Here is a 42,249-nt window from a genome sequence, read left to right on the forward strand (position 1 = left end):
GTGCGCTCTCCCTCGCGCCCCCCCCCCCCCCCCCCCCGCCGCGCCGCGCGCGCCCCCCCCCCCCCCCTCGGAGGGGGTGGCTGTAGGGCCCCGCTACGACACGATGTCCTTGCGGGCGAAGCCGCGGAAGGCGAGCGCGAAGAGGACCAGGGCGTACGTCAGGGAGATCGCCGTCCCCTTGATCATGCCGCCCCATTCCAGCTGGGGCTGGAGCGCGTCGATCCAGGCGAACTGCCAGTGCGCGGGCAGGTAGTCGCGCCAGTCGCCGAGCGCCGTGACGGCGTCCAGGACGTTGCCGACGATCGTGAGGCCGACGGCTCCGCCCACCGCGCCGAGCGGGGCGTCGGTGCGGGTGGACAGCCAGAAGGCGAGTCCGGCGGTGACCAGTTGGGAGGCGAAGACGAAGGCGACGGCGATCCCGATCCTGAGCAGGGCGTCCCCGGCGGGCACCGAGCCGCCCGTCGGCAGCCGGAGCGGACCCCAGCCGTAGGCGACCGTGCCCGCCGCCAGCGCCACGAGCGGGAGGAGGACCATCGCGGCGGCGCTGTAGCCGAGGGCGACGGTCAGCTTGGACGCGAGGAGCCGGGAGCGCGGGACGGGCGCGGCGAGCAGGTACCGGAGGGAGGACCAGCTCGCCTCGGAGGCGACGGTGTCCCCGCAGAACAGCGCCACGGGGATGACGAGGAGGAACCCGGCCGAGACGAAGAGGCAGGTCGCCGCGAAGTTGGCGCCGGAGGCCGTCGCCGTGTCCATCAGGGTGATGCGGCCGTTGCGGTCGCCGTCCCCGGAGCCGCCGATCGCGAAGGCCGCGATCAGGACGAACGGCAGGGCGACGAGGATGCCGCCCATGACCAGGGTGCGCCGGCGCTTCCACTGGCGGAGGGCCTCGACGCGCAGGGGCAGGGTGCGTCCCGGCCGGTAGCCGGGGGCACGCGTCGGGGCGGTGGCCGGGGTGGTCGTGGTGGTCACGCGGCGCCTCCGATCAGGGTCAGGAACGCGTCTTCGAGGCGCCGGTGGGGACCGACGCCGGTCAGGGGCACGTCCAGGCGGACGAGTTCGCCGATGAGGGCGGTCGGGTCGATGCCGTCGAGGCGGACCAGGATCCCGCCCTCGGCACGGGTCGCCGCGCCGATGCCCGGCAGGGCGTCGATCTTCTCGACGAGGGCGTCGTCGATCTCCGCGCCCAGGCTCACCAGGAGGGTGGTGCCCGAGCCGGTGATCTCGGCGACCGGTCCGGCCTGCACGAGCCGGCCCCGGTCCATGACGACCAGGTGCGTGCAGGACTGCTCGACCTCGGCGAGGAGGTGGCTGGAGACGATGACGGTCCGGCCCCCGGCCGCGTACCGGATCATCACCTCGCGCATCTCGCGGATCTGCGGCGGGTCGAGCCCGTTGGTCGGCTCGTCGAGGATCAGCAGGTCGGGCAGGCCCAGCATGGCCTGGGCGAGGGCGAGGCGCTGCCGCATGCCCTGCGAGTAGGTGCGGACGGCGCGTTCGAGGGCGCCGCCCAGGTTCGCGATCCGCAGGGCCTCGTCGACGTGGGCGTCCTCGGCGGGGCGGCCGGTGGCCCTCCAGTACAGGTCCAGGTTCTCCCGGCCCGACAGGTGCGGCAGGAAGCCCGCGCCCTCGACGAAGGCGCCGACCCGGGAGAGGACCGGGGCGCCGGGCCTGATGGCCTGGCCGAAGACCCGGATCTCACCCTCGTCGGGGGTGATGAGGCCCATCAGCATGCGCAGGGTGGTGGTCTTGCCCGCGCCGTTCGGCCCGAGGAGGCCGAGGACCTGGCCCTGCTCGACGCGGAAGGACAGCTCGCGGACGCTGTACCGGTCGCCGCCCTTGTACTTCTTCGACAGGCCGGTGATCTGGAGGGGTACGGCGGCGAGTTCCGGGTCGGGGGCGTCGGCGGCCGTCCGGCGGCGGGCGGTGAGCAGCAGCGCCGCGGCCCCGGCGAGGCCGAGGAGCGGCAGGCCCCACACCCACCAGGGCAGGGCGGCGGCCTGGGTCGAGAGTCCGGGCGCGGTGGGGACGGTGAGCGGGCCCTCGACGGCGACGGTGTAGCGGGCAGGGACCACCGGGGAGGCGTAGCCGAGGTCGGTGGCGGCGACGACGAGACGCAGCCGGTGCCCGGCCTCCACCTCGTGGTCGATCGCGGGCAGGGTCAGCGTGACGCTCTTCCCGGCCTTGGCGCCCTCGACGCGGACGGGGGCGACGAGCTGGGCGGGCAGCACCTGCTGCCGTCCGTCCGGCCCGACGTCGTACACCTTGGCGAAGAGGACGGCGGAGCCGTCGGCGGCGGTGGAGGTGACCTTGACGCGGACGGTCGGCGTGCCGGTGACGCGCAGGGCCTCGGTCTGCGGCTTGGCGTCGAACCTGGCGTGCTGGCCGGGGAAGTCGAGGGAGAGCCCGACGCCGAGGGAGGAGAGGCCGGAGAGTCCGCCGCCGAGGCCGGGGACGGCCGAGACGGCCGGGGGTGCGGCGCCGGGCGGGTTGGTGAAGGTCTGCGGCGCCCCGCCGAGGGCGACGTCCGTGGTGCCGGAGGTGAGGCCCGGGTAGCGGCCGGCGGTCGCGGCGCGCAGGGTGGCCCGTCCGTCGGTGGAGTCGACGCCGCCGGTGCGGCTGACCCGGAAGGCGGGGCCGGTGTCGACGGAGGTGTCGCGCTTCAGCCACCGGTCGAACCAGGTGGTGACGCGCCGCTCGACGCGGTCGGTCTCGCGGTCGCCGCCGTCGTGGCCGCCGGAGATCCAGTCGACGGCGACGGGGGCGCCGTTGGCCGTGAGGGTGCGGGCCATGGCGTCGGACTGGGCGAGGGTGAAGAGCGAGTCGGACTGGCCCTGGACGAGGAGCGCGGGCACCTTGACGCGGGCGCCGACGGCGGACGGACTGCGGGCTTCGAGGAGGGCGCGGGCCTCGGCGTCGGGCTTCCCGGCGACGGCGACGCGCTGGTAGAGGGAGCAGAGCTCGGCGGTGAACCGTCCGCAGCCGTTCCCGGCGGCGACGGCGCCGGCCGGGCGGCCGCCCGCGGCGGAGGCGGCGGACGTGTCGCCCGTGGAGAAGAAGATCCCGGCCCAGAGCTTCTTGAAGACGCCCTGCGGGAAGAGGGCGTCGGCGAGGTTCCAGTAGGTGATCTGGGGGGCGATCGCGTCCACGCGCGGGTCGTGTCCCGCGGCGAGCAGGGAGATCGCGCCGCCGTAGGAGGCGCCGGTGACGCCGACGCGCGGGTCGCCGGCCTTGTCGAGGAGGACCTCGGGGCGGGCGGCGAGCCAGTCGATCAGCTTCGAGACGTCCCTGACCTCGTGGTCGGGGTCGTTGAGCCCGATCTCGCCGGTGGAGGCGCCGAAGCCGCGGGCGGACCAGGTGAGGACGGCGTAGCCGTCGCGGGCGAGGCCCTCGGCCTGGGCGCGGACGTCGTCCTTGGAGCCGCCGAAGCCGTGGCCGAGGAGGACGGCGGGGCGCCGTCCGTCGCCCGCGCCGGTGAAGTACGAGGTGTCGAGCCGTACCCCGTCGACGTCGAGCATCCGGTCCGCGCGGTGCACAGGCGGTGGATCGTCCTGGGCGACGGCGGTCCACGTGCCGGCACCCGCGAGGACGGCGAGCGCTGCGGTGACCGCGGCCCACCGGGGAAGTCGGAGTCGCATGCCGTCGAGCCTAAGCGGCGCCGCCGCGGGGCACGGCTGCCCACGGACGGAAATCGACGGCCTCCTCAGGTCGTACGCAGTACGGTCCGCGTACAGCGGACGCGGTACGCGGAGACAGGGAGACGGCGTGGAGATCCGGCGGGCGACGACGGTGGCGGAGCTGCTGGCGGCGGGGCACCTGTACGACGGGCCGCCCCGGGAGGCCTGGGCGGCCCGCTTCCTGGCGGCGCCGGGGCACCTGATGCTGATCGCGTACGCGGAGGACGGTTTCCCGGCCGGTTTCGTCTCCGGCGTCGAGATGCTGCATCCCGACAAGGGCACGGAGATGTGCCTGTACGAGCTGTCGGTGGACGCGTCGCACCGCCGGCGCGGGATCGGGCGGGCCCTGACGGAGGCGCTGCTGGCGCAGGCGCGGGAGCGCGGCTGCTACGGCGCCTGGGTCGGCGTCGACACGGACAACGGCCCCGCCCTGGCCACCTACCGCTCGGCGGGCGCGGTCGACGAGGGCGTCTTCGCGATGCGCGGCTGGCCGCTGGACGAGGAACCGGGCGCCTGAACGCCCGATGTCCCCGGGGAGCGCGCCCCGGGGACATCGGACGTGGATCGGGCGGATCAGTGGTTGCGCGGGAAGCCCAGGTCGACGCCCGTGGGGGCCTCGGACGGGTCCGGCCAGCGGGTGGTGACGACCTTGCCGCGCGTGTAGAAGTGCACGCCGTCGTTGCCGTAGATGTGGTGGTCGCCGAAGAGCGAGTCCTTCCAGCCACCGAAGGAGTGGTAGCCCACCGGCACCGGGATCGGCACGTTCACGCCGACCATGCCGGCCTCGACCTCCAGCTGGAAGCGGCGGGCGGCGCCGCCGTCGCGGGTGAAGATCGCGGTGCCGTTGCCGAACGGCGAGGCGTTGATGAGGGCGAGGCCCTCCTCGTACGTCTCGGCGCGGAGCACGCAGAGGACCGGGCCGAAGATCTCGTCCTGGTAGGCCTTGGCCGTGGTCGGCACGTGGTCCAGGAGGGACAGGCCGATCCAGTGGCCGTTCTCGTGGCCCTCCACCGTGTAGCCGGTGCCGTCGAGGACGACCTCGCAGCCCTCGGCGGCGGCGCCGTGGACGTAGGAGGCGACCTTGTCGCGGTGGACGGCCGTGATGAGCGGGCCCATCTCGGAGGTGGGGTCGTTGCCGGGGCCGATCTTGATCTTCTCGGCGCGCTCGCGGATCTTCTGGACGAGCTCGTCGCCGATGGAGCCGACGGCCACGACCGCGGAGATCGCCATGCAGCGCTCGCCGGCGGAGCCGTAGGCCGCGGAGACGGCCGCGTCGGCCGCCGCGTCGAGGTCGGCGTCCGGGAGGACCAGCATGTGGTTCTTCGCGCCGCCGAGCGCCTGGACGCGCTTGCCGTTGGCGGAGGCGGTGGTGTGGATGTGGCGGGCGATCGGGGTCGAGCCGACGAAGGAGATCGCGGAGACGTCCGGGTGCTCCAGGAGGCGGTCGACGGCCACCTTGTCGCCGTGCAGGACGTTGAAGACGCCGTCCGGGAGGCCCGCCTCGGCGAGCAGCTCGGCGATCTTCAGGGACGCCGACGGGTCCTTCTCGCTCGGCTTGAGGATGAAGGTGTTGCCGGTCGCGATGGCGATCGGGAACATCCACATCGGCACCATGGCCGGGAAGTTGAAGGGCGTGATGCCGGCGACGACACCGACGGGCTGGCGGATCGACGCCACGTCCACGCGGTTCGAGACCTGCGTGGAGAGCTCGCCCTTGAGCTGGGTGGTGATGCCGCAGGCCAGGTCGACGATCTCCAGGCCGCGGGCGACCTCGCCGAGGGCGTCCGAGTGGACCTTGCCGTGCTCGGCGACGATCCGCTCGGCGATCGCGTCGCGGTTGGCGTCGAGCAGCGCGCGGAACTTGAAGAGGATCGTGGTGCGCTGGGCCAGCGAGGAGGTGCCCCAGGTGGCGAAGGCGTCCTTCGCGGCGGCGACGGCCGCGTCGACCTCCTCCACCGAGGCGAGGGCGACCTGGGTGGTGACGGCGCCGGTGGCCGGGTCGGTGACCGGGCCCCAGTTGCCCGACGTGCCCTCGACGGTCTTGCCACCGATCCAGTGGTGGACGCTCTTCGTCATGACGAGTTACTCCTTCAGAGATGGCGGCGTCGGGCGGTGACGTGCCGGTCGTACTCCTCGCGGGCCTTCGCCGCCGACGGGCGGGTCGACGTCTCGGCCACGGGCACATCCCACCACGCCTGCGCCGGGGGCGGGCCCGACACACTGTCTGCCGTTTCGGTCTCGACGTAGACACATGTGGGATCCGTGGCCGCCCGGGCGTCCGCGAGGGCTTCTCGCAGGTCACGCACGGTGCGGGGGCGCAGTACGCGCATGCCGAGGGAGGCTGCGTTGGCGCCGAGGTCGACGGGGAGCGGCGGTCCGGTGAAGCTCCCGTCGGCCGCCCGGTGGCGGTAGTCGGTGCCGTACCGCTCGGCGCCGACGGCCTCGGAGAGGCCGCCGATGGAGGCGTACCCGTGGTTCTGCAGGATCACCAGCTTCAGGGGCAGTCGTTCCTGGACGGCCGTGACGATTTCGGTGGGATTCATCAAGTATGTACCGTCGCCGACGAGCGCCCAGACGGGTCTGCCGGGCGCGGCGAGGAGGACGCCGATCGCGGCGGGGATCTCGTAGCCCATGCAGGAGTAGCCGTACTCGACGTGGTACTGGTCCCGCGAGCGGGTCCGCCAGAGCTGGTGGAGGTCGCCGGGGAGCGACCCCGCGGCGTTGATCAGGATGTCGCTCCCGTCGACCAGAGTGTCGAGTGCGCCGAGGACCTGGGTCTGGGTGGGGCGGGCGTCCTCGTCCGGGACGGCGTAGGCCTCGTCGGTCCGCCGCTGCCACTCGGCCTTCGAGCGGGACCGGTCGGCCGTGGTCCACCGGCGGTCGCCGAGCGCCCCGGTGAGCGCGGTGAGGCCCTCGCGGGCGTCGGCGACGAGGGGCAGCGCGGCCTGCTTGTGGGCGTCGAAGCCGGTGATGTTGAGGTTGAGGACGGGCGTGTCGGGACGGAAGAGGCTGCCGGACGCGGTGGTGAAGTCGGTGTACCGGGTGCCGACGCCGATGATCAGGTCGCTGTCGCGCGCGAGGGCGTCGGCGGTGGCGGTGCCGGTGTGGCCGATGCCCCCGACGTCGCAGGGGTGGTCGTACGGGAGGACGCCCTTGCCGGCCTGGGTGGTGGCGACGGGCAGCCCGGTGCGCTCGGCCAGCTCGCGCAGCGCGTCCTCGGCGCGGCTGTGCCGCACGCCGCCGCCCGCGATGATCAGCGGCCGTTCGGCGGCCCGCACGGCGCGGACGGCGGCGTCGAGTTCGGCGGTGTCGGGGCGGGGGCGGCGGACCCGCCAGATCCGCTCGGCGAAGAACTCCTCGGGCCAGTCGTACGCCTCGGCCTGGACGTCCTGGGGCAGGGCGAGGGTCACGGCGCCGGTCTCGGCGGGGTCGGCGAGGACGCGGACGGCGGCGAGGGCGGCGGGGACGAGGGCCTCGGGCCGGGTGACCCGGTCGAAGTACCGGGACACCGGGCGGAGGCAGTCGTTGACGGACACGTCGCCCGCGGACGGGACCTGGAGCTGCTGCAGGACGGGGTCGGCGGGGCGGGTGGCGAAGGTGTCGCCGGGCAGGAGCAGCACCGGGAGGTGGTTGATCGTGGCGAGGGCGGCGCCGGTGACGAGGTTGGTGGCGCCGGGGCCGATGGAGGTGGTGACGGCGTGCGCGGAGAGCCGGTTGCTCTGGCGGGCGTAGCCGACGGCGGCGTGCACCATGGCCTGCTCGTTGCGGCCCTGGTGGAAGGGCATGCCCCGCTCCTCGACCAGCGCCTGCCCGATCCCGGCGACGTTCCCGTGCCCGAAGATGCCCCAGGTGGCGGCGATCAGCCGGTGCCGTTCGCCGTCGCGTTCGGTGTGCTGGGCGGCGAGGAAGCGCACGAGGGCCTGCGCGACGGTGAGCCTCATGCGTACCCCTCCGTGTGGTCCGGGTGGAAGCAGATCTTCCACTCCCGCCCGGGTCCGGGGCCCGCCATGACGTTGAGGTAGTAGAGGTCGTGGCCCGGCTGGGCGATCGAGGGCCCGTGCCAGCCGTCGGGGACGAGGACCGCGTCGCCGTCCCGGACCTCGGCGAGCAGCTCGGCGCCGCCGGACCGCGAGGGCGAGATCCGCTGGTAGCCGAGACCCCGCGGGCCGGCGATCTCGTAGTAGTAGATCTCCTCCAGGACGGACTCGGCGCCGGGGCGGTGCTCGTCGTGCTTGTGCGGCGGGTAGGAGGACCAGTTCCCGCCGGGCGTGACGACCTCGACGGCGATGAGCCGGTCGCACGCGAAGGCGTCCGCCGAGGCGAAGTTCCGTACCCGGCGGGCACGGTTGCCGCTGCCCCGGGTCTCGACGGGAACCTCCGGCGCGGGGCCGTAGCGGGCGGGGAGTCTTCGCTCGCACTTCGCTCCTGCCAAAGCGAAGCGGCCTCCCGCGCCGGAGGCGATCTGGGCGTGGGCGTCGCGCGGTACGTAGGCGAAGTCGGTCACTCCTTCGAACACGCTCGCGCGGCCCAGGAGTTCGAAGATCTCGCCGTCGACGCGCACGCTACAGGCACCGGAGAGGGGAAGCACGGCCCATTCGGAATCCCCGCTCTCGAAGGAGTGGTTCTCCCCCGGTCCGAGGGTGAGGACCCGGAGCGCGGAGTACGTCCATCCGGCCCGCCCGGGGTCGATGTCGACCGTGTACGGCCCGTGCGCGGCGGTGCCGGCGGGGAGGTGGAGGCTCGTGTGCATGACGGATCCCTACCCCTTCTCCGGGATCGTTCCCGTGCCGGCGGCCAGCGCTTCGGCGATCTCCGCGGCGTCCGGCATGGCGGAGGAGCAGGCGAGGCGGCCCGCGACGATCGCGCCGGCGGCGTTGGCGTGCCGCAGGACCGTGCCGAGGTCGTGTCCGGCGAGCAGGCCGTGGACGAGGGCCCCGCCGAACGCGTCTCCCGCGCCGAGCCCGTTGACGACCTCGACCGGCAGCGGCGGCACCTCGGCGCGGGTCCCGTCGGCGGCGAGCGCGAGGACGCCCGCGGGGCCCTGCTTCACGACGGCGAGCCGGACGGCGCCGGCCGCGAGGAGGGCGCGGGCGGCGGCCTCGGGCTCCCGTTCCCCGGTGGCGACCTGGCACTCGTCGAGGTTGCCGACGGCGACGGTCGCGTGCCGCAGGGCCTCGGTGTAGTACGGGCGGGCCGCCGCCGGGTCCGTCCAGAACATCGGCCGCCAGTCCAGGTCGAGGACCGTCGTCTCCCGGCCGGACCGGGCCCGCAGCGCGTCCAGGGTCGCGGTGCGGCTGGGTTCGGCGCACAGGCCGGTGCCGGTCGCCCAGAAGACCCGGGCGGCCCGGACGGCGTCGAGGTCCAGCTCCTCGGTCCTGATCTCCAGGTCGGGGGCCCGGGGGCGGCGGTAGAAGTAGAGCGGGAAGTCGTCGGGCGGGAAGAGCGCGCAGAAGGTGACGGGGGTGGGGTGCGCGTCGACCTCGGCCACCCAGCGGCCGTCCACGCCGAAGGCCTTGAGCTCGCGGCGCAGATAGGCGCCGAAGGGGTCGGCGCCGGTGCGGGAGAGGAGTGCGGTGCGGCGGCCGAGGCGGGCGGCGGCGACGGCCACGTTGGCCGCCGAGCCGCCGAGGAACTTGCGGAAGGTCTCGACCTGGTCGAGTCCGACACCGGCCTGGAGCGGGTACAGGTCCACGCCGAGGCGGCCCATGGCGATCAGGTCGTACGGCTCCGTCTCCACGTGCCACCTCTCGGCTCGGGCGCCCTCGGCTCCGCTCCCAGGTGTAGTCGTCCGCCCGGAGGCGTGTCAACGATATGTCCGGACATCCGGACGACGTGGGACGGCCCGACGGCTTGACGCTCCTCTCGGACCGCGGCCAAGGTGGCAGTCATGACGAAGCCGTCGCCGCAGCCGTCAGCAGCGCCCTCGCCCCGTCCGTCGCCGCAGCCGTCGCCACCGTCCCGGATCCGCGTCGGATCGGCCCCCGACTCGTGGGGGGTGTGGTTCGCCGACGACCCCCGGCAGGTGCCGTGGCAGCGCTTCCTCGACGAGGTGTCGGGCGCCGGCTACGGGTGGATCGAGCTGGGTCCGTACGGCTATCTGCCGACGGATCCGGCCGTCCTCGCGGAGGAGACCGCCCGGCGCGGGCTCCGGGTCTCGGCGGGCACCGTCTTCACCGGGCTGCACCACGGCCCGGACGTCTGGGACCGGACCTGGGCGCACGTCGCCGAGAACGCCGCCCTCGCCCAGGCCATGGGCGCGGAGCACCTGGTCGTGATCCCGTCGTTCTGGCGGGACGACCGGACGGGCCGGGTCCTGGAGGAGCCCGTGCTGACGGCCGGGCAGTGGCGGGACCTGACCCGGCTGACGGAGCGTCTGGGCCGCGAGGTCCGCGAGCGGTACGGGCTGCGGATCGTGGTCCATCCGCACGCCGACACCCACATCGACGGCGAGGAGAGCGTGTCGCGCCTCCTCGACGCCACCGACCCGGACGCGGTCGCCCTCTGCCTGGACACCGGGCACTACGCGTACGCCGGCGGGGACAGCGTCAAGCTGATCGAGACGTACGGGGAGCGGATCGGCTACCTCCACCTCAAGCAGGTCGACCCGGAGGTGCTCGCGGGGGTGGTGGCCGAGGGGGTGCCGTTCGGTCCGGCCGTGGCGCGGGGGGTGATGTGCGAGCCGCCGTCGGGCGTGCCCGCGCTCGAACCGGTGCTCGCCGCCGCGTCGGCCCTGGACGTGGACCTGTTCGCGATCGTCGAGCAGGACATGTACCCGTGCGAGCCGGACGTCCCGTACCCGATCGCCCTGCGGACCCGGCGCTTCCTCCGCTCCTGCGGCGTGTGACCGGCGCATACCGCCCTGACCAGGGGTGACGCACGCGGACACACCGGGGGAGGCATGTGCCGTTTCCGTCACCCGGATCCCGCTTCCGTCACTTTTGTCACCGTTACGCGGGCTGTGCGTCACAGGCGCTCGACAGCCGCTCCCCTCCTGTCGGAAGGGGCGTTGCACCGGGCAGAGGCTGATTGATCGCTTGATCACCGACGCCCGCCCGCAGCGCCCCCGAACGGCACCCCCTGCCGCCGCTGTGCGGCGCGCAGGGAGGTACCGGGCATGACGGACGCAAGGCTCTGGTCGTACAAGGACATCGCCGCACACATCAAGGTGCAGCCCGACACGGTCCGCTCCTACCGGAAGCACGGGCTTCTTCCGGCGCCCGACCACGTGGAGTCGGGCAAGCCCTACTGGTACGCCGACACGATCCGCGCCTGGGTCGCCGGCCGCCCCGGCAACCGGGCCCGCCGCGACTGACCCGGCCGGACGACGTGCGCCGGGCTCCGGTCCCCTCCGGAGCCCGGCGTTCCGCCGTGCGGGGCCAGGGGTCAGCGGACGGCGCTGTAGGCCCTCCCGTCGGCGTCGGCGTCGGACTCCGCGCCTGGCCCGTCCCCCCTGCCGGGGCCGGCCGGGGCGTCCGTCTCGCTGATGCCGAAGCGGTCGTGGAAGCGGCGCAGCGGGCCCGGTGCCCACCAGGTGAGGCGGCCGGTCAGCTTCATCACGGAGGGGACGAGGAGGCTGCGGACCACCATCGCGTCCATGAGGACGGCGAGCGCGACACCGAGTCCGAGCATCTTCGTGTTGGTGACGCGGGAGGTGCCGATGGCGACCATGACGACGGCGAGGATCACGGCGGCGGCGGTGATCAGGCCCCCGGTGTGGCGCAGTCCGAAGCGGACGGAGTGCTCGTGGTCGCCGGTGGCGTCGTACTCCTCCTTGATGCGGGACAGCAGGAACACCCCGTAGTCCATGGAGAGTCCGAAGGCCACGCAGAACATGAGCACGGGCAGGGTGGTCTCGATGTCGCCGGTGGAGGTGAAGCCGAGGAACCCGGCGAGGTGCCCCTCCTGGAAGACCCAGACGACGGCGCCGAACATCGCCGTGAGGCTCAGGGCGTTGAGGAGGACGGCCTGGACGGGGACGACGACGCTGCCGGTGAGCAGGAAGACCAGGAGCAGGGTGACGAGGACGATGATCCCGGCCGCCCAGGGCAGGCGGTCGGCGATGGCGTCCTTGGAGTCGACGAGGACGGCGGCCGGTCCGGTGACGGTGGTCGCGAACGGGGCCTCGGCCGCGCGCAGTTCCCCGACGACCCGCTGGGCGTCGGCGCCGACGGTCTCCCCTTCGGGCACCACGGTGAAGTAGGCGGATCCGGCGCCTGCGGTGACGGGGCCCTCGGCCCGGGCGACGCCGTCGAGGGCGGCGATGCGCTCGCGGTAGCCGGCGTACTGCGCGGGCGTGGCCGTCCCCTCGGCGAGGACGGTGAGGCCACCGCCCGGGTTGCCGGGGAAGCCGTCCCGCAGCTGGTCCTGGACGACCCGGGAGGAGGAGGTCTCGGGGAGCTGCCGGTCGTCGGCGGTGCCGAACCTCACGCCGAGGAAGGGCAGTCCGAGGAGGACGAGTCCGGCGGTGGTGACGACGGCGAAGACGGGTGCCCGGCGCATCACGAGGGCGGCGGCCCGCCCCCAGCCGGCTCCGGCGGCGCCCGGCGAGTCGCCCCGGCCCGCCCCGGCCGTACCGCTCCCCGCCCGGCCGCGGTGCAGGAGGCGTCGCAGGTCCAGGGCGTTGACCCGGTCCCCGAGCAGCACGAGGGCGGCCGGGAGCAGGGTGAGCGCGGCGGTGGCCGCGAGCAGGACGACGGCGATCCCGGCGTACGCGAAGGAGCGCAGGAAGTACTGCGGGAAGACCAGCATCGCGGCGAGCGAGACGGCGACGGTGAGCGCGGAGAAGAGCACGGTCCGGCCGGCGGTGCGCAGCGTCGTGCGGACGGCGGCGAACGTGTCGGCTCCGGCCGCGCGCTCCTCGCGGTAGCGGCGGACGACGAACAGGGCGTAGTCGATGGCGAGCCCGAGTCCGAGGGCGGTCGTCAGGTTCTGCGCGAAGACGGAGACGTCGGTGAACTCGGTGATGCCGCGCAGGACGGCGTTGGTGCCGAGGATGGCGACGATGCCGACGCCGAGCGGCAGCAGGGCGGCGACGGCGCTGCCGAAGACCATGACGAGCAGGACGAGCGTCAGGGGCAGGGCGATGAGCTCGGCCCGCAGCAGGTCCTCCTGGATGACCGTCTGCATCTCGTGCCGGACGGCGAGCCCGCCGCCGAGGGAGACCTCGACGGGGCCGTGGGCGCCCCGGTACGCGGGGGCGATCCGGTCGAGGACGGCGGCGGCGTCCTTCTCCTCGCCGGCGATCCGGGCGGCGATCACACCCTGCCGGCCGTCCTCGGAGCGGAGGGCGGGCGAGCCGGTGGACCAGTAGGAGCCGACGCCGTCGACGCCCGGTTCGGCGTCGAGGCGCTCGGCGAGCCGCCGGGCCTCGGCGGCGACGGCCGGGTCGTCGACCCCGGGGGCTCCGGCGTCGACGAGCAGCAGCACGTTCGGCTGGGAGCCGGGGAACCGGCGCTCCAGGGCCTTGGTGGCGTACGTGGACTCGGCGGCCGGGTCCTCCCAGCCGCCGCTGCCCATGCGGTCGGCGACGCCTCCGCCCGCGAGGACGGCGAGGGCCGTGAGCACGAGGGCCACCAGGAGGGTGAGGCGCGGTCTGGCGGTCACGAACCGCGTCCATCCCCCGCCGCCCCCGCCGCGGGAGGCCGTCTTCTTGACTTCGGACATGACGCGGTGTCCCCTTCACCGTGGCCCCTGCACGCGCTTCCCGGCAGGTCGCGGGGGCCGCCCATTGCCATAGACTGGCAAACACGAGTGATCGCTCGCGTTTCCTTAGAATGCGAGCGACCTCTCGTGTTTGTCAAACGTGTTGAGGAGAGCTGGGGACAGTCATGTCCGAAGAACCGAAGCCGCGCCGCCGCCAGGCGCGCGGCGAGCGCCGTATCGCGCAGCTGCTCCAGGCCGCCGCGAACGTCTTCTGCGCGTACGGGTACACGGCGACCAGCACCAACGCGATCGCCCGCGAGGCGAGCGTCTCGCCCGGCACGCTCTACCAGTACTTCCCGAACAAGGAGGCCATCGCGATAGAGCTCGGCGAGCGCCTCCTGAGCGAGATGCGGGAGGCCCACGGCCAGGCGTTCACCCCGGCGAACCTGGCCCTGCCGCTGCCCGAGATGCTGGACGTGGTGGTCGACCCGATGATCGCGTTCAACTGCGAGAACCCGGTCTTCCTCGCGCTCATGCACGGCTCCGAGGTGCCCGGCCGGATCGCCGAGGAGCACGACGCCCTGCACGCCGGCCTGCTGGACTCGGTGCGGGACGTGATCGCGCACTTCGCCCCCGGGCTGACCCCGCAGGAGCGCGCCAGGATCGCCGACATGACCTTCGCGATCTTCAAGGGCGGGCTGGGGCTCGTCCTGGCCGCCCCCGAGGGGGCGGAGCGGGACGCGACGATCGCCGAGCTGAAGACCGTCCTGCTGCGCTACCTCTCCCCGCTGGTCGGGTCCCCCGGCTGACCGGGGAGGGCGGTCACCAGGACTCCGAGCCGCCCACCGACTCCGCGGGCAGCGCCTTCTCGCCCGCCCGCGCCCGGAGCTTCAGGGCCAGCAGCGGGAAGATCAGCACGGAGAGCATGCCCGCCCCGACGAGCGCCGCCGCCTCGCCGGCCGTCATCTCCTTGTCGTCCACGCCGATGGTGGTGATCGCGACGACGAGCGGCAGCGCCGTGGAGCCGTAGAGGACGAGGCCGCCCCGGTCCCGGCGGCCGAGGTCGCGCGGCGCGAGGAACCAGACCGGCCCGCCGCGCACGACCAGGAAGAGCAGCAGGAAGACCGGCAGCAGGACCAGGGTCCTGCCCCCGTCGAGGAGCGAGTCCAGGTCGAACTCGATCCCGGTGACGACGAAGAACACCGGGACGAGGAAGCCGAAGCCGACGCCCTCCACCTTCTCCAGGATCTGGGGCCCCGCCTCGGGCGCGGCGCCGGTCAGCACCAGCCGGGTGATGAGTCCGGCCGCGAAGGCGCCGAGCAGCACGTCGAGCCCGAGCGCGGTCGAGGCCCCGAGCATGAGCGCGAGCAGCAGGAAGACGAAGCGGACCGCGAACTGGCCGCTGCTGTGCAGGGTCTTGGCGATGACGGTCGAGAACCACGGCGGGCGGGGCCGCAGCGCCCACAGGACGGCCCCGGCGGTGAGCGCGGCGAAGACCGCGAGGAGGGCGGTGGACTCGGCGGCGCCGCGCCCGCTGAGCAGCAGCGCCATCGCGATGATCGGGCCGAACTCGCCGACCGCGCCGAAGGCCATGACGACCGAGCCGAACCGCCCGTGGAGGTCGCCCGCGTCCCGCAGCACCGGCAGGACGGTGCCGAGCGCGGTGCTGGTCAGGGCGACGCCGATGAAGACGCCCTTGGTGTAGCCGCCGCCGAGCAGGACGCCGGTGGCGAGCCCGAGGCCGAGGGCGATCAGCCAGGCCCACACGGAGCGCCGGAGGGTGTCGCCCCGCACCTTGCCGAACTCGATCTCGTACCCGGCGAGGAAGATCAGCATGGCCAGGCCGAGCTGGGAGAGCCCGTCGATCAGCGCGTCGGGGCGGGCCCAGTCCAGGACGTCGGGGCCGATGAGGATGCCGAGCAGGATCTCGAAGATGACCAGGGGGACGGGGAGCCTGCGCCCCACCGCGTAGGCGAGCAGCGGCGCCAGGACGGCGATCGCCATGATCAGGATGAGCGTGCTCCCCGAATGCGACATATCGGGTGTTTACCATAGGCTCCGGCCCGACGCGCCCGTCGGACGGCCCCTCGGCGGGGGGACGTGGCGCTCGCGCCGCCCGGAGCCCGGCCCGAGTGGAATTTATACCCCCTAGGGGTATAGTCTCGATATCGTAAGACCCTGAATCCCCAGGAGGAGAGCGCCATGTCCGCAGAGACGAAGACCGAACTCACCACCGTCTACCAGGTCAAGGGCATGACCTGCGGCCACTGCGAGGGTGCCGTCTCCGGCGAGATCTCCGAGATCCCCGGCGTCTCCTCGGTCACGGCCGTCGCCAAGACCGGCGAGGTCACCGTCGTCTCCGACGCCCCCCTCGACCACGCGGCCGTCGCGGCCGCCGTGGACGAGGCCGGCTACGAGCTGGTCTGACCGCCTCCCGGACACGCTTCGCAGGGCCGTACCGTTGTCCGGTACGGCCCTGCTCCCGTTGGGAATCACGCATGCCAAGCACCACCGTCACCGAGCTGACCATCGGCGGGATGACCTGCGCCTCCTGCGCCGCCCGCATCGAGAAGAAGCTCAACCGGATGGACGGCGTCACCGCCACCGTCAACTACGCCACGGAGAAGGCGCACGTCGAGCACGCGCCGGACGTCGACGTCGACGCGCTGATCGCCACCGTCGTGAAGACCGGCTACACCGCCGACGTACCCCTTCCGCCGGCGGAGGAGCAGGAGGAGGAGACGGCGGCGGACCCCGAGCTCGCCTCCCTCCGGCAGCGGCTCACCGTCTCCGCGCTCCTCTCGGCGCCGGTGGTCCTGCTCGCCATGGTCCCGTCGCTCCAGTTCGACGACTGGCAGTGGCTCTCGCTCACCCTCGCCTCCCCCGTCGTCGTCTGGGGCGGGCTGCCCTTCCACCGGGCCGCCTGGACCAACCTCCGGCACGGCGCGGCCACCATGGACACCCTCGTCTCGGTCGGCACCCTCGCCGCCTACGGCTGGTCCCTCTGGGCGCTCTTCCTCGGTGACGCCGGCATGCCCGGCATGCGCCACGGCTTCGACCTCACCGCCGACCGCGCCCACGCCTCCTCCTCGATCTACCTGGAGGTCGCCGCCGGCGTCGTCACCTTCATCCTCCTCGGCCGCTACCTGGAGGCCCGCGCCAAGCGGAAGGCGGGCGCCGCGCTGAGGTCCCTGATGGAGCTCGGCGCCAAGGACGTCGCCGTCCTGCGCGAGGGCCGGGAGGTACGGATCCCGGTCACCGACCTGCGGACCGGCGACCTCTTCGTCGTCCGCCCCGGGGAGAAGATCGCCACCGACGGCACCGTCGCCGAGGGCTCCTCCGCCGTCGACGCCTCCCTGCTCACCGGCGAGTCGCTGCCCCTGGACGTCACCCCCGGCTCCGCCGTCACCGGCGGCTGCGTCAACGTCTCGGGCCGGCTCGTCGTCGAGGCCGGCCGCGTGGGCTCCGACACCCAGCTCGCCCGGATCGCGAAGCTCGTCGAGGACGCCCAGAACGGCAAGGCCGAGGCGCAGCGCCTCGCCGACCGGATCTCCGCCGTCTTCGTCCCCGCGGTGCTCCTCATCGCCCTCGGCACCCTCGTCACCTGGCTCCTGCTGACCGACGACGTCACCGCCTCCTTCACCGCCGCCGTCGCCGTCCTGATCATCGCCTGCCCCTGCGCCCTGGGCCTCGCCACCCCGACCGCCCTCATGGTCGGCACCGGCCGCGGCGCCCAGCTCGGCATCCTCATCAAGGGACCCGAGGTCCTGGAGTCCACCCGCCGCGTCGACACCGTCGTCCTCGACAAGACCGGGACGGTCACCACCGGCCGCATGAAGCTGACCGGCGTCCACGTGCACGGCGGCCGGTACGGCACGGACCCGGCCGACGAGACCGAACTGCTGCGGCTCGCGGGCGCCCTGGAGCACTCCTCCGAGCACCCGGTCGCCCGCGCGATCGCGGCCGGCGCCGCCGAGCGCTGCGGGGAGCTCCCCACCCCGAAGACCTTCGAGAACGTGCCCGGGCTCGGCGTGCGCGGCTCCGTCGACGGCCGGCTCGTCCTGGTCGGGCGCGCCGCCCTGCTGGAGGCCGAGGGCGTCGAGGCGCCCGCGACCACCGGGCCCGGTGCCGTCCACGTCGCCTGGGACGGGGTCGCCCGGGGCACCCTGACCGTCGCCGACACCGTCAAGGACACCAGCGCCGAGGCGGTCGCCCGGCTGCGCGCCCTGGGCCTGCGGCCGGTCCTGCTCACCGGGGACCACCGCGCGGTGGCCCGGGCCGTGGCGGGCGAGGTGGGCATCGACGAGGTGATCGCGGAGGTGCTGCCCGAGGAGAAGGCCGAGGTGGTCCGGCGGCTCCGCGCCGAGGGCCGCACGGTCGCGATGGTGGGCGACGGGGTCAACGACGCCGCCGCGCTCGCCGGCGCCGACCTCGGGATCGCGATGGGCACGGGAACCGACGCGGCCATCGAGGCGAGCGACCTGACCCTGGTCCGGGGCGATCTGCGGGTCGCCGCGGACGCCATCCGGCTGGCCCGGCGGACCCTGGCGACGATCCGGGGGAACCTCGGCTGGGCCTTCGGCTACAACGTCGCCGCGCTGCCCCTCGCGGCGGCCGGACTCCTCAACCCGATGATCGCCGGCCTGGCCATGGCCCTTTCGTCCGTCTTCGTCGTATCCAACAGCCTTCGGCTCCGGCGGTTCACGTGAATTCACTTACGTGTGACGCACAGGACCTTCACAAGGAGATCTAGATCACAGATATTGGGGGGTAACCATCTGGGCTGTTCGCGAGTCTAAGTGGGCGATGCCAAGAACGTCTTGGGGGACGTTCATGGGATGTCTTGGGGGACGTCCCTAGGCAAGCGCGGCCGGGGCACGTGCACCGGGGAGCTTTGAGCGGCCCTCCCGTACGTACCCCGGCAGACCGCGCACCGGACGCCCGGCCCGGATCCCGTGGGGGGAATCCGCACCGGGATATGGAAAGCGCCCCGCTCGCCGACCCGTGGGGGGATCGGTGGCGGGGCGCTTTTCGCTCGTGTGACCCGTGAGGCCGGTGGTGTCAGCGACCCTCGACCGGGACGAAGTCGCGGAGGACCTCACCCGTGTAGATCTGGCGCGGACGGCCGATGCGGGAACCCGGCTCCTTGATCATCTCGTGCCACTGGGCGATCCAGCCCGGGAGGCGGCCGAGGGCGAAGAGGACCGTGAACATCTCGGTCGGGAAGCCCATGGCGCGGTAGATCAGGCCCGTGTAGAAGTCCACGTTCGGGTAGAGGTTGCGCGAGACGAAGTACTCGTCGGAGAGCGCGTGCTCCTCCAGCTTGAGCGCGATGTCGAGCAGCTCGTCGGACTTGCCGAGGGCCGAGAGGACATCGTGCGCCGCCGCCTTGATGATCTTGGCGCGCGGGTCGAAGGACTTGTACACCCGGTGGCCGAAGCCCATCAGGCGGACGCCGTCCTCCTTGTTCTTCACCTTGCGGATGAAGGAGTCGACATCGCCGCCGTTGGCCTTGATGCCTTCCAGCATCTCCAGGACCGACTGGTTGGCGCCACCGTGCAGGGGGCCCCACAGGGCCGAGATGCCGGCGGAGATCGAGGCGAACATGTTCGCCTGCGAGGAGCCGACCAGGCGCACGGTGGAGGTCGAGCAGTTCTGCTCGTGGTCCGCGTGCAGGATCAGCAGCTTGTCGAGCGCCGAGACGACGACCGGGTCCAGGTCGTACTCCTGCGCCGGGACCGAGAAGGTCATGCGCAGGAAGTTCTCGACGTACCCGAGGTCGTTGCGCGGGTAGACGAACGGGTGGCCGATCGACTTCTTGTACGCGTACGCCGCGATCGTCGGCAGCTTGGCGAGCAGCCGGATCGTGGAGAGGTGGCGCTGCTCCTCGTCGAACGGGTTGTGGCTGTCCTGGTAGAAGGTGGACAGCGCGGAGACCACCGAGGACAGCATCGCCATCGGGTGGGCGTCCCGCGGGAAGCCGCGGAAGAAGTTCTTGACGTCCTCGTGGACCAGCGTGTGCTGCGTGATCTCGTTCTTGAAGGTCGACAGCTCGTCGACCTTGGGCAGCTCACCGTTGATCAGCAGGTACGCCACCTCAAGGAAGGTGGAGCGCTCGGCCAGCTGCTCGATGGGGTAGCCGCGGTACCGCAGAATTCCCTGCTCACCGTCGAGGTAGGTGATGGCGGATTTATAGGCGGCGGTGTTGCCGTATCCGCTGTCCAGGGTGACCAGACCGGTCTGGGCTCGGAGTTTGCCGATGTCGAAGCCCTGGTCGCCGACGGTGCTCTCGACCACCGGGTAGGTGTATTCACCGTCCGCGTACCGCAGTACTACAGAGTTGTCGCTCACGTCATCCCTCACCGACGTAGTGCCTCTTCTTCGAGGTGCCCTGACTGTCTCTACCATCCCCCATTTGGCTCAGGAGAGTGCACTCGGGGTCGCTCATTGGGCCATTCGGCGGCACTCAGTGCCGCCAACCTTCATATCCTGCCCCCTTCGCCCCGGTTCCGGTAGCCCCTCGTGATCTTTCACACGAGGGTCTCCCCTGTGAGCCGGTGGGCGAGTGCGGTAAAGCGCCTGCCCGCCGAGACCGTACGGACCGCCTGGGCGATCGCCCGCCGGGAACCGACGAGGACGACCAGCTTCCGGGCCCGGGTCACCGCCGTGTAGAGCAGGTTCCGCTGAAGCATCATCCAGGCGCTCATGGTGACCGGGATCACCACCGCCGGATACTCGCTGCCCTGCGAGCGGTGGATGGTGACCGCGTACGCGTGGGCGAGTTCGTCCAGCTCGTCGAAGTCGTAGGGCACCTCCTCGTCCTCGTCCGTCCGCACGGTCAGCCGCTGCTCGACGGTGTCCAGCGCCGTGACGACGCCGACCGTGCCGTTGAAGACCCCGTTGGCCCCCTTCTCGTAGTTGTTCCGGATCTGGGTCACCTTGTCGCCCACCCGGAAGACCCGGCCGCCGAACCGCTTCTCCGGGAGGTCCGGGCGGGCCGGGGTGATGGCCTGCTGGAGCAGGCCGTTGAGCGAGCCCGCGCCCGCCGGGCCCCGGTGCATCGGGGCGAGGACCTGGACGTCCCGGCGCGGGTCGAGACCGAACTTGGCCGGAATCCGCCGGGCCGCGACCTCCACGGCGACCCGGGCCGCGTCCTCCGTCTCCTCCTCGGCGAAGAGGAAGAAGTCCGGCAGGCCCTGTGTCTGCGGCGGGGTGCCGGCGTTGATCCGGTGCGCGTTGACGATCACCCCGGACTCCTTGGCCTGCCGGAAGATCCGGGTCAGCCGCACGGACGGTACGGGGCTGCCGGGGGCCAGCAGATCGCCGAGGACCTCACCGGCGCCGACCGACGGAAGCTGGTCGACGTCCCCCACGAGCAGCAGATGGGCGCCCGGTGCCACCGCCTTGACCAGCTTGTTCGCCAGGAGCAGGTCGAGCATGGAGGCCTCGTCGACGACGATCAGGTCGGCGTCGAGCGGCCGGTCCCGGTCGTAGGCCGCGTCCCCGCCCGGCTTCAGCTCCAGGAGCCGGTGCACCGTGGAGGCCTCGGCGCCGGTCAGCTCGGCGAGCCGCTTCGCGGCCCGCCCGGTGGGGGCGGCGAGCACGACCCTGGCCTTCCTGGCGCGGGCCAGCTCCACGATCGAGCGGACCGTGAAGGACTTGCCGCAGCCGGGGCCGCCGGTGAGCACGGCGACCTTGCGGGTCAGGGCGAGCCGTACGGCCTCCTCCTGCTCGGGCGCCAGCGAGGCCCCCGTACGGTCCGCGAGCCAGGCCAGCGCCCTGTCCCAGGCCACGTCCCGGAAGGCCGGCATCCGGTCCTCCTCGGTCCGCAGGAGCCGTCGCAGCTGCCCGGCGAGGGACAGCTCGGCCCGGTGGAAGGGGATCAGGTAGACGGCGGTGACGGGCGTCCCCCCGGGCCCGGGCACGACCTCCCGCACGACCCCCTCGGGATCGTCCGCGAGCTCGGCGAGGCACTCGATGACGAGCCCCGTGTCGACCTGGAGCAGCTTCACGCCGTCCGCGATCAGCCGCTCCTCCGGCAGGAAGCAGTGCCCCTGGTCGCCGGACTGCGACAGCGCGTACTGCAGGCCGGCCTTCACCCGGTCGGGACTGTCGTGCGGAATGCCGACGGCCTGGGCGATCCGGTCCGCGGTGAGGAAGCCGATGCCCCACACGTCGGTGGCGAGCCGGTAGGGCTGGTTGCGCACGACGGAGATCGACGCGTCCCCGTACTTCTTGTAGATCCGCACGGCGATCGAGGTCGACACCCCCACGCCCTGGAGGAAGACCATCACCTCCTTGATCGCCTTCTGCTCCTCCCAGGCCGCGGTGATGTTCTTCGTGCGCTTCGGCCCGAGTCCGGGGACCTCGATCAGGCGCGCGGGGGCCTCTTCGAGGATGTCGAGGGTGTCGAGCCCGAAGTGCCGGGTGATGCGGTCGGCGAAGACCGGCCCGATGCCCTTGACCAGGCCGGACCCGAGATAGCGCCGGATGCCCTGGATGGTGGCGGGGAGGATCGTCGTGTAGTTGTCCACGTGGAACTGCCTGCCGTACTGCGGGTGGGAGCCCCAGCGGCCCTCCATCCGCACCGACTCCCCCGGCTGCGCGCCGAGCAGCGCCCCGACCACGGTGAGGAGGTCCCCGGCGCCCCGCCCGGTGTCGACCCGGGCGACCGTGTACCCGCTCTCCTCGTTGGCATAGGTGATCCGCTCCAGAACCCCAGTCACTTCACAAACACCCTGGCGGCTACCTTGCTGCGACTCGGTTTCCCTACCGGGCATGCCCCACCTGGCTTCCTACGCCTCCGACACCTGGGAGGCTATCGCCCGCCACCGACAGAGCGGCCGTCTCGTCGTTTCTCGCAGCCACAGGTGTGATGGGATCCCCTGTATGACAGATTGGCCGCAACCCGGCCACGCCTACGGCTCCGCCGAAGACCCTCGGTGAACGCGGGTTCTTCTGCACCAGCGAGGACTACGCACGGTCGGACGACAGCATCGAGACCCGGCCGCTTCGACGCACGAGCCCCGCAGCCCTGGAAGGCCTCGGCCGACGTCTCCACGACATCGCGTTCGCCGATGGCCAACACGACGTCGCACACATGCTGACCTTCGCCTTCGGGAGCGCGACCTGCCCGGACTGCGGGACCGCGATCCTCGTTGGACATGCACCGACCTTGACTTCCGCTCCCCGGGCTAAAGCCCGGGGATTCCTACCACGGTCGGCTGACCGTCTCGGTGGGTTCCTGCTTCGCCGCGCTGTGCCGGGACGAGTCCCGGTCCTACCTGCGCTCCACAGGCTGACACCGCCAGTCCGGCGGCCTTGGCGATGTTGACCGCTGCGTTGATGTCCCGGTCGAGGACGGCCCCGCATGCCCCGCATTCCCACACGCGGATGTGCAGGGGCTTGGGGCCGTCCTTGACGCCGCACTGCGAGCAGACCTGGGAGGTCGGCTCGAAGCGTCCGATGCGGAGGAAGCCGCGGCCGAACTTCGCGGCCTTGTACTCCAGCATCGTCACGAACGCGGACCACCCCGCGTCGTGGACGGACTTGGCCAGGCGCGTACGGGCGAGCCCCTTCACCGCCAGGTCCTCAACGGCAATCGCTTGGTTGTCGCGAATGATCCTCGTCGAGAGCTGGTGGTGGAAGTCGCGCCGTGCGTCGGCCACCCGCGCATGAGCACGGGCGACCCTGGTGCGGGCCTTGTCCCTGTTCTTCGACCCCTTGGCCTTGCGGGACAGGCGGCGCTGTTCCCTCTTCAGTTTCTTCTCGGCCCGGCGCAAGAAGCGCGGGGCGTCGATCTTCGTGCCGTCGGAGAGGACCGCAAAGTGCCCGAGGCCAAGGTCGATGCCGACGGCGGATGCCACGTCGGGCAGCCGCTCGGGGGCGGTCTCCACGACGAAGGACGCGAAGTATCTCCCGGCAGCGTCTTTGATGACGGTTACCGTGGACGGCACGGAGGGGAGGTTACGGGACCACTTGACCCGCACGTCGCCGATCTTCGGCAGGGACAGGTCCCCACCGGTCGTGATCTTCCACCGGGCGTTCGCTGTGAACCGTAGGGCCTGCCGGTTGTCCTTGCGGGTTTTGAACCGGGGCGCGCCCATGCGCGGGCGCTTGCCCTTGAGGCCGTCGAAGAAGTTCCGGTATGCGGTGTCCAGGTCCCGGAGGGACTGCTGGAGGACGACTGCGGACACCTCTCCGAGCCATGTGCGCTCTTCGGTGAGCTTAGCCTCGGTGATCAGCAGCTTGGACAGGTCTCCGATCTTCGGGAACGCCTCGCCTGCGGCGCGGGCGGCCTCACGAGCGCGAAGCGCATCGTTGTAGACCACCCGCACACACCCGAACGCCCTGGCCAGTGCTGAGCGCTGAGGACCGTTCGGGTACACGCGGAAGCTGTACCTCAACTGCACACCGATCACCCTACTGACGCCGGATTGTGACTGACCATCAGAACATCCGTGCTGGTCGGCACTGTGCCTTCTTCACGCGCACTTTGCCGAAGACGAGGGCGAGGACGATCCCGAGGACGGCGACGATGCCGCCGATGCACGCCCACCCCGGGTGGCTCAGGAACGCCGCGCGCCGCCCGCGCCGCCGGGGACCCTCCTCGTCTGCCGTCACGGACAGCAAGGTAGGCACCCGGGGCCCCCGCACGGACGCTCCGGGCGCGTGAGGGTGAGGACCACCCGCTCAGCGGGTCAGACCACCTGGAAGCTCTCCAGCGTCTCCTCCAGGACCTCGGCGCCGTCCCTCGCCCACAGTTCGTCGTTGAAGAGCTCCACCTCGACCGGGCCCGTGTAGCCCGCCTCCTCCACCAGGTCCGCCCAGGCGCGGAGGTCGATCGCCCCCGTGCCCAGCCGGCCCCGGCCGTTGAGGACGCCCGCCGGGAGCGGGGTCGTCCAGTCGGCGAGCTGGAAGGAGTGGATGCGGCCCGCCGCGCCCGCCCGTTCCACCGCCGCCGGGGCCCGGTCGTCCCACCACAGGTGGTACGTGTCGACCGTGACGCCCACCTGCTCGGCGGGGAAGCGCTCCGCGATCTCCAGGGCCTGGTCCAGGGTCGAGACGGCACACCGGTCGGAGGCGTACATCGGGTGGAGGGGCTCGATGGCCAGGCGGACCCCGCGCTCGCCCGCGTAGGGCGCCAGGGTGCCGATCGCCTCCGCGATGCGGGCCCGCGCGGACGGCAGGTCCGGGAAGGCCGGGGTGAGGCCGCCCGAGACCAGGACGAGGGTGTCGGTGCCGAGCGCCACGGCCTCGTCGATCGCCGCGCGGTTCTCCTCCTCCCAGCCGTCCGAGGTGAAGAAGCCGCCCCTGCAGAGGGTCGTGACGGCGAGGCCCGCGTCCCGGACGAGGGCGGCCGCGGCCTCGATCCCGTACTCCCTGACCGGTTCGCGCCACAGGCCGACGCCCGGGACGCCCAGGCGGAGGCAGTGCCCGACCAGTTCGGGCAGGCTCAGCTGTTTCACGGTCATCTGGTTGATGCTGAAGCGGTCGGCGTTCACTGCGGGACTCCGTGGACGGTGAGGAGGGCGCGCATCCGGGACTCCGCCCGGGCCGGGTCCGGGAACAGGCCGAGGCCGTCGGCGAGTTCGTAGGCGCGGGCCAGGTGCGGGAGCGAGCGGGCGGACTGCAGGCCGCCGACCATCGTGAAGTGGTCCTGGTGCCCGGCCAGCCAGGCGAGGAGGACCACCCCCGTCTTGTAGAAGCGGGTGGGCGGCTGGAACAGGTGCCGGGAGAGCGCGACCGTGGGGTCGAGCGTCCTGCGGAAGCCGTCCACGTCGCCCGTGTCGAGGATCCGCACGGCCTCCGCCGCCAGCGGTCCCAGCGGGTCGAAGATGCCCAGCAGGGCGTGGCTGAAGCCCTGTTCGTCGCCCGCGATCAGCTCCGGGTAGTGGAAGTCGTCACCCGTGTAGCAGCGGACGCCCTCCGGGAGGCGGCGGCGCAGCTCGACCTCGCGCCGGGCGTCGAGGAGCGAGACCTTGATGCCGTCGACCTTGTCGGGGTGGGCCGCGATCACGTCGAGGAACGTCCCGGTGGCCGCGTCGAGGTCGGCCGAGCCCCAGTAGCCGTTGAGCGCCGGGTCGAACATCGGGCCGAGCCAGTGCAGGACGACGGGTTCGCTCGCCTGCCGGAGCAGGTGACCGTAGAGGTCGAGGTAGTCCTCGGGGCCGCGCGCGGCGGCGGCGAGGGCGCGGGAGGCCATGACGACGGCCTGCGCTCCGGACGCCTCGACGACCGCGAGCTGCTCCTCGTAGGCCGCGCGGATCTCCGGAAGGCCGGCCGGTCCGGTGAGCTGGTCGGTGCCGACGCCGCAGACGATGCGGCCGCCGACGCCGCGCGCCTCCGCCGCGCTGCGGCGGATCAGTTCGGCCGCCCCCGCCCAGTCCAGACCCATCCCCCGCTGGGCGGTGTCCATGGCCTCGGCGACCCCGAGGCCGTGCGACCACAGGTGGCGGCGGAAGGCGAGCGTGGCGTCCCAGTCGACGGCGGCCGGGGCGCCGGGGGTGGTGTCTGCGTACGGGTCGGCGACGACGTGCGCGGCGGAGAAGACCGTGCGGGAGGCCGGCGGGCCGGCCGCGGTGAACGCGAGCGGTTCGGCGCGGGGCTCGTACGCGCGCGTGGAGCCGTCCGGGGAGGGCAGCCGGATCGTCACAGGGTCACCTCCGGGACGTCGAGGCGGCGGCCCTCGGCGGCGGACCTCAGGCCCAGCTCGGCGAGCTGGACGCCGCGGGCCCCGGCGAGGAGGTCCCAGTGGTACGGCTCGTCCAGGACGACGTGCCGGAGGAACAGCTCCCACTGGGCCTTGAAGCCGTTGTCGAACGCGGCGTTGTCGGGGACCTCCTGCCACTGGTCGCGGAAGGGTTCGGTCGCCGGGATGTCCGGGTTCCAGACCGGCTTGGGGGTGGCCGAGCGGTGCTGGACGCGGCAGTCGCGCAGTCCGGCGACGGCGGAGCCGTGGGTGCCGTCGACCTGGAACTCGACGAGCTCGTCGCGGTGGACGCGGACCGCCCAGGAGGAGTTGATCTGGGCGACGGCCCCGCCCTCCAGCTGGAAGATGCCGTACGCGGCGTCGTCGGCGGTGGCGTCGTACGGCTTGCCCTGCTCGTCCCAGCGCCGCGGGACGTGCGTGGCGACGTGCGCGGTGACGCTCGTGACCCGGCCGAAGAGCTCGTGGAGCACGTACTCCCAGTGCGGGAACATGTCGACGACGATGCCGCCGCCGTCCTCCGCGCGGTAGTTCCAGCTGGGGCGCTGGGCGTCCTGCCAGTCGCCCTCGAAGACCCAGTAGCCGAACTCGCCTCGCACGGACAGGATCTCGCCGAAGAAGCCGCCGTCGATGAGGCGCTTGAGCTTGAGCAGGCCGGGGAGGAAGAGCTTGTCCTGGACGACGCCGTGCTTGACGCCCTTGTCGCGGGCGAGGCGCGCGAGGGCGAGGGCGCCTGCGGCATCGGCGGCGGTGGGCTTCTCGGTGTAGACGTGCTTGCCGGCCTCGATGGCCTTGGTGAGGGCCCCGACGCGGGCCGAGGTGACCTGGGCGTCGAAGTAGACGTCGATGCCGTCGTCGGCGAGGACGGCGTCGAGGTCGGTGGACCACTCGGTGAGGCCGTGGCGCTCGGCGAGGGCGCGCAGGGCGTGCTCGCGGCGGCCGACGAGGACGGGCTCGGGCCAGAGGACCTCGCCGTCGCCGAGGTCGAGGCCGCCCTGTTCGCGCAGGGCGAGGATCGAGCGGACGAGGTGCTGGCGGTGTCCCATGCGCCCGGTGACGCCGTTCATGGCGATGCGGACTGTCCTGCGTGTCACGAAGGGTTCCTCTCCCCGATGCTCCGCGCCCTCCCGAAAGAAAGCGCTTTCTATCGAGGAGGACGCTAGCCTGCCGACATCGCCGCCGACAAGGGCCCTGGAGGTACGCACGCGATGACCGTCACCCTGGCGGACGTGGCCGCCCGCGCACGGGTCTCCCCCGCCACCGTCTCCCGCGTCCTGAACGGCAACTACCCGGTCGCCGCGTCGACCCGGGAGCGGGTGCTGCGCGCCGTGGACGAGCTGGACTACGTCCTCAACGGCCCCGCGAGCTCCCTCGCCGCCGCCACCTCCGACCTGGTCGGCGTCCTCGTCAACGACATCGCCGACCCCTTCTTCGGGATCATGGCGAGCGCGGCGCAGAGCGCGATCGGGGAGCGCGCCACGGGGCGCGGCGGGGGCGAGAAACTGGCCGTCGTCTGCAACACCGGCGGCTCCCCCGAGCGCGAGCTGACCTACCTCACGCTGCTCCAGCGGCAGCGGGCCGCGGCCGTGATCCTCATGGGCGGCTCCCTGGAGGACCCGGAGCACCTCGCGGCGACGGCCGGCAAGCTGACCCGGCTGGCGGAGGCGGGGACCCGGGTGGTGCTGTGCGGGCGGCCGCCGGTCCCCGGCGACGCGAGCACGGCGGCGCTGGTCTTCGGCAACCGGGCCGGCGGACGGCTGCTCACCGAGCACCTGCTGGACCTCGGCCACCGGCGGATCGGTTACGTGGCGGGCCCGGCCGACCGCACGACCACCCGGCACCGCCTGGAGGGCCACCGGGACGCGCTCGCGGCGGCGGGGGTGGCCGAGGGGCCGACGGTCCACGGGCCGTACGACCGCGCCTCCGGCCATGCGGCGACGGCCGAGCTGCTCGCCCGCGACCCGCACCTCACGGCGGTCGTCGCGGCCAACGACACGGTGGCGCTCGGCGTCTGCGCGGCCCTGCGGGAACGGGGCCTCTCCCTCCCGGACGACATGTCGGTCGCGGGCTTCGACGACCTCCCGTTCTCGGTGGACGCGGTCCCGGCCCTCACGACGGTCCGGCTCCCGCTCCACGAGGCGGGCGTACGGGCGGGCCGGCTGGCCATGGGCGCGGAGGAACCCGCGGCGGGCGGCCTGGAGACGGTGCCGGGGGAACTGGTGGTACGGGGGTCGACGGCGCGGCCGCGGGGGTAGCCGCCCGCTATCGTGGTGACGAGCGCCACACGGAGGATCGGATGACGACCATACTGATGGACCTTTCCAGCGCCTGGGACGTCCTGGACGGCGTCCCCCTGCCCAACGGCTACCGCGTCGAGATCACGGACGGAAAGATCATCATGACCCCGCAGGGTGAGCAGCAGTGGAAGGTGATCCTGCGGGCCGCCCCCCAGATCGAGCAGCAGCTCGCCGGGCACGGCGAGATCCTCTCGGACGTCATGATCGACTTCCCGTCGAGCCTCTACGGCTACGCCCCGGACCTGGCCGTCATCGCCCCCGGATCGGAGCGGAACAAGCGCGGGCGCTTCGAGTGGCACAGCCTGGAAGCCGTGCTGGAGATCGCCTCGCTCAGCACGCGGGACAACGATTTCGAGAAGAAGTTCCGGATGTACGCCGAGTGCGGGATCCCGCTCTACGTGATCATCGACCCGTCCGAGAACGTCTGCACCGTCCACAGCCACCCGACCCGCACCGGCGCCTACGCCGACCAGGAACAGATCCCCTTCGGCGAGGACCTGGTCCTGCCGCTCGAAGGGCGGGAGATCACCGTGAAGACCGACGGCTTCCCCCGCTCCGAGGGCTGACTCACTCCTCCGGCGTCAGGCCCGTCGCCGTGAGGACCGCGTCGACCGTCTCCTCGATCGTCTGGTCCGCGTTGTCGATCCAGACGCCCTCGCCCGTGAGTTCCTCACGCATGGCCTCGTCCAGGAAGGCCCAGTTCGTCGTGAGCTTCTTGTGGCGGGCGTTGTTGCGCTCCCAGGCCTTGTCCGGGCCCGGGGCCAGGATCACCACGTGGAGCGGGCCCGCCTTCGTGTGGGCGCGGTAGAAGTCCAGGTGGGAGCGGCGTACGACCACGTCGTCGAGGACCGGCAGGAAGCCCGCCGCGGCGAAGCTGTCCGCGAGCAGGCAGCCGTTGCGGGCCCGCAGCAGGATCTGCCGGTCCGCCTCGGGGTCGCCGTCCGGGCTCGGCCAGTGGCCGCCCCGGACGATCAGCTCCTGGAGGTGGTCGACCTCGATGTGCGCGGCGCGGGCGAAGCGCGCCGCGAGGGCCGCCGCGACCGTGGACTTGCCGCTGCCCGGGATGCCCGCCAGCAGGAGGGTGCCGGGGGCGGGTTCGGGGGTGTCGACGGTGATGTGCTCGAAGGTCATGCGGGCCTTTCCTCGCCGGCGGGAAGGGGCAACGATAGGGTCGCGGGCTCGGCGCGCGCCACGGGATTCCGTCCCGGGACGCGGCCCGGCGCGAGGGACGTCAGCGCCACTCCCCCGACCAGCAGCGCCGCCGCGCACCAACGGAGCGGGGTCACCGGCTCGCCGAGGAACAGGGCGGCCGACGACATGCCGAAGACGGGGACGAGGAGGGAGAAGGGGGCGACGGAGGAGGCGGGGTGACGGCGGAGCAGCCAGCCCCAGGCTCCGAAGCCGAAGACGGTCGTGATCCAGGCGACGTAGACGATGACGCCGGCGCCCGTCCAGTCGAGCCCGCGCAGGGCCGCGAGGTCGCGCTCGGGCCCCTCCAGGAGGAGGGAGAGGGCCAGCAGCGGGAGGACCGGGACGGTGCTGACCCAGACCATGAAGTTGAGCGCGTCGGGCGGGGCGGCCTTGCGGGTGAGGACGTTGGAGACGCCCCAGCAGGCCGCCGCCGCGATGACCAGGGCGAAGGCCGTCAGCGGGCCCGAGCCGCCCTCGTCGGCGGCGGCGACGCCGATGCCCGCGAGGGCGACCGCCATCCCGAGCGCCTGGATCCGGCGGGGGCGTTCGCCGAGGACCGTGAAGGCGAAGAGGGCCGTGAAGACGGCCTGGACCTGGAGGACGAGGGAGGAGAGGCCGGCCGGGGCACCGAGGTCCATCCCGGTGAAGAGCAGGCCGAACTTGGCCACGCCGAGGACGAGTCCGACCCCCACGATCCACTTCCAGGCGACCTTCGGGCGGCCGACGAGGAACACCGCCGGCAGGGCGGCGACGAGGAAGCGGAGGGCGGAGAACAGCAGCGGCGGGAAGTGGCCGAGACCGATCTCGATGACGACGAAGTTGACGCCCCAGACGGCGGCGACGAGGGCGGCGAGGGCGACATGGGCGGGGGCGAGGCGTGCGGACTGCATGCGGTCGAGCATCTCCGGCACCGACCGTTCAGCACCAGCACAGGTCTCTTCATGGTGGGATGAAGCACTGCTACATCCCCGCGTCCCTCAGGAGGTGCCCGTGCTGGACCTCGGCCGTCTGCGCGCGCTGCACGCCGTCGCCGTCCACGGCAGTGTCGGCGCCGCCGCGACCGCCCTCGGCTACACCCCGTCCGCGGTCTCGCAGCAGATCGCGAAGCTGGAGCGGGAGACCCGTACGACCCTGCTCGAACGCAGCGGGCGGGGCATCCGGCTCACCGACGACGCCCAGCAACTGGCCGCCACCGCAGGCACGTTGCTGGCGCTCGTCGAGGAGGCGGAGGTACGGCTGGAGGAGCGGCGCGGCCGACCGGCGGGGCGGCTGGCGATCGGCTGCTTCGCCAGCGCGGCGCGGGGGCTGATGCCCCGGGTGCTCGCCGAGCTGGCCCGGCTCCACCCGGAGCTCGACGCCCGCCTCTCCGAGCTGGACCCGCACCTCTCGGTCGACCTGGTGGCGCGGGGGGCGATCGACCTGGCGGTGGCGCACGACTGGGACATCGCGCCGCTGCCGGCGCCGCCGGGGGTCGAGCAGGTGGCGATCGGCGACGACCTGTGCGACATCCTCGTCCACCGCGGCCATCCGCTGGCGGCACGGGAGTCGGTGCGGCGGGAGGAGCTGGCGGCGGAGCGGTGGATCTCGCAGCCGCCGGGGACGGTCTGCCACGACTGGCTGACGCGGACGCTGCGGGCGACGGGGTACGAGCCGCTGATCGTCCATCAGGCGGAGGAGAACCACACGCAGGTGGCCCTGGTGGCGGCCGGTCTGGGGATCGCGCTGGTCCCGCGCCTGGGGCGCGGGGTGCTGCCGCCGGAGGTGGTGCCGGTGCGGCTGGACCCGGTGCCGACGCGCCGCCTGCACGCCATGTGGCGGACCGGTGCGGCGCGGCGCCCGGCGATCCGCGAGACGGTCCGTACGCTCCAGGAGCTCTGGCCCTCGATCGCCTCGGCCGGCTGAGGATCCGCACGGGAACGATTCCTGCGCGGATCCTTGACCTGGCAGTTACTTTCGGGCTATCCGTGACTCCTTGGAAGTTTCCTTCAATCCTGCACGGCCGGAAGGAGCATCAGTGCACCACCGCGCCCCCGCCCCCTCCCGACGCACCCTCCTCACGGTGACCGCCGCAGCCGCCGCGGCGGCCGTCACCGGCGTCACCTCCCCCGCGGCCCACGCCGAGACGGACGACCGGAGGCTCCGGCGGACCATCGACCGGATGTCGCTGGAGGAGAAGGTCGGCCAGCTCTTCGTGATGCGGGTCTACGGCCACTCCGCCACCGCCCCCGACCAGGCCGACATCGACGCCAACCTCTCGGAGATCGGCGTCCGCACGGCCGCCGAGCTCGTCGAGCGCTACCACGTCGGCGGGATCATCTACTTCTCCTGGGCCCACAACACCCGCGACCCGCAGCAGATCGCCGCGCTCTCCAACGGCATCCAGCAGGCCGCGCTCCAGCAGCCCACCCCGGTCCCGGTGCTCATCTCCACCGACCAGGAGCACGGCATCGTCTGCCGGGTCGGCGAACCCGCCACCCTGCTGCCCGGGGCGATGGCCCTCGGCGCCGGCGGCTCGCACGCGGACGCCCGCAAGGCCGCGCAGATCGCGGGCGAGGAGCTCGCCGCCGTCGGCATCCGGCAGAACTACGCGCCGGTCGCCGACGTCAACGTCAACCCCGCCAACCCGGTCATCGGGGTCCGCTCCTTCGGCTCCGACCCGCAGGCCGTCGCCGGACTCGTCGCCGCCCAGGTGAAGGGGTACCAGCGGGCCGGGGTCGCGGCCACCTCCAAGCACTTCCCGGGGCACGGCGACACCGCCGTCGACAGCCACTACGGCCTGCCGACGATCACCCACACCCGGGAGCAGTGGGCGGAGCTCGACGCGCCGCCGTTCCGGTCGGCGATCGCCGCCGGGATCGACTCGATCATGACCGCGCACATCGTGGTCCCGGCGCTCGACCCCAGCGAGGACCCGGCGACGCTCTCCCGCCCCATCCTCACCGGGATCCTCCGCGAACAGCTCGGCTACGACGGCGTGGTGGTCACGGACGCCCTCGGCATGGAGGGCGTCCGCACCAAGTACGGGGACGAGCGCGTCCCGGTCCTCGCCCTGAAGGCGGGGGTGGACCAGCTCCTCAACCCGCCGAAGCTCGACGTGGCCTGGCACGCGGTCCTGAAGGCCGTCGAGAACGGCGAACTGACGGAGGCCCGGCTCGACGAATCGATCCTGCGGATCCTGCGGCTCAAGGCGAAGCTGGGGCTCTTCCGGCGGGCGTACACGACCCGGGCGGCCGTCGACCGGATCGTCGGCAGCGAGGCGCACCTCGCCCACGCCGACCGCATCGCCGAGGCGACCACGACCCTGCTGCTCAACGAGGGCGGCCTCCTGCCGCTGAGCCCGGCCACCCACGGCTCGGTCCTCGTCGTCGGCGCCGACCCCGCCTCGCCGTCCGGTACGACCGGACCGCCGACGGCGACGCTCGCGACGGCCCTGACGGAGCTGGGCTTCCGCGCGACCGCGCTGTCCACCGGGATCACGCCGACGGCGGCGAAGATCGAGGAGGCGGTGGCGGCGGCGGCCGGGAGGGACGTGGTGCTCGTCGGCACGTACAACGTGTCCGCGACCAGCCCTCAGCGCACGCTCGTCGCGCGGCTCGCCGCGACCGGGGTGCCCGTCGTGACGGTCGCGATCCGCAACCCGTACGACGTCGCCCGGCTCGACGGGCAGCGCGCGGCGCTCGCCGCGTACTCCTGGACCGACGTCGAACTCCGGGCCGCCGTCCGGGTCCTGGCCGGACGCGCCCGGCCCCGGGGCCGGCTCCCGGTCCCGGTCCAGTCCGCGACGGACCCGACGAAGGTGCTGTATCCGGTGGGGTACGGGCTGACGTACGACCGCTGACGGCCTGGGGCGGTGCCCACCCCCGTGTGGCCCGTCGCCCGCTGCCCGTGTGGGCAATCGTCCCGCAGGGGCGGGACGGGTGGGCACACGGGACGGCGCCCTGTGCGGCGCCTCCGCTCCCTGTGCCTGGACCCGCACCGCCAGTGCGGCGCACGAAGTGGTGCGGGTCCAGGCGCTACAGCCTCTGGCGCCGGCAAGGGCGCCGTTCCGTTGTGCCCACCCGTTCCGCCCCAGCGGAACGATTGCCCACAACGGGGGGCGTTACGGCCTCAGGCCGTGTTCGCGGGTGGCGTCCTCGTCGGCGCCCTTGTCCAGACGCGCGTCGAACCGCGCCAGCGGCTTCGCCGCGTCCACCGCCGGGGCCGGGACTCCCGCCCAGGCCAGGATGCGCGCCGTGGCGTTCTCGCGCTCCGCGTCGACGAGTCCCGCGACGGTCGCGCCGTGGTTGGCGCCCGGCGCCACGTACACGTAGCTGTCGCGCGCGCCCTTGCCGAGGCGGAACTTCTCCGAGCCCCACGGGTCGTTGCCGCCGTAGACGAAGAGCATGTGGTTCGCGTTCTTGCGGACCCAGTCGTCGACGTCCCGCATGGCCTGCGGCTTGAACTTCATGGGGATCTCGCGCGGCACGAAGCTGCTGGCCGGCTGGTAGCCGTAGCGGCTCAGGCCCTTGAGGTGCGGCTGCTTGATGGTGGGCGAGCCGAGCTCGGTCGCCGCCTGGTAGTAGTACGGCGTGTAGTACTCCAGGCCCTGGTCGGTGTAGGCGGACCAGCCGGAGTACGCGTCGATCGTCTCGTAGACGGCGTCGTCGCTCGCGGTCGCCGCGTCCGGGATCTGGTCGCAGACGTCCTGGCCGTAGTACTGCCAGAAGCCCCACACGAAGTCGAGGACGACGGCCTCGTACGCCTTGTCGAGCGAGCCGACCGTGTTGAAGGTGGCGCCCTCGGACTCGGCCCAGGCCTTGTACTTCTTCTCCAGCGGCTCGCGCCGGACGAGCGCCTCGCGCTGCATGTTGTTCAGGCGGTCGCGGCAGTCCTTGGTGCCGACGGTCTCGAAGAACCGGTCGTAGGCCGAGTCCTCCTTGTTGACCACGTCGTTCGGGGCCACGTACGCGACGACGCCGTCCATGTCGCGCGGGTAGAAGCGCTCGTAGTACGTGGCGGTCATGCCGCCCTTCGAGGCGCCGGTGGACAGCCACTTCTGGCCGTAGATGCCCTTCAGCGCCGTGAAGATCCGGTGCTGGTCGCTGGCGGCCTGCCAGATGTTCAGCTTGGACCAGTCGGCGGGCTGGGGGCGGGACGGCGTGAAGAAGCGGTACTCCATGGAGACCTGGTTGCCGTCGATGATCCGCGTCGGCTCGGTCCGGCTCGGCGTCGTGGACAGGCCGTAGCCGCTGGTGCGGAAGACGGTGGGGCGGCTCGTGTCCTTGTGGAGGATCGAGATCCGCTGCTTGAACGTGCCCGCCCACGGGCGGTGGTGGTCGATCGGCTGCACGTACTCCAGGACGAAGTAGCGGTAGCCGGCGTACGGCTTCTCCTCGATCAGGCTCATCCCGGGGATCGCCAGGATGCGGTCCTTGATGTCGGTGCTCGTGCTCTGCGAGTCGACGACGGTCGCGCTGCCGGTCTCCGTGTCCGCGGCGGTAGCCACACCGGTCGACCCGACGGTGCCTATGAGCACCGAAAGCGACAGCGCCCATCTCAGCGACTTGCGCATTCACCCTCCCCTTGGTTCACAACGGTGTCGCGAACCTAGCGGGGACAACGTGGGGACCGCCAGACCCAGTTGATCCTTACCCTTGGACTTTCCTGCGCATCAGCACAGGATCCAGCCGGTCGCCGTCCCCCGGCCCGCCACCGAACCGCCCGCCCGGACGCAGCGGTTGAGCGCGTGGACGGTCACCGGGCCCGCCTGCCGGTCGAAGCGTCCCGACCGGACCACGGGACGGGCGCCGCGCGGCTGGAGCGAGACCGCCATCGGGCGACGGGGGCCGGGCCGTTCCGCGACGGTGACGGCGCAGACGTACTGGCGGGTCCGGTAGAGGCGCAGCTCCCCGGTGGCGAAGGTGACCGTGCGGGTGGGCCGGCCGTGGCAGACGGAGGCGGCGTCGGCGGTCCCGCCGCCGGGCCCGGGTCCGGGGAGGAGGAGCAGCGCGAGGGCGGCGAGGAGCGGGACGAGGACGCGGGCGAGGGTCCGGACCGTGCCGGTGTCTGTGGTCATGGGGTCCCCTCCCGGGCGAATCGTCGTACGGCCGTACGACGCATGCCGGGCCGGAATGGTTGCCTCCGCATGTCTCCCGTCATGCGAAGACCGTCATGACCAGCATCAGGAAGGCCGCCTCGGCGCCGAGCTGGGTCCAGAGCGCGGCCTTCCGGACGCCGGTGCGGTCCGCGCCCTGGGCGATCGCGAAGGCCACGGCGGCCACGGCGAGGCTCACGGGAAAGGCGGCGCCGGGGGTGGAGCCGCAGTTCTCCCCGTACGTGAGGCAGCGCCCGGCGTTCTCGGAGCTGAGGGCGACGATGCCGGCGAGCACGGTCGCCGGCACCAGCAGACCGGCCCCGGTCAGGGACAGCCGCCGCAGGCGCCGCCCCTCGGCGGCGGGCGGGACGGCGGCGGGAAGGTCGTGGCTCATGCCCCGATCCAAGCCCGCGGGACGACGAGCGGGGATCCGCCGGGATACTCACCCCGGCGGATCCCCGTACTCAGATCGCTCAGATCGCTCAGATCTCGCAGGTCTCTCGGATCTCTCGGATCTCACGGCTCGCTCGGCTCGCTCAGATCAGTCGGACCGGCTCCGGCTCCGCCTCCCCGATGAAGGTGTTCCACAGCGTCGCGTACCGGCCGCCCAGGGCGAGGAGCTCGTCGTGGGTGCCGTCCTCCACGACCCGCCCGTGGTCCATGACGACCACGCGGTCGGCGCGCGCGGCCGTCGTCAGCCGGTGGGCGACGACGAGGGTCGTGCGGCGGCCCGCGAGGCGGTCCGTGGCCGCGTTGACCTGGGCCTCGGTGGCCAGGTCGAGGGCGGCGGTGGCCTCGTCGAGCAGCAGCACGTCCGGGTCGACGAGCTCGGCGCGGGCCAGCGCGATCAGCTGGCGCTGTCCGGCGGAGAGGTTCCGGCCGCGCTCGGCGACCTCGTGGAGGTAGCCGCCGTCGAGCGTGGCGATCATGTCGTGCGCGCCCACCGCGCGGGCCGCCGCCTCGACCGCGGCGTCGGTCGCCTCCGGGCGGCCGTACGCGATGGCGTCGCGGATCGTCCCGGCGAAGAGGTACGCCTCCTGCGGGACCACGCCGAGCCGGTGGCGGTACGCGGTGAGGTCGAGGTCCCGCAGGTCGGTGCCGTCGGCGGTGACCCGGCCGCCCGTCGGGTCGTAGAACCGGGCGACCAGCTTGACCAGCGTGGACTTGCCGGCGCCGGTCTCGCCGACGAAGGCGACGGTCTGCCCGGCGGGGATGCGCAGGTCGATCCCGGTCAGCGCCTCCTCCTCGGCCCCGTACGCGAAGGACACGTCCTCGAAGGCGATCTCGCCGCGCAGCGAGAGGACGTCCAGGGGCGCGTCGGCGGTGGCCGTCGACGTCGGCTCCTGGAGGAGCTCCTGCATGCGCTTGAGCGAGACGGCGGCCTGCTGGTAGCCGTCGAAGACCTGCGAGAGCTGCTGCACGGGCGCGAAGAAGAGGTCGATGTAGAGCAGGTAGGCGACGAGCGCGCCGGTGGTGAGGGTGCCGGCCTCGATGCGGTTCGCGCCGACGATCATGACGGCGGCGGCCGCGGCCGAGGACAGCAGGGTCACGAACGGGAAGTAGACCGAGATCAGCCACTGCCCCCGGACGCGTGCCTCGCGGTACGAGTCGCTGCGCTCCGCGAACCGGGCCACGCCCGCGTTCTCGCGGCGGAAGGCCTGCACGATCCGGAGACCGGAGACCGACTCCTGGAGGTCGGCGTTGACGACGCTGATCCGCTCGCGCGCCAGCTCGTACGCCTTCACGCTGGAGCGGCGGAAGTAGTACGTGGCGACGGCGAGGACCGGCAGGGTCGCGAAGACGACCAGGGCGAGCTGGAGGTCGAGCACGAGCAGCGCGACCATGATCCCGAAGAAGGTGACGACCGAGACGAAGGCGGTGACCAGGCCCGTCTGGAGGAAGGTCGACAGGGCGTCCACGTCCGTCGTCATCCGGGTCATGATCCGGCCGGTCAGCTCGCGCTCGTAGTAGTCGAGGCCGAGGCGCTGGAGCTGGGAGAAGATCTTCAGCCGCAGCGCGTACAGGACCCGCTCGCCGGTGCGGCCGGTCATCCGGGTCTCGGCGGTCTGCGCGACCCACTGGACCAGGACGGTGACCAGGGCGAGCGCGGAGGCCGCCCAGACGGCGCCGATCGCGAGGCGGTTCACGCCCTCGTCGATGCCGTGCCGGATCAGGACCGGGAGCAGCAGACCGGCGCCCGCGTCGAGGGCGACCAGGCCGAGGCTGATGAGCAGCGGGGCGCCGAAGCCGCGGAGCAGCCGGCGCAGGCCGTAGGCGTCCTCGGGCGACACGGCCCGGGCCTCGTCGATGTCGGGGGTGTCGGTGGCCGGGGGCAGGGCCTCGACGGCGGCGAGCAGCTCGGGGGTCGCTCCGGGCGCGGGGGCCTCGCGGCCGGTGGTCTCGTCCCGGGCCCACAGGGTGGGGGTGATGCCCCGCTCGGCGTCGAACTCGGCGTCCAGTTCGGCCCGCAGCGTCCGGTCCTCGGGGAGCTCCGCCGGGGTGAGGTGGCCGGGCGAGACGGCGCCGAGCTCCTCGGGGTCGGTGAGGAGCCGCCGGAAGAGCGGGGAGCGCCGCTCCAGCTCCGCGTGGGTGCCGATGTCGGCGAGGCGGCCGTCCTCCAGGACCGCGATGCGGTCGGCGAGGCCGAGGGTGGAGCGGCGGTGCGCGATGAGCAGGGTCGTACGGCCCGCCATCACCGACTTCAGGGCCTCGTGGATCTCGTGCTCGACCTTGGCGTCGACGGCGGAGGTGGCGTCGTCGAGGAGGAGCAGCCGGGGGTCGGTGAGGATCGCGCGGGCGAGGGCGACGCGCTGGCGCTGGCCGCCGGAGAGGGTCAGGCCGTGCTCGCCGACCTTGGTGTCGTACCCGTCGGGCAGCTCGGTGATGAAACGGTCCGCCTGGGCGGCGCGGGCGGCGTTCTCGATCTGCTCGCGGGTGGCGTCGGGGACGCCGTACGCGATGTTGGCGGAGATCGTGTCGGAGAAGAGGAACGAGTCCTCGGGGACGAGGCCCACGGCGGCGCGCAGGGAGTCGAGGGTGAGCTCGCGGACGTCGTGCCCGCCGACGAGGACGGCGCCGTGGGTGACGTCGTAGAAGCGGGGCAGGAGGAGGGAGACGGTGGACTTGCCGGAGCCGGACGCGCCGACGACGGCGACGGTCTCGCCGGACCGGATCTCCAGGGAGAAGCCGTCCAGCACGGGCTTGATCCTGCCGGAGGCGTCCTCGTACCCGAAGGACACGTCGTCGAACTCGACGGTGGCGGGCGCGTCGGCGGGCAGCTCCTTGGTGCCGTCCTCGATGACCGGCTCGGTGTCGATGAGGTCGAAGACCCGCTCGACGCCGGCGCGGGCCTGCTGGCCGACGGTGAGGACCATGGCGAGCATGCGGACCGGGCCGACGAGGGAGGCCAGGTAGGAGGAGAAGGCGACGAAGGTGCCGAGGGTGATCTGGCCCCGGTAGGCGAGCCAGCCGCCGAGCGCGAGGACCGCGACCTGGCCGAGGGCGGGGACGGCCTGGAGGGCTGGGGTGTACCTGGAGTTCAGCCGGATCGTCCGGAGGCGGCCGGCGAAGAGCTTCCGGCCGGCCTCGCGGATCTTGCCGGTCTCCTGGTCCTCCTGGCCGAAGCCCTTGACGACCCGGACGCCGGTCACGGCCCCGTCGACGACCCCGGCGACGACGGCGGCCTGCTGCTGGGCGTGCCAGGTGGCGGGGTGGAGCCGGGTGCGGCTGCGCTTGGCGATCCACCAGAGGGCGGGGGCCACGGCGAGCGCGACGAGGGTGAGCGGGATCGACAGCCAGGCCATGACGGCCAGCGAGATGAGGAACAGCAGGACGTTCCCGACGGTCATCGGGAGCATGAACAGCAGGCCCTGGATCAGCTGGAGGTCGCTGGTGGCCCGCCCGACGACCTGCCCGGTGGACAGCTCGTCCTGCCGCCGCCCGTCGAGCCGGGTGACGGTGCCGTACATGTCGATGCGCAGGTCGTGCTGGACGTCGAGGGCGAGACGTCCGCCGTAGTAGCGGCGGACGTAGGTGAGGGCGTAGACGAGGACCGCGGCGCCGACGAGCAGTCCGGTCCAGACCCCGAGGCTCCGGGTCTTCGTCCCGATGACGTCGTCGATGATCACCTTGGTGACGAGCGGCACGAGCGCGAGCACGGCCATGCCGACGAGGGAGGACCCGAGCGCGAGCAGGGTGTTCGTCCTGTACCGCCACGCGTACCCGGCCAGCCTGCGCGCCCAGCCCTGCTGTTTCTCCCCGACCGCCACGAGGGCCTCCCATCCGTCCTGCTCTACCGGAAGGCCCAACACGGCCGACGTGCGATTTCATCCCGCCGCAACAAATACGGGCCTTCGGGCCCAGGACCGGTCGCCCGCACGGATGGCCCCGGTTCTGGGTAGGAGGCCCCTGACACGGTCGGGTGGAAGGGGAGGTCCGTGGGGAAGGTCGAGGACGGGAAGCCGTACCAGTGGGGGCGGCTGTACGCGGCGTTGCGGGTGGTGCGGGGGCTGGCCTCGGCCGGCCGGGTGGTCCCGGCGACGGACCGGGAGCTGGAGGACACGGCGAGCCGGCCGCGGTCGGTGTTCGAGGGCTTCCTGAGGACCGCGGGCCTCGACGTCCTCGCCGCCCGGCAGCGGGGCGGGCCCGTCGCCGAGGCGGTGGCGACGGCCTTCGCGGACGTGGCGCGGCTGCTGCCCCCGCGGACCATGGACCGCAAGAACGTCACACCCGAGGCGGAGCAGTTCCGCCTCGGGTACGAGGCCCAGCACGCCGAGTACCGGAAGGCCTGGGAGGGGCTGGTCGACTGAGCGGGGCCCTCGCGGGCCCTCCCGTCACAGGTGCGTCGGCTCGAACATCCGCAGGAGGGCCGGGAGGACGACCACCGACGGGCCCGGGGTGGCGAGGGCCTTCGCCAGGTCCGCCGCCAGGGTCTCCGGGGTCGTCAGGGCGGCCGGGACGCCGAAGGACTCGGACAGGGCGACGAAGTCGGGGCGGGTGAGCTCGGTGGCGGTGGCCTCGCCGAACGCGCCCGTCATGTACTCCCGCAGGATCCCGTAGCCCCCGTCGTCGACGATCAGCCACGTCACGTCGAGTCCGTACTGCTTCGCCGTCGCCAGTTCCGCGATGGAGTACATCGCGCCGCCGTCGCCGGAGACCGCGAGGACCGGCTGCGAGGGGTCGGCGGCGGCCGCGCCGAGGGCGGCGGGGAAGCCGTAGCCGAGGCCGCCGGCGCCCTGGGCGGAGTGCATCGTGTTCGGGTGCCGCGCGTCGAAGGCCGACCAGGCCCAGTACGCCAGGATCGTCATGTCCCAGAAGCTCGGCGCCCGGTCCGGGAGCGCCTCCCGCACCGCCGCGACGATCCGCTGCTCCAGGCCGAGGTCCTGCGCGGCGATCCGCTCGCGCACCTTGCCGAGGACCGCCGAGACCCGCTCGGGGGCGGCCGGGTCGGTGCGCTCCGCGACGGTCTCCAGGAGCGCCTGGAGCGCGAGCCGGGCGTCCGCGTGGATGCCGAGCGCCGGGTGGTTGGACTCCAGCTTGCCCGCGTCGGCCTCGATCTGGATCACCCGGCCGCGCGGGGCGAACGTGTGGTAGTTCGAGGACAGCTCGCCGAGGCCCGAGCCGATGACGAGGAGGACGTCGGCGTCCTCCAGGAAGTCCGTGGTGTGCCGGTCCTCCAGCCAGGACTGGAGCGAGAGCGGGTGCTCCCAGGGGAAGGCGCCCTTGCCGCCGAAGGTGGTGACGACGGGGGCGTCGATCCTCTCCGCGAGCGCCAGGAGCTTGCCCGAGGCGTCGGAGCGGACGACACCGCCGCCGGCGATGATCGCGGGCCGCTCGGCGTTCGCCAGGAGGTGCGCGGCGACCGCCGTCAGCTCGGGGCGCGGGACGACCTCCTCGGGCGTCGCGTCCATGGCGGTGACCACGGGCAGGGTGGTCTCGGCGAGGAGCACGTCCTGCGGGATCTCCACCCAGACCGGCCCGTGCGGGGCGGTGAGCGCCGACTCCCAGGCCGCGGCGATCGCGGACGGGATCTGGGACTGCGTGCGGACCGTGTGGACGGACTTCACGACGTCGCGGAAGGAGGCCTGCTGGTCGCGGAGCTCGTGGAGGTAGCCGTGCCGCCCGCCGCCGAGCCCGGCGACCGGGATCTGGCTGCCGATCGCGAGGACGGGTGCGGAGGCGGCGGCCGCCTCCTGGAGCGCGGCGAGCGACATGAGCGCGCCGGGGCCGGTGGAGAGCAGCAGCGGGGCGGCCTCGCCGGTGACCCGGCCGTAGGCGTCGGCGGCGAAGCCCGCGTTGTTCTCGACGCGCAGGCCGACGTACCGCAGGGCCGAGCGGCGCAGGGCGTCGAACATGCCGAGGGCGTGCTGGCCGGGGAGGCCGAAGACGGTGGTGGCGCCGAGGCCGGTGAGGGTCTCGACGACGAGGTCGCCGCCGTTGCGGCCCGGGGGCGGGTTGAGGGCCGCATCCGTCTGGGCCGCGGTGGGCCGGAGCACGAGGTCGTGGTCGTGGGTCATGAGATCCCTTGGCTGGCTTGTCGGTCGGGTGCGGCCCGGTGGCCGGGGGGGGGGGGGGCGGGGGCGCCCCCCCCCCCGGGGGGCGGGCGGGGGGGGGGCCCCCCGGATGTAGGGGGGGCGTAGGTGATGGAGTAGGGTTAATCGGTGA

Annotated in this window: 33 protein-coding genes; 11 read left to right on the top strand and 22 right to left on the bottom strand. The window is 72.9% G+C overall.

The genetic code is table 11. The features are described from left to right. Nucleotides 1-93: 93 nt before the first annotated feature. Nucleotides 94-969, bottom strand: a complete 876-nt coding sequence (locus ACFV2S_RS04185; RefSeq protein WP_385554050.1) for an ABC transporter permease — start codon at nt 967-969, stop codon at nt 94-96. Beyond that, nucleotides 966-3,635 (bottom strand): CocE/NonD family hydrolase, encoded by a 2,670-nt coding sequence (locus ACFV2S_RS04190; RefSeq protein ID WP_385554052.1) that lies wholly within the window; start codon nt 3,633-3,635, stop codon nt 966-968. Before ACFV2S_RS04190 ends, ACFV2S_RS04185 begins: the two co-directional genes overlap by 4 nt. A gap of 127 nt (nt 3,636-3,762) precedes the next feature. Between ACFV2S_RS04190 and ACFV2S_RS04195 the strand changes: the two genes are divergently transcribed. After that, nucleotides 3,763-4,191 (top strand): GNAT family N-acetyltransferase, encoded by a 429-nt coding sequence (locus tag ACFV2S_RS04195; RefSeq protein ID WP_385554054.1) that lies wholly within the window; start codon nt 3,763-3,765, stop codon nt 4,189-4,191. Between the two features lie 56 nt (nt 4,192-4,247). Here the strand turns inward: ACFV2S_RS04195 and mmsA are convergent, their stop codons facing one another. The 4 genes from mmsA to iolC are packed head-to-tail and all read right to left on the bottom strand — an operon-like array spanning nt 4,248 to nt 9,381. Next, nucleotides 4,248-5,750, bottom strand: coding sequence for a CoA-acylating methylmalonate-semialdehyde dehydrogenase (gene mmsA, locus ACFV2S_RS04200; protein WP_383796703.1), 1,503 nt, complete (start codon nt 5,748-5,750; stop codon nt 4,248-4,250). Nucleotides 5,751-5,764: 14 nt separating this feature from the next. Beyond that, entirely contained in the window at nt 5,765-7,615 is a 1,851-nt protein-coding gene (gene iolD, locus ACFV2S_RS04205) for a 3D-(3,5/4)-trihydroxycyclohexane-1,2-dione acylhydrolase (decyclizing) (protein ID WP_385554057.1), read from the bottom strand. Continuing rightward, nucleotides 7,612-8,424 (bottom strand): 5-deoxy-glucuronate isomerase, encoded by an 813-nt coding sequence (gene iolB / locus ACFV2S_RS04210; RefSeq protein WP_385554059.1) that lies wholly within the window; start codon nt 8,422-8,424, stop codon nt 7,612-7,614. The genes iolD and iolB overlap by 4 nt, the downstream gene beginning before the upstream one ends. A 9-nt stretch (nt 8,425-8,433) precedes the next feature. Beyond that, nucleotides 8,434-9,381: a 5-dehydro-2-deoxygluconokinase gene (iolC, locus tag ACFV2S_RS04215; protein ID WP_385554378.1), complete on the bottom strand. Its 948-nt coding sequence runs from the start codon at nt 9,379-9,381 to the stop codon at nt 8,434-8,436. A 180-nt stretch (nt 9,382-9,561) separates the two neighbouring features. Between iolC and ACFV2S_RS04220 the strand changes: the two genes are divergently transcribed. Beyond that, the gene (locus tag ACFV2S_RS04220) at nt 9,562-10,518 is read left to right on the top strand and encodes a sugar phosphate isomerase/epimerase family protein (protein WP_385554061.1); all 957 of its coding nucleotides are present in this window, start codon (nt 9,562-9,564) and stop codon (nt 10,516-10,518) included. Nucleotides 10,519-10,788: 270 nt separating this feature from the next. Beyond that, nucleotides 10,789-10,986, top strand: coding sequence for a helix-turn-helix transcriptional regulator (locus tag ACFV2S_RS04225; RefSeq protein WP_385554063.1), 198 nt, complete (start codon nt 10,789-10,791; stop codon nt 10,984-10,986). Nucleotides 10,987-11,057: 71 nt separating this feature from the next. Here the strand turns inward: ACFV2S_RS04225 and ACFV2S_RS04230 are convergent, their stop codons facing one another. Next, on the bottom strand, nt 11,058-13,337 hold the full coding sequence (locus tag ACFV2S_RS04230) for an MMPL family transporter (RefSeq protein WP_385554065.1): 2,280 nt from the start codon (nt 13,335-13,337) through the stop codon (nt 11,058-11,060). 164 nt (nt 13,338-13,501) lie between these two features. Here ACFV2S_RS04230 and ACFV2S_RS04235 point away from each other — a divergent pair, with 164 nt between their 5' ends. Beyond that, nucleotides 13,502-14,125, top strand: a complete 624-nt coding sequence (locus tag ACFV2S_RS04235) for a TetR/AcrR family transcriptional regulator (RefSeq protein ID WP_385554067.1) — start codon at nt 13,502-13,504, stop codon at nt 14,123-14,125. Nucleotides 14,126-14,138: 13 nt separating this feature from the next. Here the strand turns inward: ACFV2S_RS04235 and ACFV2S_RS04240 are convergent, their stop codons facing one another. Further along, on the bottom strand, nt 14,139-15,353 hold the full coding sequence (locus ACFV2S_RS04240) for a cation:proton antiporter (protein ID WP_385554069.1): 1,215 nt from the start codon (nt 15,351-15,353) through the stop codon (nt 14,139-14,141). Between the two features lie 165 nt (nt 15,354-15,518). On the opposite strand from ACFV2S_RS04240, the gene ACFV2S_RS04245 reads away from it, so the two are divergent. Both ACFV2S_RS04245 and ACFV2S_RS04250 read left to right on the top strand, forming a co-directional pair. After that, nucleotides 15,519-15,743: a heavy-metal-associated domain-containing protein gene (locus tag ACFV2S_RS04245; RefSeq protein ID WP_369144332.1), complete on the top strand. Its 225-nt coding sequence runs from the start codon at nt 15,519-15,521 to the stop codon at nt 15,741-15,743. A 71-nt stretch (nt 15,744-15,814) separates the two neighbouring features. Further along, nucleotides 15,815-18,025, top strand: a complete 2,211-nt coding sequence (locus tag ACFV2S_RS04250; protein WP_385554071.1) for a heavy metal translocating P-type ATPase — start codon at nt 15,815-15,817, stop codon at nt 18,023-18,025. Nucleotides 18,026-18,377: 352 nt separating this feature from the next. On the opposite strand, the gene ACFV2S_RS04255 is transcribed toward ACFV2S_RS04250, so the two are convergent. The 7 genes from ACFV2S_RS04255 to ACFV2S_RS04285 form a co-directional block, all read right to left on the bottom strand. Next, nucleotides 18,378-19,667 (bottom strand): citrate synthase, encoded by a 1,290-nt coding sequence (locus tag ACFV2S_RS04255; RefSeq protein ID WP_383795367.1) that lies wholly within the window; start codon nt 19,665-19,667, stop codon nt 18,378-18,380. A gap of 179 nt (nt 19,668-19,846) precedes the next feature. Continuing rightward, the gene (locus tag ACFV2S_RS04260; protein ID WP_385554073.1) at nt 19,847-22,042 is read right to left on the bottom strand and encodes an ATP-dependent RecD-like DNA helicase; all 2,196 of its coding nucleotides are present in this window, start codon (nt 22,040-22,042) and stop codon (nt 19,847-19,849) included. A 468-nt stretch (nt 22,043-22,510) separates the two neighbouring features. Continuing rightward, nucleotides 22,511-23,728, bottom strand: coding sequence for an RNA-guided endonuclease InsQ/TnpB family protein (locus tag ACFV2S_RS04265; RefSeq protein WP_385554075.1), 1,218 nt, complete (start codon nt 23,726-23,728; stop codon nt 22,511-22,513). Between the two features lie 37 nt (nt 23,729-23,765). Then, nucleotides 23,766-23,939 carry a hypothetical protein gene (locus ACFV2S_RS04270; protein ID WP_385554077.1) on the bottom strand — a complete coding sequence of 58 codons (174 nt, stop codon included), beginning with the start codon at nt 23,937-23,939 and terminating at the stop codon, nt 23,766-23,768. Between the two features lie 77 nt (nt 23,940-24,016). Then, nucleotides 24,017-24,790 (bottom strand): sugar phosphate isomerase/epimerase family protein, encoded by a 774-nt coding sequence (locus ACFV2S_RS04275; RefSeq protein ID WP_385554380.1) that lies wholly within the window; start codon nt 24,788-24,790, stop codon nt 24,017-24,019. 26 nt (nt 24,791-24,816) lie between these two features. Next, nucleotides 24,817-25,971, bottom strand: a complete 1,155-nt coding sequence (locus tag ACFV2S_RS04280; RefSeq protein ID WP_385554079.1) for a dihydrodipicolinate synthase family protein — start codon at nt 25,969-25,971, stop codon at nt 24,817-24,819. Further along, complete coding sequence (locus ACFV2S_RS04285) at nt 25,968-27,119, bottom strand: Gfo/Idh/MocA family protein (RefSeq protein ID WP_385554081.1); 1,152 nt, start codon at nt 27,117-27,119, stop codon at nt 25,968-25,970. The genes ACFV2S_RS04280 and ACFV2S_RS04285 overlap by 4 nt, the downstream gene beginning before the upstream one ends. Nucleotides 27,120-27,233: 114 nt before the next feature. On the opposite strand from ACFV2S_RS04285, the gene ACFV2S_RS04290 reads away from it, so the two are divergent. Both ACFV2S_RS04290 and ACFV2S_RS04295 read left to right on the top strand, forming a co-directional pair. Next, entirely contained in the window at nt 27,234-28,280 is a 1,047-nt protein-coding gene (locus tag ACFV2S_RS04290) for a LacI family DNA-binding transcriptional regulator (protein ID WP_385554083.1), read from the top strand. Between the two features lie 41 nt (nt 28,281-28,321). Then, nucleotides 28,322-28,888: a Uma2 family endonuclease gene (locus tag ACFV2S_RS04295; protein WP_385554085.1), complete on the top strand. Its 567-nt coding sequence runs from the start codon at nt 28,322-28,324 to the stop codon at nt 28,886-28,888. Nucleotide 28,889: 1 nt separating this feature from the next. Here ACFV2S_RS04295 and ACFV2S_RS04300 read toward each other — a convergent pair whose 3' ends face one another. Both ACFV2S_RS04300 and ACFV2S_RS04305 read right to left on the bottom strand, forming a co-directional pair. Continuing rightward, nucleotides 28,890-29,453: an AAA family ATPase gene (locus ACFV2S_RS04300; protein WP_385554087.1), complete on the bottom strand. Its 564-nt coding sequence runs from the start codon at nt 29,451-29,453 to the stop codon at nt 28,890-28,892. Beyond that, complete coding sequence (locus ACFV2S_RS04305; RefSeq protein WP_385554089.1) at nt 29,450-30,403, bottom strand: EamA family transporter; 954 nt, start codon at nt 30,401-30,403, stop codon at nt 29,450-29,452. Before ACFV2S_RS04305 ends, ACFV2S_RS04300 begins: the two co-directional genes overlap by 4 nt. Nucleotides 30,404-30,503: 100 nt before the next feature. Between ACFV2S_RS04305 and ACFV2S_RS04310 the strand changes: the two genes are divergently transcribed. Next, the gene (locus ACFV2S_RS04310; protein ID WP_385554091.1) at nt 30,504-31,415 is read left to right on the top strand and encodes a LysR family transcriptional regulator; all 912 of its coding nucleotides are present in this window, start codon (nt 30,504-30,506) and stop codon (nt 31,413-31,415) included. Nucleotides 31,416-31,527: 112 nt separating this feature from the next. Continuing rightward, on the top strand, nt 31,528-33,351 hold the full coding sequence (locus tag ACFV2S_RS04315) for a glycoside hydrolase family 3 protein (RefSeq protein ID WP_385554093.1): 1,824 nt from the start codon (nt 31,528-31,530) through the stop codon (nt 33,349-33,351). A 261-nt stretch (nt 33,352-33,612) separates the two neighbouring features. On the opposite strand, the gene ACFV2S_RS04320 is transcribed toward ACFV2S_RS04315, so the two are convergent. From ACFV2S_RS04320 to ACFV2S_RS04335, 4 genes are all read right to left on the bottom strand, one after another. Further along, nucleotides 33,613-35,064: an aminopeptidase gene (locus tag ACFV2S_RS04320; RefSeq protein WP_385554095.1), complete on the bottom strand. Its 1,452-nt coding sequence runs from the start codon at nt 35,062-35,064 to the stop codon at nt 33,613-33,615. 99 nt (nt 35,065-35,163) lie between these two features. Beyond that, on the bottom strand, nt 35,164-35,568 hold the full coding sequence (locus tag ACFV2S_RS04325; protein WP_385554097.1) for a hypothetical protein: 405 nt from the start codon (nt 35,566-35,568) through the stop codon (nt 35,164-35,166). Nucleotides 35,569-35,647: 79 nt separating this feature from the next. Further along, nucleotides 35,648-35,980, bottom strand: coding sequence for a hypothetical protein (locus tag ACFV2S_RS04330; protein ID WP_385554099.1), 333 nt, complete (start codon nt 35,978-35,980; stop codon nt 35,648-35,650). A gap of 142 nt (nt 35,981-36,122) precedes the next feature. Then, nucleotides 36,123-39,854: an ABC transporter ATP-binding protein gene (locus tag ACFV2S_RS04335; RefSeq protein WP_385554101.1), complete on the bottom strand. Its 3,732-nt coding sequence runs from the start codon at nt 39,852-39,854 to the stop codon at nt 36,123-36,125. A 168-nt stretch (nt 39,855-40,022) separates the two neighbouring features. Here ACFV2S_RS04335 and ACFV2S_RS04340 point away from each other — a divergent pair, with 168 nt between their 5' ends. Then, on the top strand, nt 40,023-40,394 hold the full coding sequence (locus tag ACFV2S_RS04340; RefSeq protein WP_385554103.1) for a hypothetical protein: 372 nt from the start codon (nt 40,023-40,025) through the stop codon (nt 40,392-40,394). A gap of 24 nt (nt 40,395-40,418) precedes the next feature. On the opposite strand, the gene ACFV2S_RS04345 is transcribed toward ACFV2S_RS04340, so the two are convergent. Then, nucleotides 40,419-42,101 (bottom strand): thiamine pyrophosphate-binding protein, encoded by a 1,683-nt coding sequence (locus ACFV2S_RS04345; protein WP_385554105.1) that lies wholly within the window; start codon nt 42,099-42,101, stop codon nt 40,419-40,421. Between the last annotated feature and the right edge of the window lie 148 nt (nt 42,102-42,249).

Source organism: Streptomyces sp. NPDC059695 (assembly GCF_042733785.1).
GTDB lineage: Bacteria > Actinomycetota > Actinomycetes > Streptomycetales > Streptomycetaceae > Streptomyces.

Excerpts from the sequence above, each read along its gene's own strand:
- iolD (WP_385554057.1), bottom strand. The coding sequence starts at position 7,615 with ATGAGGCTCACCGTCGCGCAGGCCCTCGTGCGCTTCCTCGCCGCCCAG.
- ACFV2S_RS04330 (WP_385554099.1), bottom strand. The coding sequence starts at position 35,980 with ATGAGCCACGACCTTCCCGCCGCCGTCCCGCCCGCCGCCGAGGGGCGG.
- ACFV2S_RS04320 (WP_385554095.1), bottom strand. The coding sequence starts at position 35,064 with ATGCGCAAGTCGCTGAGATGGGCGCTGTCGCTTTCGGTGCTCATAGGC.
- ACFV2S_RS04305 (WP_385554089.1), bottom strand. The coding sequence starts at position 30,403 with ATGCAGTCCGCACGCCTCGCCCCCGCCCATGTCGCCCTCGCCGCCCTC.
- ACFV2S_RS04325 (WP_385554097.1), bottom strand. The coding sequence starts at position 35,568 with ATGACCACAGACACCGGCACGGTCCGGACCCTCGCCCGCGTCCTCGTC.
- mmsA (WP_383796703.1), bottom strand. The coding sequence starts at position 5,750 with ATGACGAAGAGCGTCCACCACTGGATCGGTGGCAAGACCGTCGAGGGC.
- ACFV2S_RS04190 (WP_385554052.1), bottom strand. The coding sequence starts at position 3,635 with ATGCGACTCCGACTTCCCCGGTGGGCCGCGGTCACCGCAGCGCTCGCC.
- iolC (WP_385554378.1), bottom strand. The coding sequence starts at position 9,381 with ATGGGCCGCCTCGGCGTGGACCTGTACCCGCTCCAGGCCGGTGTCGGA.
- ACFV2S_RS04275 (WP_385554380.1), bottom strand. The coding sequence starts at position 24,790 with ATGACCGTGAAACAGCTGAGCCTGCCCGAACTGGTCGGGCACTGCCTC.
- ACFV2S_RS04230 (WP_385554065.1), bottom strand. The coding sequence starts at position 13,337 with ATGTCCGAAGTCAAGAAGACGGCCTCCCGCGGCGGGGGCGGCGGGGGA.
- ACFV2S_RS04235 (WP_385554067.1), top strand. The coding sequence starts at position 13,502 with ATGTCCGAAGAACCGAAGCCGCGCCGCCGCCAGGCGCGCGGCGAGCGC.
- ACFV2S_RS04300 (WP_385554087.1), bottom strand. The coding sequence starts at position 29,453 with ATGACCTTCGAGCACATCACCGTCGACACCCCCGAACCCGCCCCCGGC.
- ACFV2S_RS04245 (WP_369144332.1), top strand. The coding sequence starts at position 15,519 with ATGTCCGCAGAGACGAAGACCGAACTCACCACCGTCTACCAGGTCAAG.
- ACFV2S_RS04240 (WP_385554069.1), bottom strand. The coding sequence starts at position 15,353 with ATGTCGCATTCGGGGAGCACGCTCATCCTGATCATGGCGATCGCCGTC.
- iolB (WP_385554059.1), bottom strand. The coding sequence starts at position 8,424 with ATGCACACGAGCCTCCACCTCCCCGCCGGCACCGCCGCGCACGGGCCG.
- ACFV2S_RS04220 (WP_385554061.1), top strand. The coding sequence starts at position 9,562 with ATGACGAAGCCGTCGCCGCAGCCGTCAGCAGCGCCCTCGCCCCGTCCG.
- ACFV2S_RS04295 (WP_385554085.1), top strand. The coding sequence starts at position 28,322 with ATGACGACCATACTGATGGACCTTTCCAGCGCCTGGGACGTCCTGGAC.
- ACFV2S_RS04345 (WP_385554105.1), bottom strand. The coding sequence starts at position 42,101 with ATGACCCACGACCACGACCTCGTGCTCCGGCCCACCGCGGCCCAGACG.
- ACFV2S_RS04225 (WP_385554063.1), top strand. The coding sequence starts at position 10,789 with ATGACGGACGCAAGGCTCTGGTCGTACAAGGACATCGCCGCACACATC.
- ACFV2S_RS04290 (WP_385554083.1), top strand. The coding sequence starts at position 27,234 with ATGACCGTCACCCTGGCGGACGTGGCCGCCCGCGCACGGGTCTCCCCC.
- ACFV2S_RS04250 (WP_385554071.1), top strand. The coding sequence starts at position 15,815 with ATGCCAAGCACCACCGTCACCGAGCTGACCATCGGCGGGATGACCTGC.